Annotated in this window: 60 protein-coding genes and 1 pseudogene (2 of these 61 running past the window's edge); 37 read left to right on the top strand and 24 right to left on the bottom strand. The window is 69.5% G+C overall.

Features of this window, described 5'->3' with window-relative positions:
- From ON33_RS17890 to ON33_RS17865, 6 genes are all read left to right on the top strand, one after another.
- Positions 1–812 carry the 3' portion of an ABC transporter ATP-binding protein gene (locus ON33_RS17890; protein ID WP_040860102.1) on the top strand. The gene continues 22 nt to the left of window position 1, outside the view, so only the last 812 of its 834 coding nucleotides appear in the window; its start codon lies beyond the left edge, outside the window; its stop codon occupies positions 810–812.
- Between the two features lie 127 nt (positions 813–939).
- Entirely contained in the window at positions 940–1,386 is a 447-nt protein-coding gene (locus ON33_RS17885; RefSeq protein WP_040860101.1) for a MoaF-related domain-containing protein, read from the top strand.
- 92 nt (positions 1,387–1,478) lie between these two features.
- A complete protein-coding gene (locus ON33_RS17880; protein ID WP_040860525.1) occupies positions 1,479–2,309 on the top strand; it encodes an NUDIX hydrolase in 831 nt (276 codons plus the stop codon).
- 79 nt (positions 2,310–2,388) lie between these two features.
- Positions 2,389–3,156, top strand: a complete 768-nt coding sequence (locus ON33_RS17875; protein ID WP_040860100.1) for an enoyl-CoA hydratase-related protein — start codon at positions 2,389–2,391, stop codon at positions 3,154–3,156.
- 47 nt (positions 3,157–3,203) lie between these two features.
- Positions 3,204–4,181: a class I SAM-dependent methyltransferase gene (locus ON33_RS17870; protein WP_040860099.1), complete on the top strand. Its 978-nt coding sequence runs from the start codon at positions 3,204–3,206 to the stop codon at positions 4,179–4,181.
- Between the two features lie 18 nt (positions 4,182–4,199).
- Complete coding sequence (locus ON33_RS17865; RefSeq protein ID WP_040860098.1) at positions 4,200–5,486, top strand: class I SAM-dependent methyltransferase; 1,287 nt, start codon at positions 4,200–4,202, stop codon at positions 5,484–5,486.
- Between the two features lie 22 nt (positions 5,487–5,508).
- On the opposite strand, the gene ON33_RS17860 is transcribed toward ON33_RS17865, so the two are convergent.
- Positions 5,509–5,907, bottom strand: a complete 399-nt coding sequence (locus tag ON33_RS17860; RefSeq protein ID WP_040860097.1) for a PPOX class F420-dependent oxidoreductase — start codon at positions 5,905–5,907, stop codon at positions 5,509–5,511.
- 141 nt (positions 5,908–6,048) lie between these two features.
- Here ON33_RS17860 and ON33_RS17855 point away from each other — a divergent pair, with 141 nt between their 5' ends.
- Positions 6,049–6,483, top strand: coding sequence for a MarR family winged helix-turn-helix transcriptional regulator (locus ON33_RS17855; protein ID WP_040860096.1), 435 nt, complete (start codon positions 6,049–6,051; stop codon positions 6,481–6,483).
- A 127-nt stretch (positions 6,484–6,610) separates the two neighbouring features.
- Here ON33_RS17855 and ON33_RS17850 read toward each other — a convergent pair whose 3' ends face one another.
- The 4 genes from ON33_RS17850 to ON33_RS17835 all read right to left on the bottom strand — a co-directional run bounded on the left by ON33_RS17850 (position 6,611) and on the right by ON33_RS17835 (position 10,358).
- Complete coding sequence (locus ON33_RS17850) at positions 6,611–7,387, bottom strand: MerR family transcriptional regulator (RefSeq protein ID WP_040860095.1); 777 nt, start codon at positions 7,385–7,387, stop codon at positions 6,611–6,613.
- 14 nt (positions 7,388–7,401) lie between these two features.
- Positions 7,402–8,163 (bottom strand): ABC transporter permease, encoded by a 762-nt coding sequence (locus ON33_RS17845; protein WP_040860094.1) that lies wholly within the window; start codon positions 8,161–8,163, stop codon positions 7,402–7,404.
- A gap of 8 nt (positions 8,164–8,171) precedes the next feature.
- Entirely contained in the window at positions 8,172–8,984 is an 813-nt protein-coding gene (locus ON33_RS17840) for an ABC transporter ATP-binding protein (protein WP_040860524.1), read from the bottom strand.
- Between the two features lie 102 nt (positions 8,985–9,086).
- Complete coding sequence (locus tag ON33_RS17835; protein ID WP_245550574.1) at positions 9,087–10,358, bottom strand: outer membrane protein assembly factor BamB family protein; 1,272 nt, start codon at positions 10,356–10,358, stop codon at positions 9,087–9,089.
- 214 nt (positions 10,359–10,572) lie between these two features.
- Here ON33_RS17835 and ON33_RS17830 point away from each other — a divergent pair, with 214 nt between their 5' ends.
- From ON33_RS17830 to ON33_RS17820, 3 genes are all read left to right on the top strand, one after another.
- Entirely contained in the window at positions 10,573–11,310 is a 738-nt protein-coding gene (locus ON33_RS17830; protein WP_040860092.1) for an acyltransferase, read from the top strand.
- Positions 11,311–11,380: 70 nt separating this feature from the next.
- Positions 11,381–11,914, top strand: coding sequence for a DUF1697 domain-containing protein (locus ON33_RS17825; RefSeq protein ID WP_040860091.1), 534 nt, complete (start codon positions 11,381–11,383; stop codon positions 11,912–11,914).
- Between the two features lie 125 nt (positions 11,915–12,039).
- Complete coding sequence (locus ON33_RS17820) at positions 12,040–12,426, top strand: cupin domain-containing protein (RefSeq protein ID WP_051152516.1); 387 nt, start codon at positions 12,040–12,042, stop codon at positions 12,424–12,426.
- An 88-nt stretch (positions 12,427–12,514) separates the two neighbouring features.
- Here the strand turns inward: ON33_RS17820 and ON33_RS17815 are convergent, their stop codons facing one another.
- The 3 genes from ON33_RS17815 to ON33_RS17805 all read right to left on the bottom strand — a co-directional run bounded on the left by ON33_RS17815 (position 12,515) and on the right by ON33_RS17805 (position 16,162).
- Positions 12,515–13,777 carry a glycosyltransferase family 4 protein gene (locus ON33_RS17815; protein ID WP_040860089.1) on the bottom strand — a complete coding sequence of 421 codons (1,263 nt, stop codon included), beginning with the start codon at positions 13,775–13,777 and terminating at the stop codon, positions 12,515–12,517.
- A complete protein-coding gene (locus ON33_RS17810; protein ID WP_040860088.1) occupies positions 13,774–15,306 on the bottom strand; it encodes a 1,4-alpha-glucan branching protein domain-containing protein in 1,533 nt (510 codons plus the stop codon). Before ON33_RS17810 ends, ON33_RS17815 begins: the two co-directional genes overlap by 4 nt.
- Before the next feature lie 73 nt (positions 15,307–15,379).
- The gene (locus ON33_RS17805; protein WP_040860087.1) at positions 15,380–16,162 is read right to left on the bottom strand and encodes a class I SAM-dependent methyltransferase; all 783 of its coding nucleotides are present in this window, start codon (positions 16,160–16,162) and stop codon (positions 15,380–15,382) included.
- Positions 16,163–16,353: 191 nt separating this feature from the next.
- On the opposite strand from ON33_RS17805, the gene ON33_RS17800 reads away from it, so the two are divergent.
- From ON33_RS17800 to ON33_RS43405, 4 genes are all read left to right on the top strand, one after another.
- A complete protein-coding gene (locus ON33_RS17800) occupies positions 16,354–17,139 on the top strand; it encodes an electron transfer flavoprotein subunit beta/FixA family protein (RefSeq protein ID WP_040860086.1) in 786 nt (261 codons plus the stop codon).
- Between the two features lie 38 nt (positions 17,140–17,177).
- Positions 17,178–18,137, top strand: a complete 960-nt coding sequence (locus tag ON33_RS17795) for an electron transfer flavoprotein subunit alpha/FixB family protein (RefSeq protein ID WP_040860085.1) — start codon at positions 17,178–17,180, stop codon at positions 18,135–18,137.
- Between the two features lie 111 nt (positions 18,138–18,248).
- Positions 18,249–18,455 (top strand): hypothetical protein, encoded by a 207-nt coding sequence (locus ON33_RS41345; RefSeq protein ID WP_157184590.1) that lies wholly within the window; start codon positions 18,249–18,251, stop codon positions 18,453–18,455.
- Between the two features lie 36 nt (positions 18,456–18,491).
- Positions 18,492–19,349: a hypothetical protein gene (locus ON33_RS43405; protein WP_051152415.1), complete on the top strand. Its 858-nt coding sequence runs from the start codon at positions 18,492–18,494 to the stop codon at positions 19,347–19,349.
- A 35-nt stretch (positions 19,350–19,384) separates the two neighbouring features.
- Here the strand turns inward: ON33_RS43405 and ON33_RS44420 are convergent.
- Positions 19,385–19,438, bottom strand: a pseudogene (locus tag ON33_RS44420) (hypothetical protein); the annotation flags it as partial.
- 3 nt (positions 19,439–19,441) lie between these two features.
- Here ON33_RS44420 and ON33_RS17780 point away from each other — a divergent pair.
- On the top strand, positions 19,442–19,852 hold the full coding sequence (locus ON33_RS17780) for an aminoglycoside phosphotransferase family protein (protein ID WP_051152414.1): 411 nt from the start codon (positions 19,442–19,444) through the stop codon (positions 19,850–19,852).
- Between the two features lie 21 nt (positions 19,853–19,873).
- Here the strand turns inward: ON33_RS17780 and ON33_RS17775 are convergent, their stop codons facing one another.
- Positions 19,874–20,311 (bottom strand): DUF1707 SHOCT-like domain-containing protein, encoded by a 438-nt coding sequence (locus tag ON33_RS17775; RefSeq protein WP_218001457.1) that lies wholly within the window; start codon positions 20,309–20,311, stop codon positions 19,874–19,876.
- A 61-nt stretch (positions 20,312–20,372) separates the two neighbouring features.
- Positions 20,373–20,960: a TetR/AcrR family transcriptional regulator gene (locus ON33_RS38305; protein ID WP_051152413.1), complete on the bottom strand. Its 588-nt coding sequence runs from the start codon at positions 20,958–20,960 to the stop codon at positions 20,373–20,375.
- Between the two features lie 76 nt (positions 20,961–21,036).
- Between ON33_RS38305 and ON33_RS17765 the strand changes: the two genes are divergently transcribed.
- The gene (locus tag ON33_RS17765; protein WP_040860083.1) at positions 21,037–21,822 is read left to right on the top strand and encodes an SDR family NAD(P)-dependent oxidoreductase; all 786 of its coding nucleotides are present in this window, start codon (positions 21,037–21,039) and stop codon (positions 21,820–21,822) included.
- A complete protein-coding gene (locus ON33_RS38300) occupies positions 21,819–22,310 on the top strand; it encodes an SRPBCC family protein (RefSeq protein WP_083869054.1) in 492 nt (163 codons plus the stop codon). Before ON33_RS17765 ends, ON33_RS38300 begins: the two co-directional genes overlap by 4 nt.
- Before the next feature lie 10 nt (positions 22,311–22,320).
- On the opposite strand, the gene ON33_RS17755 is transcribed toward ON33_RS38300, so the two are convergent.
- Positions 22,321–23,181, bottom strand: a complete 861-nt coding sequence (locus ON33_RS17755) for a LysR family transcriptional regulator (RefSeq protein WP_040860082.1) — start codon at positions 23,179–23,181, stop codon at positions 22,321–22,323.
- Positions 23,182–23,293: 112 nt separating this feature from the next.
- Between ON33_RS17755 and ON33_RS17750 the strand changes: the two genes are divergently transcribed.
- The 8 genes from ON33_RS17750 to ON33_RS17715 all read left to right on the top strand — a co-directional run bounded on the left by ON33_RS17750 (position 23,294) and on the right by ON33_RS17715 (position 31,212).
- Positions 23,294–24,589 carry an NAD(P)/FAD-dependent oxidoreductase gene (locus tag ON33_RS17750; RefSeq protein WP_040860081.1) on the top strand — a complete coding sequence of 432 codons (1,296 nt, stop codon included), beginning with the start codon at positions 23,294–23,296 and terminating at the stop codon, positions 24,587–24,589.
- A gap of 120 nt (positions 24,590–24,709) precedes the next feature.
- A complete protein-coding gene (locus ON33_RS17745; RefSeq protein ID WP_040860080.1) occupies positions 24,710–25,399 on the top strand; it encodes an SDR family NAD(P)-dependent oxidoreductase in 690 nt (229 codons plus the stop codon).
- A complete protein-coding gene (locus tag ON33_RS17740; protein WP_245550573.1) occupies positions 25,396–26,472 on the top strand; it encodes an S-adenosylmethionine:tRNA ribosyltransferase-isomerase in 1,077 nt (358 codons plus the stop codon). The genes ON33_RS17745 and ON33_RS17740 overlap by 4 nt, the downstream gene beginning before the upstream one ends.
- 297 nt (positions 26,473–26,769) lie before the next feature.
- Positions 26,770–27,618: a GNAT family N-acetyltransferase gene (locus ON33_RS17735; protein WP_040860079.1), complete on the top strand. Its 849-nt coding sequence runs from the start codon at positions 26,770–26,772 to the stop codon at positions 27,616–27,618.
- A 144-nt stretch (positions 27,619–27,762) separates the two neighbouring features.
- Complete coding sequence (locus ON33_RS17730) at positions 27,763–28,581, top strand: lysophospholipid acyltransferase family protein (protein WP_051152411.1); 819 nt, start codon at positions 27,763–27,765, stop codon at positions 28,579–28,581.
- Positions 28,582–28,656: 75 nt separating this feature from the next.
- Positions 28,657–29,283: a VOC family protein gene (locus ON33_RS17725; protein WP_040860078.1), complete on the top strand. Its 627-nt coding sequence runs from the start codon at positions 28,657–28,659 to the stop codon at positions 29,281–29,283.
- A gap of 247 nt (positions 29,284–29,530) precedes the next feature.
- The gene (locus ON33_RS44030; RefSeq protein WP_157184588.1) at positions 29,531–30,571 is read left to right on the top strand and encodes a hypothetical protein; all 1,041 of its coding nucleotides are present in this window, start codon (positions 29,531–29,533) and stop codon (positions 30,569–30,571) included.
- Between the two features lie 5 nt (positions 30,572–30,576).
- Complete coding sequence (locus tag ON33_RS17715; RefSeq protein ID WP_245550608.1) at positions 30,577–31,212, top strand: class F sortase; 636 nt, start codon at positions 30,577–30,579, stop codon at positions 31,210–31,212.
- Positions 31,213–31,544: 332 nt separating this feature from the next.
- Here ON33_RS17715 and ON33_RS17710 read toward each other — a convergent pair whose 3' ends face one another.
- The 4 genes from ON33_RS17710 to ON33_RS41335 all read right to left on the bottom strand — a co-directional run bounded on the left by ON33_RS17710 (position 31,545) and on the right by ON33_RS41335 (position 33,674).
- Entirely contained in the window at positions 31,545–32,066 is a 522-nt protein-coding gene (locus ON33_RS17710) for a hypothetical protein (protein WP_040860077.1), read from the bottom strand.
- A 25-nt stretch (positions 32,067–32,091) separates the two neighbouring features.
- Entirely contained in the window at positions 32,092–32,553 is a 462-nt protein-coding gene (locus tag ON33_RS17705; protein ID WP_040860514.1) for a DUF8821 family protein, read from the bottom strand.
- A gap of 128 nt (positions 32,554–32,681) precedes the next feature.
- Entirely contained in the window at positions 32,682–32,879 is a 198-nt protein-coding gene (locus tag ON33_RS17700) for a hypothetical protein (RefSeq protein ID WP_157184587.1), read from the bottom strand.
- Positions 32,880–33,209: 330 nt separating this feature from the next.
- Positions 33,210–33,674, bottom strand: coding sequence for a hypothetical protein (locus ON33_RS41335; protein ID WP_169336816.1), 465 nt, complete (start codon positions 33,672–33,674; stop codon positions 33,210–33,212).
- A gap of 125 nt (positions 33,675–33,799) precedes the next feature.
- Here ON33_RS41335 and ON33_RS42780 point away from each other — a divergent pair, with 125 nt between their 5' ends.
- From ON33_RS42780 to ON33_RS17675, 5 genes are all read left to right on the top strand, one after another.
- Positions 33,800–34,207 carry a hypothetical protein gene (locus ON33_RS42780; protein ID WP_218001456.1) on the top strand — a complete coding sequence of 136 codons (408 nt, stop codon included), beginning with the start codon at positions 33,800–33,802 and terminating at the stop codon, positions 34,205–34,207.
- 150 nt (positions 34,208–34,357) lie between these two features.
- Positions 34,358–35,578, top strand: coding sequence for a cysteine desulfurase family protein (locus ON33_RS17690; protein ID WP_040860075.1), 1,221 nt, complete (start codon positions 34,358–34,360; stop codon positions 35,576–35,578).
- The gene (mnmA, locus tag ON33_RS17685) at positions 35,579–36,700 is read left to right on the top strand and encodes a tRNA 2-thiouridine(34) synthase MnmA (RefSeq protein ID WP_051152409.1); all 1,122 of its coding nucleotides are present in this window, start codon (positions 35,579–35,581) and stop codon (positions 36,698–36,700) included. It abuts the gene before it with no gap.
- 65 nt (positions 36,701–36,765) lie between these two features.
- The gene (locus ON33_RS17680) at positions 36,766–37,152 is read left to right on the top strand and encodes a hypothetical protein (RefSeq protein ID WP_040860074.1); all 387 of its coding nucleotides are present in this window, start codon (positions 36,766–36,768) and stop codon (positions 37,150–37,152) included.
- 87 nt (positions 37,153–37,239) lie between these two features.
- Complete coding sequence (locus ON33_RS17675) at positions 37,240–38,283, top strand: methionine synthase (protein ID WP_040860073.1); 1,044 nt, start codon at positions 37,240–37,242, stop codon at positions 38,281–38,283.
- Positions 38,284–38,338: 55 nt separating this feature from the next.
- Here the strand turns inward: ON33_RS17675 and ON33_RS17670 are convergent, their stop codons facing one another.
- Positions 38,339–38,893 carry a TetR/AcrR family transcriptional regulator gene (locus ON33_RS17670; RefSeq protein ID WP_040860512.1) on the bottom strand — a complete coding sequence of 185 codons (555 nt, stop codon included), beginning with the start codon at positions 38,891–38,893 and terminating at the stop codon, positions 38,339–38,341.
- A gap of 162 nt (positions 38,894–39,055) precedes the next feature.
- On the opposite strand from ON33_RS17670, the gene ON33_RS17665 reads away from it, so the two are divergent.
- Positions 39,056–39,904 (top strand): SAM-dependent methyltransferase, encoded by an 849-nt coding sequence (locus tag ON33_RS17665; protein ID WP_040860511.1) that lies wholly within the window; start codon positions 39,056–39,058, stop codon positions 39,902–39,904.
- 220 nt (positions 39,905–40,124) lie between these two features.
- Here the strand turns inward: ON33_RS17665 and ON33_RS17660 are convergent, their stop codons facing one another.
- The 3 genes from ON33_RS17660 to ON33_RS17650 form a co-directional block, all read right to left on the bottom strand.
- A complete protein-coding gene (locus ON33_RS17660) occupies positions 40,125–40,517 on the bottom strand; it encodes a hypothetical protein (RefSeq protein ID WP_040860510.1) in 393 nt (130 codons plus the stop codon).
- Between the two features lie 70 nt (positions 40,518–40,587).
- Positions 40,588–41,829, bottom strand: a complete 1,242-nt coding sequence (locus ON33_RS17655; protein ID WP_040860072.1) for an AAA family ATPase — start codon at positions 41,827–41,829, stop codon at positions 40,588–40,590.
- A 195-nt stretch (positions 41,830–42,024) separates the two neighbouring features.
- The gene (locus ON33_RS17650; RefSeq protein WP_040860071.1) at positions 42,025–42,444 is read right to left on the bottom strand and encodes a PPOX class F420-dependent oxidoreductase; all 420 of its coding nucleotides are present in this window, start codon (positions 42,442–42,444) and stop codon (positions 42,025–42,027) included.
- Positions 42,445–42,569: 125 nt separating this feature from the next.
- Between ON33_RS17650 and ligA the strand changes: the two genes are divergently transcribed.
- Both ligA and ON33_RS17640 read left to right on the top strand, forming a co-directional pair.
- Positions 42,570–44,651 carry an NAD-dependent DNA ligase LigA gene (ligA, locus tag ON33_RS17645; protein ID WP_085996797.1) on the top strand — a complete coding sequence of 694 codons (2,082 nt, stop codon included), beginning with the start codon at positions 42,570–42,572 and terminating at the stop codon, positions 44,649–44,651.
- Positions 44,652–44,746: 95 nt separating this feature from the next.
- Positions 44,747–45,265 (top strand): GNAT family N-acetyltransferase, encoded by a 519-nt coding sequence (locus ON33_RS17640; RefSeq protein ID WP_040860069.1) that lies wholly within the window; start codon positions 44,747–44,749, stop codon positions 45,263–45,265.
- A gap of 227 nt (positions 45,266–45,492) precedes the next feature.
- Here ON33_RS17640 and ON33_RS17635 read toward each other — a convergent pair whose 3' ends face one another.
- Together ON33_RS17635 and ON33_RS17630 are read right to left on the bottom strand one after the other, a co-directional pair.
- Complete coding sequence (locus ON33_RS17635) at positions 45,493–45,876, bottom strand: hypothetical protein (RefSeq protein ID WP_040860068.1); 384 nt, start codon at positions 45,874–45,876, stop codon at positions 45,493–45,495.
- A 299-nt stretch (positions 45,877–46,175) separates the two neighbouring features.
- On the bottom strand, positions 46,176–46,826 hold the full coding sequence (locus tag ON33_RS17630; RefSeq protein ID WP_040860067.1) for an ACT domain-containing protein: 651 nt from the start codon (positions 46,824–46,826) through the stop codon (positions 46,176–46,178).
- A gap of 244 nt (positions 46,827–47,070) precedes the next feature.
- Between ON33_RS17630 and gatC the strand changes: the two genes are divergently transcribed.
- The 3 genes from gatC (at position 47,071) to ON33_RS38290 (ending at position 51,094) form a co-directional block, all read left to right on the top strand.
- Positions 47,071–47,370, top strand: a complete 300-nt coding sequence (gatC, locus tag ON33_RS17625) for an Asp-tRNA(Asn)/Glu-tRNA(Gln) amidotransferase subunit GatC (RefSeq protein ID WP_040860066.1) — start codon at positions 47,071–47,073, stop codon at positions 47,368–47,370.
- Complete coding sequence (gene gatA, locus ON33_RS17620) at positions 47,367–48,836, top strand: Asp-tRNA(Asn)/Glu-tRNA(Gln) amidotransferase subunit GatA (RefSeq protein WP_040860065.1); 1,470 nt, start codon at positions 47,367–47,369, stop codon at positions 48,834–48,836. Before gatC ends, gatA begins: the two co-directional genes overlap by 4 nt.
- A gap of 266 nt (positions 48,837–49,102) precedes the next feature.
- Positions 49,103–51,094 (top strand): ADP-ribosylglycohydrolase family protein, encoded by a 1,992-nt coding sequence (locus ON33_RS38290; RefSeq protein WP_051152407.1) that lies wholly within the window; start codon positions 49,103–49,105, stop codon positions 51,092–51,094.
- Here the strand turns inward: ON33_RS38290 and ON33_RS17605 are convergent.
- Complete coding sequence (locus tag ON33_RS17605) at positions 51,055–52,365, bottom strand: alpha/beta-hydrolase family protein (RefSeq protein ID WP_245550571.1); 1,311 nt, start codon at positions 52,363–52,365, stop codon at positions 51,055–51,057. The two genes, ON33_RS38290 and ON33_RS17605, sit on opposite strands and share 40 nt — an antisense overlap.
- Before the next feature lie 257 nt (positions 52,366–52,622).
- Positions 52,623–53,399, bottom strand: coding sequence for a hypothetical protein (locus tag ON33_RS17600; protein ID WP_040860064.1), 777 nt, complete (start codon positions 53,397–53,399; stop codon positions 52,623–52,625).
- Between the two features lie 167 nt (positions 53,400–53,566).
- On the opposite strand from ON33_RS17600, the gene ON33_RS17595 reads away from it, so the two are divergent.
- Positions 53,567–54,786 carry the 5' portion of a sensor histidine kinase gene (locus tag ON33_RS17595; RefSeq protein WP_040860063.1) on the top strand. 4 nt of this gene lie beyond the right edge of the window, so only the first 1,220 of its 1,224 coding nucleotides appear in the window; the start codon lies at positions 53,567–53,569; the stop codon falls past the right edge of the window.

The raw sequence follows: 54,786 nt of genomic DNA, 5'->3' as shown, positions 1-54,786 counted from the left end.
ATCCCGATCTGCTCATCGATTTCAGCGACGTCACCGTCCGACGTTCCGGACATACCCTGGTCGGTCCGGTCACCTGGCAGGTGGAATTGGACGAACGCTGGGTCGTGCTCGGCCCCAACGGCGCCGGCAAGACCTCGCTGCTGCGCATGGCCGCCGCCGAGATGCACCCCACCTCCGGTGTCGCCAACCTGCTCGGCGAGACCCTGGGCCGGGTCGACATCAACGAACTACGTCCGCGCATCGGCATCTCCTCGGCCGCCATCGCCAGCCGGGTGCCGCTCGACGAGAAGGTCGCCGACCTGGTGGTGTCCGCCGGCTACGCGGTCATGGGCCGCTGGCGCGAGCGCTACGACGACATGGATACCGACCGGGCCGTCGACATCCTGGAAAGCCTGGGCGCCGAACACCTTTCCGACCGCACCTACGGGACGCTGTCGGAGGGCGAGCGCAAGCGTGTGCTCATCGCCCGCGCGCTCATGACCGATCCGGAACTGCTGCTGCTCGACGAACCGGCCGCCGGACTGGACCTGGGCGGACGTGAGGAGCTGGTGGAACGGCTCGGCGATCTGGCCGCCGATCCCGACGCGCCCGCCACCGTGCTGGTCACCCATCACGTCGAGGAGATCCCGCCGGGCTTCACCCACGGCCTGCTGCTCAACGAGGGCAGTGTGGTCGCGCAGGGTCTGCTTCATGATGTGCTGACCTCCGAGAACCTGAGCGACGCGTTCCGGCAGTCGATTCAGCTGGACCGCATCGACGGCCGCTACTTCGCGCGCCGCAGCCAGCGGTTCGGGCGGCATCGCAACCGCTGAGCCGGTCCCGCAATCGCTGAAACGGGCTTCCCGCAACGGGTCTCACGGGCCGCGGTGCGCGGCCGTTGCAACATCAGCCACCTCCGGGCAAACTGTCGGCAAATGTTGCGGACGGAGGGAGTCGGCTGTGGGCCGGAGCATTGGTGCACTGGCGATCCTCGCGCTCGCCCTCGTCGCCGCCGGATGCGTGGCGGACCCACCGGCGGCCCAGCGGGTTTCGAACTCGCACGCCGCGGGGACGCTCGGCAAGGCCGCGGTCCCGTCTGACCTGAACGGCAAGACGGCGCAGCTCAGCTATGACAGCGGCGCGGGCGGCGCCATCGCCTTCGCCTCGGACGGGCGCACGCTGACCTACACCGCCGCCGACACCGGCCACCGCTCCAGCAGCCCGGTCGTGATCCAGCCCCTCGGGGCCGGCATCTTCCTCGTTACCTGGACCGACGATACGGGGGCGGTGATCAGCCAGGTGCAGGACTATCGGACCGGCAGGGTGGAGGGCACCTGGACCCGCCGCGACAGCGCTGGTCGGACCGTGATCGAAACCCGCACCGGATCAGTTCATTTGACCGAGTGATCGGCTGACCCGCGGCGCGTGGTCCGGTTCGCCGGGGCGAGTTGTATCGCTTAGCCGGGGCAACGGTTATGGTGCGAAAGGTGAGCGAAGCAATGGCCCAGCCCGAATCCCAGCCCGCGGCCGCGCCCGTCAAGGACGCCTCCACGGTCATGCTGGTGCGCGACGGCGCGCACGGGCCCGAGGTGTTCCTGCAGCGTCGAGTGGGCGGCATGGCCTTCGCGGCCGGCATGACCGTCTTCCCCGGCGGCGGCGTCGACCCCTCCGACGCGTCCATCGCGCTGGACTGGGCCGGGCCCGAACCCGCCTGGTGGGCCGAGCGATTCGGCATCGACCCCGGCCGCGCCCAGGCGCTGGTCTGCGCGGCCGTGCGCGAGACCTTCGAGGAGTGCGGCGTGCTGCTGGCGGGACCGACCGCCGACAGCGTCGTCACCGACACCGCGGTCTACGCCGAAGCGCGCGGGCAGCTGGAACGCCGCGAACTGTCCTTCGCCGAGTTCCTCACCCGTGAGAACCTGGTGCTGCGCGCCGACCTGCTGCGTCCCTGGGACAACTGGATCACCCCGGTGATCGAGCCGCGCCGCTACGACACCCGCTTCTTCGTCGCCGTGCTGCCGGAGGGCCAGCTCGCCGACGGCGCGACCTCCGAGGCCGACGTGGTCGCCTGGTGCACGCCCACCGAGGCCATCGACCGCTGGCGCGGGGGCCTCGACGTGCTGCTGCCGCCGACCTGGACCCAGCTGGCCGCCTTGAACGAATTCGCCTCCACCGCCGAGATTCTCGCGGCCACCCGCACCATCACCCCGATCATGCCGGTGTACCACCCGTCGGGCGGCGGCCCGGCGCTGGCCTTCCCGCGCGCCGACCGCTACTTCGCCGAACTGCCGGACAGTTCGCGCATCCGCGGGTCACGGCGACCCGAATGATGTGCGCGCGGGCGGCCGGAACCGCGCCCGCACGGGCGGAGCGACCCGGTGTGCGGGGCCCGAAGTAGGGTGATCGGCTGTGGCCGAATTCGTGACCGTGGACCGGAGCGTGGCGGATGGTATCGCCGTGCTCCGCATCGCACGCCCGCCGATGAATCTGATCGATCTCCAGGTGGCGCTGGAGGTGGCGGCCGCCACCGAGGAGGTCGCGGCCGACGCGTCGATCGCGGCCGTGGTGGTCTACGGCGACGAGCGGGTGTTCTCCGCCGGTGACGAGATGGCCGAACTGGCCCGGCTCACCTCCGAGCAGGCGCAGGCCATGGCCGCTGATTTCCAGTCGGCGCTGAGCAGCCTGGCCCGGCTTCCGCAGCCGACCGTGGCCGCCATCAGCGGTTACGCCCTCGGCGCGGGCCTGGAACTGGCCCTGGCCGCGGACCGCCGCGTCATCGGCGACAACGTGAAACTGGGCCTGCCGCAGATCAAGGCCGGGCTCATCCCGTTGGCCGGCATCCGGCGCCTGAGCCTGCTGATCGGCCCGTCGCATGCCAAGGATCTGGTGTACAGCGGCCGGTTCGTGGATCCGAAGGAGGCCGCGTCGCTCGGCCTGGTCGACGAGGTGGTCGCGCCCGACGATGTGTTCGCCGCCGCGCTGCGCTGGGCCAAGCAGTTCGCCGACGGTCCGCGGGCGGCGCTCGCGGCCGCGAAGCGGGTGTTCGAGGCGGGTACGCACGGCCACGATCGCGCGCGCCGGGAGTGGGCCGATCTGTTCGGTACCGAAGATCAGCAGGTTGGAACACGTTCTTATTTGGTCAACGGTCCGGATGCGACCCGGTTCACCGGCCGTTGAGCAGCCCGATAACACCGTTCACCGGGGTATTCATTAGGCTGCCCTGCATGACAGTTGGTCCTGAAGACCCCGCGCCGAACCCGCACGCCACCGAGGCGGAGGTCCAGGCCGCGTATAGCGACAACAAGCTCGCCCAGGTCCTGTATCACGACTGGGAAGCCGAGACCTACGACGACAAGTGGTCCATCTCCTACGACGAACGCTGCATCGAGTACGCCCGGGGCCGCTTCGACGCTGTCGCCTCGAGCGCCGAGCTGCCCTACGACCGGGCCCTCGAACTCGGCTGCGGCACCGGCTTCTTCCTGCTGAACCTCATGCAGGCGGGCGTCGCCAAGCGCGGCTCGGTCACCGACCTGTCTCCGGGCATGGTCAAGGTCGCCACCCGCAACGGCCAGAACCTGGGCCTGGACGTCGACGGCCGGGTCGCCGACGCCGAGACCATCCCCTACGAGGACGACACCTTCGACCTCGTCGTGGGCCACGCCGTACTGCACCACATCCCGGATGTGGAGCTGGCGCTCAAGGAGTGCCTGCGCGTGCTGAAGCCGGGCGGCCGGTTCGTGTTCGCGGGTGAACCGACCACCATCGGCAACCTGTACGCCCGCAAGCTGGGCCAGATCACCTGGAAGATCACCACCGAGATCACCAAGCTGCCGTTCCTCAGCGACTGGCGTCGCCCGCAGGAGGAGCTCGACGAGTCCTCCCGCGCCGCCGCCCTCGAGGCCGTCGTCGACCTGCACACCTTCGACCCGTCCGACCTGGAGCGCATGGCTCGCAGCGCCGGCGCCGTCGACGTGCTGGCCAAGACCGAGGAATTCGCCGCCGCCCTGTGGGGCTGGCCGGTGCGCACCTTCGAGGCCGCCGTCCCCGACGAGAAGCTGACCTGGCGCTACCGCATGGCCCAGTACAAGGCGTGGCTGGCGTTCTCCGCCCTCGACGAGAAGGTGCTGCGCCACGTGGTGCCCCGGCAGTTCTTCTACAACGCCATGATCACCGGCGTGAAGCCCGGCGCCTCCGCCAAGTAGGTCGGTCCACGAATTCCCGTGGGCTACGCCTTCTCTCGCGACGACATCGCCTACCTCGCCAGTCCGGCCGGCGCGGCCGCCCTGGCCGAGGTAGGCGATTTCGCGCTCACTCCCGCCTCGCTCCTCAAAGACCTGGAGCGCATCCGCCGCACGCACGGCGACCACGCCCCGGCCCTCGTCGAAACGGTCCGCCTCCGCCGCCGCGCGACCGCCAAACTCGACCACGCGCAGGACTGGCTCTTCACCGACGACGCCCTCCAGCAGGCGACGCCCTCGGCCGTTGCTCGCCACCGCGCCCAGCGTTTGGCCGGCCGCACGGTCCACGACGTCACCTGCTCCATCGGGGCGGAATTGGCCGCGCTGGCCGAAGTCTGCCCCGCCGTGATCGGCAGCGACCTCGATGACGTACGTCTCGCGATAGCTCGGCACAATCTCGGTGTGCCGCCGGTGAATTCCCGCTCGGATGGCGAAACGATCCACCGCGGGGATGCGGGCGCCGGGCATGGAGGTGGCGTCTCGTCGACGCTCGGCGGGGTGCCCACTGCGGCGCCCGTCAGGGCGGAGGCGCGAAATGTGGTGCTGGTCAAGGCGGATGCGTTGGCACCCTGCAGCAGTGCCGAGGTGGTGATCGCGGATCCGGCGCGGCGGGCGGATGGACGGCGGACGCATGATCCGGCGAAGTTGCAGCCGCCGCTGCCGGATCTGCTGGCGGCGTATGCCGGCCGCGACTTGGCCGTGAAGTGCGCTCCCGGACTGGATTTCGACAAGCTCGCCTGGGCGGGGGAGATCGAAGTCGTCTCTTTGGACGGGGCGGTGCGTGAAGCCTGTTTGTGGTCACCGGGTTTGGCGGAACCGGGTGTGACTCGGCGAGCGACTGTGCTCTCGTCGACTGCGGGGCCGTGGACGCTCACCGACGCCGATCCGGACGACATTCCCCAGCGTGAGCCGGGGGAGTGGATCATCGACCCGGACGGGGCGGTGGTCCGCGCGGGTCTGGTCCGGCATTACGCCGCGAAACACGGGCTGTGGCAATTGGATCCGCGGATCGCCTATCTGACCGGCGCCAAGGTTCCCGAAGGCGTGCGTGGCTTCCGGATCCTCGATCGCATGGAATTCCGTGAGAAGCCGCTGCGTGCCGAACTCCACCGCCGTGATTGCGGGCCCCTGGAGATCCTCACCCGCGGCGTCGATATCGACCCGGACGCCCTTCGCAACCGCATCAAACCCCGTGGCTCCCAGCCCTATACCCTTGTCGTCACCCGAATCGGGCGTACGGCAACCGTTTTCCTCTGCGCTACCCCGTAGGCCGACCAGCGCCCCCCGCGGATCAGCCCTGATATGTGGTGTGGGTCGGCCGCATGACGAGGACGACGCGGTCGGCGTGGTCGCCGACCGGCTTCCGATAGTCGAGGCCGTAGCGCTGGGCGAGGACGTCGAAGAATTCGCCTTCGGGATCGGTGTCGATGCGCTCGATGACGCCGCGCACCTCGAGGTAGCGGTAGGGGGCCTCCGGATCGTTGATGCTGACCGCCACGTGCGGGTCACGAGACGTGTTGCGGTGCTTGGCCCGGGTCGTGGTGGTGGTGAAGCGCAGGAACTCGCCGTCCCAGATCTGCCAGATCGGGGTGACCTGCGGGGTGCCGTCGGGGTTGAGGGTGGCGAGGTGCGCGAACAGCGGGCGGGTGAGCAGGTCGGTGTACTTCTCGGGGATGACGGAGTGAGTCATGGTGTGCTCCTTCGGAGTTGGGAGTTCTCGGCGCTGTGTCGCGGAAGACGACATTGACGTGCGAATGCGAAGATAGATTAGAACTCTAATGATCGTCAAGGTTCGAACAACTGCATGAGCTATCATGCCCGAGTGACGTCGATGCCGGTCGAAGAACGCCTGGGGACCTTCATCAAGCGCGCCGAACAGGCGCTCATGGGCGCGAAGAACGCCGCGCTCAAACCCGCGGGCGTGACGATTCCGCAATACGCGGCCCTCTACGTCCTCAGCGAGAACCCGGGCATCTCGGCGGCCGAACTGGCCCGGCGCTGCGGCGTCACCCCGCCCACCATGAACACCGTCCTCACCAATCTGCGCGAGCGCGGCCTCATCGAGCGCACCCCGCACGCCTGGCACCGCAATGTGCTCGAGACCCGGCTCACGGACGAGGGTCGCGAGGTCATGCATGCCGCCGACAAGCGGGCCGTCCCGGTCGAACGCGCCCTCGAGGCCGAGTTCACCGACGCCGAGCGGGAGGCGCTCATATCCCTGCTCGAGCGCGCCGCGACGCTCCTCGATTCGGTGCGACCGGACTGATCCCCGCCCTTCGCTGACAGCGCCGAAGTCGGCGGACCTCAGCGACGACGACCAGCGCACGCTGCTCGCCCTGCTGCAGCGGTCGCGGCGCAGGTCGAGGTGTTCGCGCTGACCCCGCGGTAGCGCTTCACGACCGAGGCGGCACCCGCTCCACCCGGGTCCAGCCCTTCCAGCCCCGCTCCGCCAGGATCGCCAGGAGTCGCTCGGCGACCGGCGAGGTCTCGAGCATGGTCGTGTCCAGCAGGTCGACGAAGTTGTCGTCCATCAGATCGCTGAATTTGCCATCGCCCCCGCCCGCCGCCGCGGCGTGAATGATCAAGCGCTCCAGAATGTCCGCGACCTCGACGATCCGCGGGTCCTCGACCGTCCAGTCGAGCGCCCCACTGAGCAGGTGGTAGAGCCGCACCATGTCGGGGTTGTTCAGCTCCTCGTGCTTCTTGGCGATCACGGCGTCGATCAGGTCCGGCACCTGAGCGGCGATCATGATCCAGCCATCCCGCTCCAGCTCGATATACCGCTCCTCGACCCCCAGGCCCCGCAGTCGATCGAGGTAGTCCACCACGCTCTGCGGCAATGCCAGCTGCTCCCCGGCGGCCAGCTGGGCCAGCCGCTGCCGGGTCCCCTGCAGCCGCCGGATCTCGGCGCGCAACTCCTTGTCGATCGCCCGGACACCCGCGGCGAACTCCTCGGGTTCGGCGTCGAGCAGTTCCTGCACCCGAGCCAGCGGCACCCCCGCGGCGGCGAGGGTGTGGATGCGGATCAGCCGCACCACCGCCGCCGCGCCATAGGTCCGGTACCCGGAGCGGTCGCGCTCCGGCTCCGCCAGCAGCCCGATCCGGTGGTAGTGGCGGACCGCCCGCACCGTCACCCCCGCGTAGGCCGCCAGCCTGCTGATGGTGAGCATTGCTCCAGCCTGCCTCAGGCGATCTTCCGGCGGTAGGTGACCATCGCGAATCCATAGGCCACGACCAGGATTCCGACGCACCAGGCCAGCGCCGTCCAGGCATCGCCGCCGACCGGCTGCTGGGCGAACAGGGCACGGATCGTATTCACGATCGAGGTCACCGGCTGGTGTTCGGCGAACCAGCGCACCGGCCCGGGCATGCCCGCGGTGGGCACGAACGCCGAGCTCACGAACGGCAGGAAGATGAGCGGGTAGGAGAACGCGCCCGCACCCTCGACCGATCCCGCCGACAGGCCCGGGATCACCGCGAGCCAGGTCAAAGCCAGGGTGAACAGGATCAGGATCCCGGCGACGGCGAGCCACGCCGCGACTCCGGCACCCGAGCGGAAACCCATGAGCAGCGCCACGCCCACCACGATCACCAGCGAGATCAGGTTGGCGATCAGCGACGTCAGCACGTGTGCCCACAACACACCGGACCGGGCGATCGGCATCGACTGGAAGCGTTCGAAGATCCCGCTCTTGATATCGGTGAACAGCCGGAACGCGGTGTAGGAGATACCCGATGCGATCGTGATGAGCAGGATGCCGGGCAGCATGTAGTTCACGTATTTGTCCGAGCCCGTGGCGATCGCGCCGCCGAACACGTAGACGAACAGCAGCATCATGGCGATCGGCACGATCGCGGTGGTGATGATGGTGTCGGGGCTGCGGCTGACGTGCCGCAGGGTCCGGCCGGTGAGTGCGGCGGTGTCGCCGAGGAAGTAGGAGGGCATCGTCTTTCCTAGGAGTTCGTATCGGCGGATTCGGTGCCGGTGGCATCGCCCGCGTGGTCGTCGCCGATGATCGCGAGGAAGATCTGCTCGAGCGTCGGCCGCTTCTCGACGTACTCGACGGTGGCGGGCGGGAGCAGTCGCTCGAGTTCGTCGAGGGTGCCGTTCGCGATGATCCGGCCCCGGTGCAGGATCGCGATCCGATCGGCCAATTGCTCGGCCTCGTCGAGGTATTGGGTGGTGAGCAGGACCGTCGTGCCGCGCCCGGCGAGGTTTTCGACCGTCTGCCACACCTCGAGGCGCGCCTCGGGATCGAGTCCGGTCGTCGGCTCGTCGAGGAAGATCACCGGCGGATTCCCGATCAGGCTCATGGCGATGTCCAGGCGGCGGCGCATCCCACCCGAGTACGTGGACACCCTGCGCGCGCCGGCGTCGGTCAGCGAGAAGCGCTCGAGCAGGTCGTCGGCGATCGAGCCCGGCTGCGCGAGGTGGCGCAGCCGGGCGACGAGCACGAGATTCTCGCGCCCGCTGAGGATCTCGTCGACAGCCGTGAACTGCCCGGTGAGACTGAAGGATTCGCGCACCTCCGCCGGGTGCGTGGCGACATCGAAGCCATTGACATGGACCGTGCCCGCGTCGGCCTTCGACAACGTGGCGAGGATCCGCACGGTCGTGGTCTTGCCCGACCCGTTGGAGCCGAGCAGCGCGAAGATGCTGCCCCGCTCCACCTCGAAGTCCACGCCGCGCAGCACCGCGAGCTGCCCGTACGATTTCTCGAGACCCCGCACCCGGATCGCCGGGGCGAGTGTCGGTTCGGTCGTCATCATCGTTCTTCTCCATCCCGGAGCTGTTCCGGTCGGTCCGGAGAGGCTCCCGGAACCAGGATGGAGGGTTGACCCTGCGTCAGGGTCAAGCCGGCAACGGCACTACTTCTCCGGTTTGAAGACGAACAGCTCGCCGATGCGGGTGGTCACCACGACCTCGCCCTGATCGCCCACCGCGGTGGCCACGGTGGTGCCCTCCGCGCCCGGCAGTTCGTTCGACTGGACGGTGGCGCCCGTCTTCGTGTCGAAGGTGACCAGGGTCAGCTTGTCGCCGATCGGCGCGACCGTGTACCCGGTTCCGCCCGCCGTCTGCACCGGCCGTCCGCGCAGCTCCAGATCCTTGCGCTCCCAGGCGATCTCGGCGCTGTCACCCTTGTCGCGCAGCGCGACCAGGTGCCCCTGGTCGCCGGCGGGCACCAGCAGGCCGTCGGCCACCGAGATGCCGCCGCGTGCCGGGAAGCCAAGATTCTGAACCCATTTGGTGTGCCCGGTGGCCGCGTCCACGGCCATCAGCCGGTTGGTGTTGTCGCCGACGTACACCGTGCCGCCGTCGGCCGACAGGGCCGGACTGGTGGCGCTGCCCTGCTCGAGCATCTTCGCGGTCCAGTCGACGCGAACGTCCTTGCCGCCGTAGGTGAGCGCGATCAGCGCGGCCGTATCGTCGCCGGGCTTCCACACGGTCGCGTAGAAGCGACCCGTCTTCTGGTCCACGGCAGACACATTCGCGACCGGGCACCGCGGCCCGCCGGTCGCGCAGTCCTCCAGGCCCTGCCCGTCCGGCGGGCGGCTCAGCGACGGGTTGGCCATGTAGTCGGGCTCACCCAGCAGCTGGAAGGTGGACGCCCGCCGATCGCCGGTCTGCCGGCTGAGCACGTCCACCTGCCCGGACTGGGTCACCGACAAGACATTTCCGTCACCGGTGAACTGCACCGACACCGGTGTCCCGGCGGCCGGGGTGCGCCAGCGCGGCTGCCCGAGATTGTTGAAGGAGTTCACCGCGCCGTCGTCGCCGACGTACACGTTGCCGTTGCCGTCGACCGCGGAGCCGCCGGCGATGGCGCTGGGGCCCATCGGGTTGCAGAACCGTTTGCGGCCGGTCGGCATCTGGAACGACTGAATATTGCAGCCGGTGGTGCGGGTGGTGACGTACAGCTGGCCGTCGCTGCCGATGGTCACCGGCTGCGCGACCGGACCGCCCACGGGGCGAGACCAATTCAGCGCCAGCTTCCGGGACCCGGTGATCGGGCTCGACCCGCTGTTGTGGGCGTCGCGGAAGGCCAGCGGCCAGCCCTTGCCGGGACCGACGCCGATATCGTCGACCTTGGTGCTGCCGTACGCGCACGCCGTCAGCGCGAACAGCCCGGCGCTTGCCACTGCCAGCACCTTCGCCCCGGTGCGGGTGCCTCGTTCACGTCCGGTCCGCCGCCTGCCGTTTCGCACCTGCTGGTGTCCCTTCTGCCAGTACGGAAGTCTGTAGTTTCTCGCCGGGCCGCTACAGCCGGAGCACAGCCTACTTTCACGCCCTTTCGAGGGGGCGGATACCCTCGTTGAAACGACCGGTGAACACAGGGAGTAGTTCGTGACGAGCATGTGGGGCGCACCGCTGAGCGCGCGTTGGCGGGGTTCGCGCCGCCGGGATCCGGAGCAGGCCCGTTTCCTCACGCCCGCGTCCCTGAAATGGGTGCTCGCGAATCGCGCCTACACGCCCTGGTATCTGGTGCGCTACTACCGGCTGTTCAAGTTCAAGATGGCCAACCCGCACGTGGTGTTGCGCGGCATGGTCTTCCTGGGTCGAAATGTCGAAATCCACGCCACTCCCGAACTGGGTCGGCTGGAGATCGGCCGCTGGGTGCACATCGGCGACGGCAATGCCATTCGCTGCCACGAGGGTTCGCTGCGCATCGGCGACAAGGTGGTCTTCGGCAAGGACAATGTCGTCAACACCTACCTCGACATCGAGATCGGTGAATCCACCCTGGTCGCCGACTGGTGCTACATCTGCGATTTCGACCATGTCACCGACGACATCAACCTGCCCATCAAGGACCAGGGCATCGTGAAGTCGCCGGTGCGCATCGGCCCCGACACCTGGATCGCCGCCAAGGTCACCGTGCTGCGCTCCACCCGCGTCGGCCGCGGCTGCGTGCTCGGCGCCCACGCCGTGGTCAAGGGCGATGTCCCCGACTACTCGATCGCCGTCGGCGCCCCCGCCAAGGTGGTCAAGAACCGGAAGGTCGCCTGGGACTCGGCCGCCGAGAAGCGCGCCGCCCACCTGGCCGCCCTCGCCGACATCGAACGCAAGAAGAGCGGCGCCACCGCCTCCTGACAACACACCTCGCGAAGGCCGGGCCCGGATGCCCGGCCTTTTGTCATGCCCACCCGGTACCTTCAGGCCCATGCACCGCTACGCCGCCTTCCTGCGCGGGATCATGCCCACCAACCCGAATATGCGCAGTGAGAAACTGCGCGGCGTGTTCGAAGGACTCGGCTTCGAAGGGGTCAGCACGCTGCTCACCAGCGGCAACGTCGTCTTCCGGTCCGCCGACACCGATGTCCCCGCCCTGGAAGCCAAGGTCCAGCAGGCGCTGAACGCTGAACTCGGCATACCCGGCGGCACCCTGATCCGCACCCAGGCCCAACTCCAGACCCTGGTCGACTCCGACCCCTTCGCCGGACTGACCCACGGCCGCGAAACCTACCTCACTGTCACTTTCGTCCGAGAAGCCTCGAAATCCATTCCCGACTTCCCCTCGGCCACGGTCCGGATAATCCGCTTCGACAAACCCTGCCGAGCCCTCCTCTCCGTCATCGACAACACCGACCCCAGCACCACCGGCTTCATGTCCGTAGTCGAGAAAGCGTGGGGCAAGGACATCACCACCCGCACCTACCTGACGGTCCAGAAGGCCCTCAAAAAGATGGACGCCTAACTCATTTCGCCGCGGGTGGGGTGCGGAGGGTTGCCGGACACTCTGCGGAACCGCAGGTCGCGCGATACCGTGGGCCGGTGACTCTCGGATTTCGAGCTGTGCTGACCGGGGTGGCGTCCGTCGCGATGGTGGGGTCGTTCGCGGCGACCGCGCACGCGACGCCGTCCAGTGGCATCACCGCGGTGATCCTCTCGCAGACCACCATCGGCGGCATGGACTACATCCTCCGCGAAATCACCATTGCCCCAGGCGGTTCCACGGGGTGGCACTACCACGACGGGAACCTGTACGCGCTGGTGCGGCAGGGGGACCTGAGCCACTACGGGCCGGACTGCGCGGTGGACCAGACCGGCGGGCCGGGCACCACGTTCGTGGAACGGGCCGGGACCGGGAACATCCATCTCGAGCGCAATCTCGGCACCGTGCCGCAGGTCCTCGATGTGCTGTATGTGCTGCCCGCGGGCAGTCCGCTGTCGGAGGACGCGCCGAATCCGGGCTGCCCGTTCGAATGACGGACGCGAACACCCGCGCCCCGAATTAGAACTCGTTCCAATTCGGGGCGCAGGGCTGTCCCCGGGCGAATTCCGAGCCGGGGCGGGCTCAGTACGGCTGGTTCGGATCCCGTTCGGGGAGCGGGCGTTCCGCGATCACGGGACGACCCAGCGGCGTCCGGACCCGGCGCTTGGCGGATTGATAGACGAGGGCGGTCTCGGCCGCCACCACGTCCCAGGCGAAGTCGGCGGTCAGCCGTTCGCGGGCGGACCAGGCGCGATCCTGGGCGGCGGACGGGTCGTCCAGCACCGAGATCACCGCTTCGGCAATACCGTTCACGTCCGCCGGTTCGAAGGAGGCGCCGGTGACGCCGTCGGTGACCAGATCGCCGAGCCCGCCCGCGGTGGAGGTGACCAGCGGGGTGCCCGCGGCCGCCGCCTCCAGCGCCACGATGCCGAACGGCTCGTAACGGCTGGGCAGCACGATGGCGTCGGCGCTGTGCAGCCAGCCGAGCAGATCGGTGTGGTCGAGCTTGCCGATGAAGTTGACCGCGCGCGCCACCCGGTGCGCCCGCGCCCGCTCACGCAGCCAATCGAATTGGGTGCCGATACCGGCCACCGTCAGGGTCGTGCCCGGGTGCGCCTTGCGGATGCGCGGCAGCGCGGCGATGGCGTCCTGGATGCCCTTCTCGTATTCCAGCCGCCCCACGTACAGCAGCCGCGGCGGACCGGAGCGCGGCGCGCGCTCCCGGAAGGTCCACGCGCCCACGTCGATACCGTTGCGGATCACCGTCATCGGCACCCGCTCGGCGCCGTAGAGACGGTGCACCTCGTCCTTCATGGACTCCGAACAGGTGATGAGCGCGTCGGATTCGTGCGCCAGCCACCACTCCACCGAGTGCACCTGGCGGTTCACCCGCCCCGACACCCAGCCGCTGTGGCGGCCCGCCTCGGTGGCGTGAATGGTGGAAACCAGTGGCACGTCGTAGTACTCGGCCAGGGTGATGGCCGGGTGCGCGACCAGCCAGTCGTGGGCGTGCACCACATCGGGGGTCCAGCCCTCGCCGATGCCGGGCTTGTTCAGGGCGATGCCGGCCCGGACCATGGCGTGGCCCATGGCCAGCGTCCACGCCAGCATGTCCTCGCCGAAGTCGAACGCCGGCGGATCCTCGGCGACCGCGACCACCAGGACGCCCTCCTCGATGAAGGAGTGCGTCGGGTGGGTGGTGGCGTCGGTGCCCATCGGCCGGCGCGCCAGCACGACGACTTCGTGCCCGGCGGCGGCCAGTTCGACGGCGAGGTGGTGCACATGGCGGCCCAGCCCACCGACTACGACGGGTGGGTACTCCCACGACACCATCAAGATCTTCATGCGGGTCCTTCTGAAGCGGGGCCGAGCCTGCGCGCATCGAGCGCGGGGAAGAGTCCGTCGGCCGGGTACCATCCTGCCGCCAACTGCCCCGCTTTGGCGAGTTGCCCGGCCGCCACCGCCGCGGCGATCTCGCGTACCGCGTGGGCGTGTTCATGGGCTCGGTCGCGCGCGTATCCGGCCGCGGAATCCTTCGACACCATGAACGCCCAGTCGCTGGAGACGGCCAGGATCGCCTCCCTCAGCAGCTGGTCGGCAACCGGGTCGCGGAGCCCGGTGGCGTCCACCCGCATCTTGTCGAGGGTGTCCAGGGCCAGGCGCACCACCTCGGCATTGAGCTCGACCAGATCGGCGACCTGGTCTCCGGCCCACACCCGCCAGTCCTTGCCCGAACCCCAGGAGGAGTCGGCCAATTCGACGCGTTCGCCCACGTAACCACGGGCCCGCGCGTCGGCGAGCGTGCCGACGGTGACCCCGGCCGCGGGCAGTGCGCGCAGCACCTGTTCGAGCCATTGCGGGCCCTCGTGCCACCAGTGCCCGAACAGTTCGGTGTCGAACGCGGCCACCACGAGCGCGGGGCGACCGATACGTTCCGACTCTGAGATCAGCCGCTCGCGCACGGTCGCCACGAAGTCTGCGACGTCCTTCTCGACGGCCGCGGCCGCGAGTTCGGGGTCGTAAGGAGCCTTGTCGGGGCCCGCGACAGTCTTGCCGGTGACGCGCGCCGGTTTCAGTCCGGTGGCGTGATCATAGTGATGGAAATCACGGTAGTAGGACTGGCCCGGGTACCCGGATTTCGGCGACCACACCCGGTAACTGACCGTCAGGTCGCGGCCGAAGGCCACCACGTCCGAATCCCACACCGGCCGACCGAGCGTGGTGTCACCGCGCAGCGCGGGACCGTCCACCATGAAGTGCGAGATGCCGACCTTGTCGTAGGTCCGCTCCATGCCCGGCGTGAACCCGCATTCGGGGGCCCAGATGCCGGCGGGCGTGTGCCCCCAGCGCGCCCGCGCGTCGGCCAGGCCCTCGGTCAGCTCGTATTCGCGCAGCCGCCAATCCAGCAGCGGCTGGAACGGATGCGACAGCGGGCCGCCCAGCAATTCGATGGCCTCGGCGTCGATGAGCTCCCGCCACACCGGCGAGGCCCCGTGCATCCAGCGGGTCTCGAAATCGTCGAGAGCGGCTGCGGCGAGCCGGTGTTCGTGCCCGCCGAGCGCGGTATTGCCCGACATGGACGCCTCGTCGGCGCGCAGCCGCCAGTTGCCCAGCCAGTGATGCATGCCCTTCAGGCAGTGCGGATCATCCAGCTGCGCCGCCAGCACCGGCGTGATCCCCAGGCTGATCAGGTGCGAACGTCCCTCGGCCGCAAGGGTTCTCAGCACCTTCGCCACGGGCAGGTAGGACGCTGCCCACGACTGGTACAGCCACTCCTCGCCGACCGGCCAGCGCCCGTGATGGGCCAGCCACGGCAGATGGGAATGCAGGACCAGCGTGAACTGGCCCGGAGCCGGGGGGAGCCGGTCGGTCACGCCTCCACCTCGCTGCGCTCGGCTCCGGCGTGCCCGACGCGGGCTGTGTCTTCGGTTCGCTCGCTGCGCTCACTCACGGCTTCACCGCGATGGCCAGCAGATCCAGGCTGGCGTCGATGTCCCGCTCGGAGTCGGCGACCAGCTCGAAATCGTCGATGCGCACGGCGGCCACATCGGCGGCCAGATCGGCCGGCCACGGCTCGCCGGCGAGCGCCCGTTCGATCTGCGCGTCGATGATCGACCCGCCCCACTTCGCGTCCAGCGCAACCAGTTCGGGGCCGTGGAAGATGCCCGCCATCAGTTCCACGGTGAAACCGGCCTCGGCGAGCAGTTCGGTCATTTCCGCGGCATTCAGCTCACGGGTGTGGAAAGGGTTGAGCGGCGTGTCGCGCCCGGGGGAGAAGGTGATCCGGTTGGGCGTGGAGATCAGCAGCTTGCCGCCGGGCCGCAGCACCCGCAGGCATTCGCGCAGGAACTGGGCCTGGTCCCAGAGGTGCTCGATCACTTGGAAGTTCACCACGATGTCGACCGAGGCGTCGTCGAGCGGCAGGTCGGCCAGATTGCCCTGCACCATCTCCACGCGCGGGTACTTGGCGCGCACGTGCGCGACCGCGCTGTCGTCGTAGTCCAGGCCGGTGACCCGCGCGGCGACGCCGGCGATCATATTGGCGCCGTAACCTTCTCCGCTGCCGGCCTCGAGCACGACCTTGCCCGCGCACTGCTCGAGCATGCGCACGTAGGCGATCTCGTGCCGCCGGAACCAGTAGTTCTCCTCGGCGATGCCGGGCACCGTCCGCTCGCCGGTCAAAGGCAAGGGGTCGGTGGGGTTTTCAACAGGACTCACGGCCTCGCTCATTGCTCCGACGTTAGCGGTTGTCCATATCACACCCGCGACCGGATCAGCCGATGCGGAAACTCACACCGTAAGTTACCCACGAGTAACTTAACGTAGGGTAATCTCCCGATCGAGCTACTCGTGGACGTACGTGACGAACTCGTGCGACCGCCACACCCAGTGCCACCAGAACAGGAGGTCGACGAAGACCAATGCCGAACATCGTCGTACTGATCAAGCAGGTTCCCGACACCTGGTCCGAGCGCAAGCTGACCAGCGGTGACTACACCCTCGACCGCGAGGCCGCCGACGCCATCCTCGATGAGATCAACGAGCGCGCCGTCGAGGAGGCGCTGTTGATCAAGGAGGCGCAGGGCGGCGAGGTCACCGTGCTGGCCGCAGGCCCCGATCGGGCCACCGAGGCCATCCGCAAGGCCCTCTCCATGGGCGCGGACAAGGCCATCCACATCAACGACCCGGCCATCCACGGCTCCGACGCCGTGCAGACCGCCTACATCCTGGCGGCCGCGCTGGGTCAGATCGAGGGCATCGAGTTGGTCATCGCGGGCAACGAGGCCACCGACGGTCGCGCCGGTGCGGTGCCGGCCATCATCGCCGAGTACCTGGGTCTGCCGCAGCTGACCCACCTGCGCAAGCTGACCGTCGACGGCGAGCGCATCGCCGGCGAGCGCGAGACCGACGAGGGCGTGTTCAAGCTCGAGGCCACCCTCCCGGCCATCGTCTCGGTCACCGAGAAGATCAACGAGCCGCGGTTCCCGTCTTTCAAGGGCATCATGGCCGCCAAGAAGAAGGAAGTTCAGACCTTCACCCTGGCGGATCTGGGCGTCGACCCGGAGACCGTGGGCGTTGCGAACGCCGGCACCCGGGTGACCGGTGTGACCCCGAAGCCGGCGCGCACGGCGGGCGAGAAGATCGTCGACGAGGGCGAGGGCGGCAACCAGATCGCCACCTACCTGGTCGGTCAGAAGATCATCTAATTGCCCCCGGGCCCAACGACTTTCAGGAGATAGAAAAAATGGCAGAAGTTTTGGTGCTCGTGGAGCACGCTGACGGTGCGCCCAAGAAGGTGACCACCGAACTCCTCACCGCCGCTCGCGCGCTGGGCACCCCGGCCGCCGTCGTGGTCGGCGCTGCCGGCACCGCCGACAAGCTCGGTGACGCGCTGGCCGCCGCCGGCGCCGAGAAGATCTACGTCGCCGAGGGCGACGACGCCGAGGGCTTCCTCGTCACCCCCAAGGTCGACGTGCTCGCCGCCCTGTCCGAGTCCGCCGCCCCGGCCGCGATCCTGGTCGCCGCCACCGCGGACGGCAAGGAGGTGTCGGGTCGCCTGGCCGCCCGCATCGGTTCCGGTCTGCTGATCGACGTCATCTCCGTGAGCGGCGACGGCTCGGCGCAGCACTCCATCTTCGGTGGCGCGTTCACCGTGGACGCCAAGGCCACCGGCGACGTGCCGGTGATCTCGGTGCGCCCGGGTGCCATCGAGGCCGCCCCGCAGGCCGCCGCCGGCGAGAAGGTCGTCGTCGAGCTGCCCGCGCAGGAAGAGGGCGTCACCAAGATCGTCTCGCGTGAGCCGAACGTGGGCGGCGACCGTCCCGAGCTCACCGAGGCCGCGATCGTGGTGTCCGGTGGCCGTGGTGTCGGTTCGGCCGACAACTTCGGCAAGGTCGTCGAGCCGCTGGCCGACGCCCTCGGTGCGGCCGTCGGTGCTTCCCGCGCCGCCGTCGACTCCGGCTACTACCCGGGCCAGTTCCAGGTCGGTCAGACCGGTAAGACGGTCTCCCCGCAGCTGTACATCGCCCTCGGCATCTCCGGCGCCATCCAGCACCGCGCCGGCATGCAGACCTCGAAGACCATCGTGGCCGTCAACAAGGACGAAGAGGCCCCGATCTTCGAGATCTCGGACTACGGCATCGTCGGCGACCTGTTCAACGTCGCCCCGCAGCTGACCGAGGCCGTGAAGGCTCACAAGGGCTGATTTCAGCTCTGCTGCAAGCGGATCGAAGGTCCCCCGGCCGGATTCGGCCGGGGGACATTCGTTTTCGGGCCCAAGGAACTGAGGGCACGGAGGTGCCTCACGCGGATTCTCATGACCGGCGCTGCGGTCGCGGCAATGATGGCGGCCGGGATCGGGTCGGGTACGGCCGCGCCGCTGCCGCTGACCGATCCCACCAAGATCTCGGTGGCGACGGATGCGGTGGCGCCCGGAACCGGGGCGACCACGATCGCGGCATCCAATCCGAGTGGCAGCCGGGGCTGCGGTGTGACGGTGTTCTGCTCGGACCCCGTCGGGTAGCGCGATCGCTGTGCGTCGTGGACGTACAGTGACACCGTGCGTGGGCGATTCGATCCTCGGCGACGGCGGGCCGAGGAGCCGGTCGCCCGTAAGACCAGTAACGCTGCCGGTTCCGGATTCGACGACGTCGAACTCGGCGACGTCGTCGCGGCCCTGCATTTCGATCTCGCCGAATGGCTGGGATCGGACGCGCCCCTGAAGGTCTTCGACCGCATCTCCGGGGCGCTGGACGACCAATTCACCTCGGTCGTGACGACCGGGCAAGCCGTGGACCGCGAGACCTTCCTCGCCGGCATGTGGTCGGCCCGAAACATGCTGGCAGGCGTGGAAATCGAGGTCTCCGAGGTCCAGGAGATCGCCCGCAGCGGCCAGCTGATCGTCGTCCGCTTCGTCGCCGAGAACCGCATCGGCACGGTGAAAACCGGTCGGCGCACAGTGACGGCCGTCCTGGTGACCGACGGCCGAACCTACCTGTGGCGCACCGTGCACGAGACACCGGTACCGGAGCCGGCCGCCGCTACGCCACAACCAGCCACCGAGAGTTCAGCCGTAGACGCGAGCGGCGATGTGGCCGTCGGGCCGGACCAGCAGACCGGTGGTGGGGGAGAGGCCGCAGGCATCGCGGAGGGCCTGGGGGAGTTGGGAACCGGTGAGCAGCACGTGGCCGGGGCCGAGCAGGTCGAGGGTGGAGCGGCAGTCGGGGAGCCAGGCGTGGGGGAGGCGGTCGCCGATCTCAGCGGCAGGAAGGTAGCCGCGATCGGCGAGGGTGCCGGTGTCCCGGCAAGCGGTGCCGAGCAGCAACTCGTCGTCGATCCGGTAGCTCCCGCGCGTACGGGAGTTCTCGGTGGAGATGTCGATGACCTGGCGGGCGAGCTCGCGGCGCTCGGATCGTAAGTGCCGAGCAGGATTTCGGGAGCCGCCCCGGTGATCACGGCGGCCGGCTTCCACGCGAGGTTGTCGGCGTCGCCGATCCCGAGGTTCATGCCGTGGCCAATGTCGCCGAGGTTATTCCGGCGCGGCTCCTGGATCGTGCCGCGGAGCGTCGCGCCGAACTCGCGGTGCCGGACGGCCCGCTGCTCGTGGTCAATCGCGATACGCATCTCGGCAATATCGTTGCGGCGGAACGGGAGCCGTGGCTGCTCATCGACCCGAAGGCATATCTCGGGGAGGCGGCGTTCGATGCCGGGTTCCTGGTGATGATCCAGGTGCAGAGCGACCCGACGGCCGAGCATGCCGGGGCGGTGGTCGAGCGGACCGCCGCGGGATCGGCCGTCCGCGCCGATCGGGCGCGCGCCTGGGCGTTCATGCGATCGATGGAGGAGATCGTGTGGGCCGTCCAGGACGAGGAGCCCGAGGATCTGCGATTGCATCTCGCGGTGGCGGCAGCCCTGGCGTGACCGACGAAAACTGCGGTGGAACTATCGTGGCCGATACCGATCCCGCGCCGCCTGCCGCCGCCGCTGGGCGTCGCGTTGCACGACCATCCCGATGGAGGTGGGGATCATCAGCGCGACTCCCCACGGTGCGGCGACCCAGATCGGCCAGAAGTAACCCAGTCCGGTGGCCACCCAGATCACCACGCACATCAAGGTCACGAAGACCCAGGGCGCCCAGATGATCTTCACCCAGAGTGGCACGCTGCTCACGTCGGCCGGGGTGCTCAGGCTGGAAACCCGTTGGACCGGTAGGTCGGACATGATCGGCGCGAGTTCCCCGTAGGTCCGGGCCGAATACACCTGCTGCAGTCGTTCGTCGAACTCGTGCAGCGTGATGCGCCCCTCGTCCATGGCCACGCGCAGCCGGTCGGCGATGTGTTCGCGGTCCCTGTCGGAGGCCCGCATGTTCTCCTGCCCCACGGTGCCAGCGTAATTCGGTTCCGGCGGACGTGTCGGCCGTATCCGGCCCGGTGCGCCGCGCTCAGGCGGCGGGCAGTCCGGCGATGCTCGCGATCAGCGCGCGGGCGTCCGCCCGCGCGGTGTCGGCCCAGGGCGCGCTCGGTTTGTGGATGCGCAGGGACGCCACCCCGTGCACGGCGCACCAGATGCGCAGGGCGGCGGCGCGCCGGGTCCGCGGGTCGGTCTCGGGCAGCAGCCGGGCGAGGCGGTCGAGCAGGTCGAGGCCGGGTCCCTCGCCTTCGGTGTCGAGCGGATCGGGCCGCTCGAAGAGCAATTGGTATGCGCCCGGGTGGCTTTCGGCCCAGGTCAGGTAGGCGCCGAGCAGGGCGTCCAGTCGCTCGGCGGGTGTCGCGCCGGCCGGGTCGGCGGCGTCGAGGTCGGCACGCAGCCGGCCGAAGAGTGCGGCTATGACGGCGTAGTTCAGCGCGTCCTGGGAAGCGAAGTGCATGTAGACGGCGCTGGGGGCGACGCCGCAGGCGCGGGCGATGGCGCGCAGGGACGGCGCGGGCAGCGGTTGCGGCTCGAGCAGCAGGTCGATGGCGGCGGCGACGAGTTCGGCGCGCAGCCGTTCGCCTTCGCCTCGGGTTCGGCGCTGTCGGGTACCCGGCACGAAGTCCTCCTTGACAGAGATAGCTGAACAGCTGTTAAGTATACATAGCTGAACATATGTTCACCTAGGAGGAGAAATGACCGAGTGGTATCCGGCGACCGCGGTCGTCACCGGCGCGAGCAGCGGCATCGGCGCGGCCTTCGCCACCGCCCTGGCCGCCCGCGGCTGCGATCTGGTCCTGGCGGCCCGGCGCGAGCCGCGGCTGCGGGAACTGGCGAAGGAACTGGAAGCCGCGCATGGGGTTTCGGTGCGCGTGCTCGCCGCCGACCTGTCCGATCCGGCCGGTGTGGCCTCGGTCGCCGAGGTTCTCACCGATCCGGTGCGGCCGGTCGGCATCCTGATCAACAATGCCGGTTTCGCCACCCACGGCGCGCTGGCCGGCCACGAGGCCGGCAAGGTTCGCGAAGAGATCGCGGTGAATGTCGCCGCGCTCGCCGAACTGACCCACGCCGCGCTGCCGTCCATGGTGAGCCGCGATCGCGGGGTGATCGTCAATATCGCCTCGACCGCGGCCTTCCAGCCGATCCCGTTCATGGCCGTCTACGGCGCGACCAAGGCCTTCGTCCTGTCCTTCACCGAGGCCCTGTGGGGTGAACTGGAAGGCTCGGGAGTCACCGCGCTGGCTGTGTGCCCGGGCGCGACCGACACCGAATTCTTCGACGTGGCAGGCGATGCGGCCAGCGTCGGCAACCGGCAGACGCCGCAACAGGTGGTGGCCACCGCCCTGCGCGCCCTGGACCGCCGCAACCCGCCGCCGAGTACCGTGTCCGGCATCGTCAACGCGGTCTCCTCGGGCCTGCCGCGAATCCTGCCCCGCCGCACCACCATTCGCGTGACCAGGCGACTGGTGGCGTCGAAATGATGTTCGCCCTGCGCCCGAGCGAACTCGGCGACATCGATGCCATGCGACTGCATCTGCACAGCGAGCGCACTGTGGCGGCCTCCGCGGCACGCACTTTCGAGATCCTCGCCACCGGCGAGGGACAGCCGGAGTGGGCGAACGGCTACCGTGCCACCACCTGGTATTCGAATGCCCGTGCCGCGGGGGCGATCCGCGATATCCACCTGCGCTGGATCAGCGTGCGGGAACGCTTCCTGGCCTGGGAACCGGCCGCGCGCTTCACCTTCGGCGCGGACGCCATGTCGATTCCCCTGGCCCGCCGCATGATCGAGGACATCGCGTTCACGCCGATCGACGCCGGGCACTGCACCCTGACCTGGCAGGTGCACCTGGATCCGGCGCCGGCGCTCGCGCCGATCGAGGCGCGGTTCGTGCGGTCGATGCTGGCCCCGATGTTCGAGTCCTTCGCGGCCGGGCTCGCCGAGTTCGCCGCCGCGCATCCCGGTTAGCAGTCGCGCGTCAGGCGCAGTGCAGTGCCGCCAGCAGGGTCGTCACGATGGGGGAGGTGCGGCCCTCGCTGCGCGTGACGGCCGAGACCGGGATGCGCAGTGGGTGCCCGGTGAGCCGCAGGGTGGCGATGCCCTCGGTCTGGCTGTCGGCGTAGAGGATGGTCCAGGCGTCGGGCCGGTTGATGAGTTCCATGGTGGCGGTGTGGTCGGGCGGGATGGGCGGGCCGAAGACCGGCCCGGTCGGCAGGTCGGCGAACGCGGCCCGCACCACATTGTGGAGCAGGACCTGTTCCGACTCCGGGGGCAGCAGCAGCGGATAGGTCCCCAGTTCCGCGAGGGTGACATCGCCGCCGCGCGTGACGAGCGGGTGCGCGGTGGAGGTGGCGATGACCGGATCCTCGACCCAGAGCTTCTCGACCGTCAGCCCGGGCTGGTCCACACTGCCCCGGATGAGAGCGAGATCACAGTCGCCGTCGGCCACCGCCTGGATGCGCTGCCGGAACGGCTTGATGACGAATTCGATCTCCGCTCCCGGATGCGCCTCGCGTGCGCCGGCGATCGCGGACAGTGATCTAGTTGCGAAGCTCATATTAGCCGCCAGGCGAATGCGTGGTCCGGAGGCCCGCACAGCTGCGCGAATGGCCGATTCCAGGCTCAGCATTTGTTTCGCAAGGGGAAGTAGCCGGGTGGTCGCGTCGGTGGGAACGACCGAGCGGGTGGACCGTTCGAAGAGGTTCACGCCGAGGTCGCGTTCCAGCCGGGCGATCTGGTGACTGATTGCCGACTGCGAGATGAAGCATCGGCTCGCGGCCCGGCTGAAGCTCAGCTCCTCGCAGACCGCCACGAAGTAGGCCAGCTGGCGCAGCTCCACGGCTTTCTCCAATTCATGATCAATGTAGATAAGAGTCATCTTGATTATGCGCCCAGATCCTTGGAACAACCGCGTTCCGAATCACGGTTAGTCATGACGGAAGGGAGCAGTCATGCAACACGTGGAGGCGGGAATCGAAACCGCTGATGTCGTCATCGTCGGATCGGGATTCGGTGGTCTCGCCGCTGCGAAGCAGTTGAACAAGTCCGGAGTCCGGTACGTCCTCATCTCGGGTACCCCCGAGCACCTCTTCCAGCCCCTCCTCTATCAGGTTGCGACCGGTGTGCTCGCCTCCGACGAGATCGCACCGCCCATGGCCAATATCCTGCGCAGCCACAAGAACGGCGAGGTGCGCCTGGGCAAGGTCACCGCCGTCGACGCCCCCAATGCGATCCTCACCTACGAGACGGCCGAGGGTCCGAAGCGAATCCGCTACGGCAAGCTCATCGCCGCCACCGGCGCCAGCCAGTCCTACTTCGGCCGCGACGACTTCGCGGACAAGACGTTCTCGCTCAAGACCATCGACGACGCCCGCAACCTGCGCGCGCAGATCCAGCGCGTTTTCGAGCAGGCCGAGCACGCCGACCCCGAGACCCGCCGCCGCCTGCTGAGCTTCGTGGTGGTCGGCGCGGGCGCGACCGGCGTCGAGGTCGCCGGTCAGCTGAAGGAACTCGCCAAGCGGTACTACCACCAGGAGGACACCGTCACCCTGGTCGAGGGCGCGGGCGTGGTGCTGCCGCCCTTCGGCGGCGGGCTGTCGGAGTACGCCAAGGAGTCGCTGGAGCGCAGCGGCGTCGAGGTGCTGGTCGACACCTTCGTGACCGATATCGAGGACGGCAAGGTCACCGTCAAGAGCAAGGACGGTGTGGAGCGCCGCATCGCCGCCGAGACCGTGGTGTGGTCGGCGGGCGTGGCCGCCGGCGCCTTCGCCCAGGTGCTGGCCGAGGCCACCGGCTGCGAAACCGACCGTGCCGGAAGGCTTCTCATCAACCCCGACTGCACCGTCGGCGGGCACGCGGACATCTTCGCCATCGGTGACATGACCTTCCTCAACGGCTACCCGGGCCAGTCGCCGGTCGCCATGCAGGAGGGCCGCCACGTGGCTGACATCATCCGTGGCAAGAAGCCCGCGGCCACCCCGTTCAAGTACTGGGACAAGGGGTCGATGGCGGTGATCAGCCGCTTCAGCGCGGTCACCAAGCTGAACGACAAGATCAAGTTCACCGGCCTCATCGCCTGGGTAGCCTGGCTCGCGGTGCACATCTACTACCTGGTCGGCTTCCGCAACCGCTTCGCCGCGGTGCTGTCGTGGCTGGTGGCCTTCATCGGTAGTGGCCGGCCCGGCTTCAACGAGGTCGAAAAGGCCGCGGCCGCAATGACTCCGGAGAAGTCACCGGTAGCGGCCTGACCGCACGAACGAAACGAGCCGTCCGGCGACGCGCCGGGCGGCTCGTCCCGTTCGCGGGGTTCTTCGCTTCCGGTGAAAAATCATTGACCTGAACAGCGCTTCAGGTTTCACGATGGCGTTATGCCTGAGAACACGAAACGCGCCCTGATAACCGGGGCATCGGCGGGCTTCGGTCGAGCGGTCGCGCTCGCGCTCGCCGAACGGGATTGGGAGCTGATCATCGTCGCCCGTGGCGCGGATCGGCTCGAGCAGGTGCGGGCCGCGACCGGCGCGCACGCTATTGCGGGGGATGTGGCCGATCCGGCGGTGCGGGCGCGGATCGCGCAGGCCGTCGGGACGGGACGCCTGGACCTGGTGCTCAACAATGCCAGCGCACTCGGACCCAGCCCCCTGCCCACGCTGGACCGGTATCCGCTCGATGCGCTGACCGTCGTCCTGGACACCAATGTGATTGCGCCCCTGGCGATTCTGCAACTTTCCCTGCCCGCATTGCGGGCGTCGGAAGGGGCGGTGGTGGATATCAGCTCCGACGCGGCGGTCGGCGGCTATGAGGGCTGGGGCGGCTACGGGGCGTCCAAGGCGGCCCTGGACCAGCTCACCAATGTGCTCGCCGCGGAGAATCCGGCACTGCGGATCTACAGCTTCGACCCGGGCGATATGCGGACCGAGATGCATCAGGCCGCCTTCCCGGGTGAGGACATCTCCGATCGGCCCGAGCCGGAAACCGTGGTCCCCGCGCTGCTGCGGCTGCTCGAATCTCGGCCGCCGAGCGGGCGCTACCTCGCCTCGGAGATGCGGGTGGCGTCATGACGCTCGGCATGGACGCGGCGCTCGGCGCGGACCCGATCGACTTCCAGCTCCCCGACGACCTGTCCGCCACCAGCCCGCCGGAGGCGCGCGGGCTGGCACGTGACGGCGTGCGGCTCCTGGTCGCCGATGGCCCCGTGCTGTCCCACGCGCGGTTCCGGGAGCTGCCGTCGTTCCTGCGCCCGGGAGATCTGGTGGTGGTCAACAACTCCGCCATGATCGGTGCGGCGGTGGATGCCGAATACCAGGGCGAACCGGCCGTCCTGCATTTCTCGACCTGGCTGGACGACGGTGGCTGGGTGGCGGAGTTGCGTGACCCGCACGGCGTCCCCTGGTGCGGCAGGGCCGTGGAACCCGGTGCGCGCGTACAGCTTCCGGCCGGGTCTTACGCCACGCTGCGCGGCCGGTGGCTACCCGGCGCGGAACGGCTCTGGGTCGTGGATCTCACCGGCGAAGACCTCGACAGGGCTGACGTGGACGTGCGGGAACTGCTGGCGCGGCACGGACGGCCGATCACCTATGCGTATGTCACCGAACGCTGGTCGGCGTCCTACTACCGGACGGTCTTCGGTCTGATCCCGGGCAGCGCCGAAATGCCCAGTGCGGGAAGACCGTTCACCGATACATTGGTGACCGAGCTGGTCGCGGGCGGGGTGGGGTTCGCGCCGATCACCCTGCACACCGGGGTGTCCTCACCGGAGACCGGCGAACCGCCCAGCCCGGAACGGTTCGCGGTACCGGAGATGACCGCGCGACTGGTCAACGCCACGCATGCCGCGGGCGGCCGGGTGGTGGCGGTGGGGACCACGGTCACCCGTGCTCTCGAAACCGCCACTGCCGCAGACGGTCTGGTGCGCCCGATGGCCGGCTGGACCGAGCTGGTGCTGGACGGTGACCGCCCCGCGCGGGCGGTGGACGGCCTGATCACCGGCTGGCATGCGCCGGGCGCCTCGCACCTGCGCCTGCTGGAATCCGTCGCGGGCGGGGACGTGGTCCGGGAGGCGTACCGGGTGGCGCTCGACTCCGGTTATCTCTGGCACGAATTCGGCGATTCCGCCCTGCTCTTCCGGAACTGATCCGCTCTCGTTCCGGAAGCGGACCCCCGCGGTGCAAGGCTCACCTCCGGTGGCGTAGGCTGGCCTCTTCCGCGTTGCCGACCACCCGCGGAGCCGATTCGAGCCCGCCACAGCGGGTTCGGGGCCCGCGCCAAGGCGCCGGTACCCCGCTGGGATACGAGCGTTTGTCCTGGTAGAGAACGTTCGGAAGCGGTCGGATGAACTCCCGGTGCGGTCTGCGTCGCGTTCACCGGACTGGCATCGAGAGGTAATCCGGCGGTCGCTCCAGCGCAGTCTGGGACTGGCTTGATCAAGCCTATGACCACCAAGGCAGCGTCGAATTCCAGCCTGCTGGCAGCCGCGTCGAAGCCCGCCCCGGAAGCACCCCGCACCACCGGACGGTCCCAGTACTCCCTGGTCGTCTCCTCCGACGCCGAGCACCGCGAAGCCGCACAGCGGCTGCGCTACCAGGTGTTCGCCAATGAGCCGGGATTCACCATCCCGGACAACGGAACCGGCCTCGACGCCGACCGTTTCGACGAGCACTGCGACCACCTGCTGGTGCGCGATGAGCTCACCGAGCAGTTCGTCGGCTGCTACCGCATGCTGCCACCGGACAAGGTGCCCACCGCCGGCGGCTACTATACCGCCACCGAATTCGATTTGGCCGCACTGGATCCCGTCGGTAACCGGATCGTCGAGATGGGCCGCGCCTGTGTGGTGCCCGATCACCGCAACGGCTCGGTGCTGACGCTGATGTGGGCCGGCATCCTGCACTACATCCAGCTCACCGGATACGACTGGGTGATGGGCTGCGTGTCGGTCCCCATGCAGACGACGCCCGAGGACGAGCCCGGCGTCAATGTGCGCGGCGTGCGCGACATGCTGCTGCGCAAGCACGCGCTGGAGACGGAACGCCATGTGCGCCCGTACAACCCGGTCGTGGTGGACGGCCGGACCCTCGACGAGCTGGCCGCCCCGGCCCGACCCAAGCTGCCGCCGCTGCTGAACGGCTACCTGCGCCTGGGCGCGCAGATCTGCGGCGAGCCCGCCCACGATCCGGACTTCGCGGTGGCCGACTTCGTCGCGCTGCTCGGCCTCGAGACCATCAACACCCGCTACCTGGAGCGCCTGCAGGGCGCCGCCAACAGCCTGGATGCCCGGTGATGCCCCATGATGCCCGCACTGCTCTCCCCGGACGCCGGATCGCTCTCGTGCCCGCCGGCCGAGGCCTCCGCCCACTCCTGGATGCCCCACAGTCCCTGCGGCCCTTCGTGTGTCGACTCGCCCGCTGAGGCGAGCACGCTCCGGGTGGCCACCCGGATCGCCGGTATCGCCGGTGTGCTGCTGAGCTTCCCGATCGCGTATTACGCCGCCCCGCGCCGCCGCCGCGCGGGCGTGCAGCGCCGCTATGCGCGAGCCTTGCTGGCCTGCTGTGGAATTCGGGTCCGCATCGTCGACAATCGCGCCCCCGAGGACCGTCGGGAGGGCGGCGTGCTGATCGCGGCCCGCCACATCGGCTGGACCGACATCGTGGCGCTGACCATCGTCGAGCCCATGTCCTTCGTCGCCCGCGCCGATCTGGTCGAGTGGCCGATGCTCGGCGATGTCGCCAAGCGGGTCCGCGTCATCCCCATCGAACGCGAACGACTACGGCAGCTGCCCGCGGTCATCGAGACCATGGCCGACCGGCTGCGCGCCGGCGAGCGCGTCACCTTCTTCCCCGAGGGCACCACCTGGTGCGGCCGCGCCCACGGCCGCCTGCGTCCCGCCCTGTTCCAGGCCGCCATCGACTCGGAGACGCCGGTGCAGCCGATCCGCCTGCGCTACCTGGACCGCGACGGTGAACTGTCCGCCATCCCGGGTTTCGTCGGCATCGATTCGCTGGCCGACTCGTTCCGCCGCGTCCTGCGTTCCAAGGGCGTCGTGGCCGAGATCGCCCTGCAGCCGCAGCTGCATCCAGCCGGCGCGGACCGCCACGAGCTGGCGCGCCGCTGCGAGCGGACCTTGGAGGGCGACACCGTCGCCCGCGCCTTCACCGATGTCATCCACGGCTCCGAGCACCTCGAGGCTGTCGGCACCGGCGCGGTCCGGCGGGCCGAGGCGCCACGGGTGACCGCCGGGCAGTGATCCGGCCCCGCGGGTGCCGGGACTGATCAGGAATCGAGAAGCGCTGGTCAGTGGCGCGACCGTAGCGTTGCCGACATGACTTCCATCGACACCATCACCCTCGATGTCGCGGACACCGACGCCGCGGCCACCTTCTACTCGAACGCGTTCGGGCTGGGCTCGGAGCTGCTGAACTTCCGGACGACTCAGGAGCCCAGCACCGGATTCCGCGGCTACACGCTGTCGCTGACGGTGGCCCAGCCGGCCGACGCCGACGCCTACCTCGACGCGGCGCTGGCGGCGGGCGCGACCTCGCTCAAGCCCGCGGCCAAGTCGATGTGGGGCTACGGCGGCGTGGTCCAGGCCCCCGACGGCGCGATCTGGAAGGTCGCGACCTCCTCGAAGAAGAACAGCGGCCCGGCGTCCAAGCGTTTCGACTCCATGGTGCTGCTGCTGGGTGTGGAGAACATCGGCGCCAGCAAGCGCTTCTACGTCGACCACGGGCTGCCGGTGGCCAAGAGCTTCGGGCCGATGTACGTCGAGTTCGACACCGGCTCCAGCCCCGTCAAATTGGCGCTGTACAAGCGTCGCGCGCTGGCGAAAGATGCGGGGGTCTCCTCCGACGGCAGCGGGTCCCACCGACTCGTCGTGGGCGGCGCCGCGACGTTCACCGATCCGGACGGATTCGCCTGGGAGACCGCGTCCCAGCATGCCGCGCGCTGAGTCGCCGTCCTATCCGTGGGCGCGTGCCCCGACCTGACGGAAGGCTGCTGGCGTAGTCGGTGAAGCCGAGCAAATTAGGGGCTTCGGGTGGGGTAGGTGGCGCATTAGGGGTTTGTACAGGCGTCCAGTTTCGAATGTGCCGGAGTCGGCATAGTTTTCGCGGTCACGGGCGACTTGTCGGTAACACACCGATCCGTCTGTTCGACGGCAAGGCAACCGAACAACATCGTCTGGAAGCGAATTCGAAATGTCGGCAAGGACATTCCCGGTCGTGGTGGTAGCCGCGGCCGCAATTGCACTCAGCGCGCCCCTGGCCGTCGCGGACCCCTCCGCGACGACAAGCCCAGCCCCGGGCGCCGGCCTGGGTGTGGACGTCGGCATCGGGCCCGGAGGGCTGAACGTGGGCGTCGACGTCCAGGGTGGAGGCGGCGCCAATGCCGGTGCGTCCACCCAGCCGAGCGCCGGCGCGAACGCAGGCGGCGGTGTGCAGGCCGGGGGCAACACGGGCGGCGGCGTGCAGGTCGGCGGTGGCGTGCAGACCGGCGGCAATGCCGGTGGGGGCGTGCAGGTCGGTGGCGGAACGCAGGTCGGCGGGGATGCCAATGGCGGTGTGCAGGTCGGCGGTGGCACCCAGACCGGCGGCAATGCCGGTGGCGGTGTCCAGGTCGGCGGCGGTACGCAGACCGGTGGAGATGCCAATGGCGGTGTCCAGATCGGTGGCGGTACGCAGACCGGCGGGGATGCCAATGGTGGCGTGCAGATCGGCGGGGGCAGCCAGGTCGGTGGGGACGCCAATGGCGGTGTGCAGATCGGCGGGGGCGCGCAGACCGGTGGCAACGCCAATGGCGGTGTGCAGATGGGCGGGGGCAGCCAGGTCGGTGGAGATGCCAATGGTGGCGTGCAGATCGGCGGCGGCACCCAGATCGGTGGCACCGCCGGAGGCGGTGTGCAGGCCGGCGGCGGTACACAGATCGGTGGCGCCGCCGGAGGCGGTGTGCAGGCCGGCGGCGGTACACAGATCGGTGGCGCCGCGGGTGGCGGTGTGCAGGCCGGCGGGAACACCGACATCGGCGGGGCGGCGCTGGGCGGCATCGACCTGGTGACGGCCGGAGCCGGTGCGGCTGGTGCGGACACCGTGTACGGCATGGCGATTCCGGTGGGTGCGACCGGCGGCATCCCGGGCGGCACGGCGGTCACCGATCAGGTCCCGGCCGGTGGCTACGTGATTCCCAAGGGCGCGCCCGAGACCGGCGCGGGCGGCATGGCCGCCCAGGTGAGCGCGCAGTGATCACCATGAATGGAAACGCGCTGGGCGCGTTGAGAATCCGCCGACCGCTACGCGGTGCGCTGATCGCCGTGGTGGCGATCATCCTGGCCCTGGTGACCGGATGTTCGTCCTCCGGCGCGACCCATCCGGCCGCGAGCACGACCACGGCGGCCGCGTCCGCCACGGGCGTGAAGACCGCGGCCGCGATCAGCCGGTCCACCCCGGTGTCGTTCGACATCGCCTCGATCAAGGCCTCGGGTTCGCTGATCGCGGTGGGGCTCAATGCCGATGGCTCGGTCCAGGTGCCCGCCGACTACCAGCAGGCAGGCTGGTACCAGCAGGGTCCCGCGCCCGGGGAGCAGGGTTCGGCGGTCATCCTCGGTCACGTCGACTCCTACAAGGGCATGGGCGTCTTCTTCTACCTGAAGAAGACGAAGCCGGGCGACATGATCGACGTGAAGCGCGCGGACGGCAAGACCGCGCACTTCAAGGTCACCGATGTCCGCATGTACCTGAAATCGCAGTTCCCCGACCAGCTCGTCTTCGGTCCTCGCGGTGGCGCGACGCTGCAGGTGGTCACGTGTGGCGGCCAGTTCGATCAGGCGGCGAAGAGCTACGAGTCCAATGTGGTCGTCTTCTCGTCCCTGGATTCGGTGACCTAGCCGGGCTCCGGGCGCACGGCGGTCCTGTGAGTCTGCTGTGGCCCCGATTGTCCGAATGTCGGCGTGTCGCGCTGCCTGGGCTGTACGTCCTCGGCGAACACGTTGGCGCAGAACGGTTTTCGCTTCGCCCGCCACGGCCGGTCACGCCACGCCGGGGTTTGCCGGTGGCGACACGGATTGGTTACGTTCCCGTGCGCACCATCTGGCGCCGGCGGCACCGGCGCTGGACAGTACCCACCGGGCCGAGTGCCCACCCGGCCGCAACGTCCCGCAGATCTTCGTCGGCTGCGGGCCGTTGCGGCCTTCTGCTCGAACGCATCTCGTCCCCGGGTCTACCAGCGCATCATGGGCATCGGGCGGGTCGGATGGTGCACGGCGTAGGAACTGGCCCGGCGAGCCAGAAATCGGTGGAAGCCGAGGTACGGGAGCTGTGCGACAACAGAATCGACGTCCGCCCGGGTCAGCGGCCGATGCCACAGTCCACGAGTGAGGTCGATGCGGTCGGCGAGGCGGAAGGTCTCGGTCACGCGGTCGTCGACGCCCCGGATCCGATGATGGTCGAGCACCATGCGCCGCACCGCCGCGACGTCGGCGATCCCGAACTCGGCGGCGTGCACGTCGGCCAGATCCGCCGACGGCTCCAGGTAGTCCCATGTCCCGGCCGTCCAGATGGCGAGATCGTGTACGGCCCAGGCCAAGGCGGCGGTCCGGGGCACCGGCTCACCCAGCAGTCGCTCCTGATAATTCAGGCAGCGCAACACATGATTGCGGTACACCGGAAAGCTGGCGCCCAGCTCCCCCAGATGCCGATCGAGCACCGTATCCACGATCGGATGCGACGTGTGGACCTTCATACGTGAATTCTGCTGGGGCCGAGCGTCAGTACTCGCCCTTGATGACGAAGTAGGAGCCGCGGATGGTGCCGGCCAGCTTCGACTTCTGCCGGGCGAACTTGAAGGCGGAGAGTTCCTCGGGGACTTCCATGCCGTCAGAGAGCTTGAAACCGACTGCTCGTTTCCCGGCGTTGTCGATGGTGTACATGACGTTGACCGAGAGGCCGCTCTCGTAGAACACATAGGCCATGCGAATGCCGTCGACCTGGAAGGCCGTCGCCTCCAGGGGCGGGGAGGCGATGACGATGGACCGTTCCTTCTCGAGGATGCGGCTCACCCAGTTGACGGTGGGCTGCGCGTCCTTCGCGGGCTCGACCGTGAAGACATGGTCGTACTTGTTCTTGTAGTAGCGGGCCTCGTTCGCCCGCAGTCCGGCCAGTGCTTCCGCGACCGGTGACGATTCCAGCCCGACGGTCGAGACGGCGCCGAAGTCCACAACGTAAGCCATGGTGAATTCCTCCACACGAGTGTCGATCACGTCGGGCAGTGCGCTCCAACAGCCCGCCGCGATCGTAGCCCGCCTGCCCGATCCGCAACCGAAAGGGTTACGGGCGTTTTGCGATCAATGCCCGGCTGTCACCGGGTCTTGGTCGTGGTGCTGGAGGGGGTGGTGGTCGGTACGTCGATCACATCCGGGATCTGGCCGCCGCCGAAGAACGGTACCGAGGTTGCCGGCGCGGGCGGGGACAGTGGTTCGCTGCGGTGGTTGTCACAGCCCGCGAGGACTACCGCCGCCATCGCGATCGTCGCCAGTGTGATCAGGTGCTTGGGCACGTATCGACCTTCCATGTGGAATCGGTCGCGGCCGCGCCCCACAACACCCCATTGCCCATGTCCTGGTGTGTGCGGTCGGCCGCGTGTAATCGGGGCCGGTCCGCGAGACGGCAACGGCAGCGCTGATTCTGGTACATCGCCACCGACGTCGCACCATCCCGGAACAAGATCGGCACGCGTGGTCTGCAAGCTGGCACGCTGCGCCGTTGAAGACGCCAGGAAACCACACATAGAGCGCGAAATACGCAGGGAACACGGACTGTTCGGGTGCCGTCGATTGTCCGAATTCGAGGTGCTCGGGCTCGCTTGCGTGGATAGTTCTCTGCCGGTTCAGGATTCGCGGGCCGGCAGGACATGGGCCAGGAAGATGCGAGCTTCGGGCCGGGTCGATTCGAGGATCGTGAAGTGGGTGGCGGGCGCGTGCAGCACCAGTCGGCTGTCGATGCCGCCGGCTCGGAGTTGTTGTTGCAGAAGCACGGTGGTCGGAGGAGCGGCTGGACCGTGTCGGATCCGTCCTGCAGCAGGAGAACCGGGGTGCGGTAGCCGGTCGTGTGGACCGAGAGGTAGTTCACACAATGCCGCCATCAGCGTCGGGTCGGAGAGCGGCGCGGAGAAGAGCGAACCGACCGACTCACCCGCGACCGCGGCCTGCAGGGAGTCCACGCAGTCGTGCCCGGCCCGGGCGAGGGCGAGCAGATCCCGCCCCCGCGTTGTCAGATGGCCGGGGACGTCGATGTCGGGCCGGGCATGGTCGAGGCCCGCCAGGATCATGACGAGCCGCGCGTGCATGACCATCCGACGGCTCGCCGCCGCGATCGGTATCGGGACGACCACCCTGTACCGCCACGTGCAGGACAAGGGCGACCTGCTGGTGCTGCTCAATCACTACGCCGGCCAGGCCGAACGCCCGGACCTGCCCGATGATCCGCGCGACCGCATCGCGGCGGCCGCCGGCGCCATGCACGACACGCTGGCGGGCCGGCCGTGGGCCGGAGATCCTCACCGTCGACGGGTTCGTCGGCCTGCTCGACGAATCAGCGCTGTGGATGGTCGACGCCATCCTCGCGGGAGCCGAGGATTACGGGTGCACACCGGATCAGGCGGTCCATGTCTTCCGCAGCATCTGGTTCTACATGGTCGGCGAGATCCTCGTCCGCGCCCACTCCGTGCGCGAGGGCGCGCCCGAGGCCGCCGCGGGCCGAGCCTCGTCCAGCGGTCTCGACCCGAGCAGGTGCCGCGCCTGGCCGCGATCGGCGCGCGCTGGCCCGCGCTCGCCGCCCGCGATGCCTACCATCAGGGGCTGTGCGCGTTCATCGATGGTCTGCTGAGCCAAGTCCGACCATGCGAAACGTCACCGGCCGGATGAGGCCGCCCGCGCAGGCGGATCGCGGGCGCGGGCGGCCGGGCTTCGGGTGCGTGACGCGGCCGGGGTATGGCGGGAATATCGTCTCGACGGTGGCCGCTATCCTTTACTGGTCATGAAGTCGGTTTTCCCGGGTCCGGTCGGTGCCCAGACGGTCTACCTCGATCACGCGGCCACGACACCCATGTTCCCGGTCGCTGTCGAGGCGATGTGCGCTGCGCTGGGGATGACGGGCAACGCGTCCTCGCTGCACGGGTCCGGGCGGGCCGCCCGGCGGGTGCTGGAAGAGGCGCGGGAGTCGATCGCGGCGGGGCTGGGGGCACGGCCCTCGGAAGTGATCTTCACCTCGGGCGGCACCGAGAGTGACAATCTCGCCGTCAAGGGCATCTACTGGGCGCGCCGTGACGCCGATCCGCGGCGGAACCGGATCCTGGTGAGCTCGGTCGAGCATCACGCGGTGCTGGACACGGTGGAGTGGCTCGAGCAGCACGAGGGCGCGCGCATCACCTGGCTGGAGTGCGATGCCCAGGGCATCGTCTCGCCGCGCACGCTGCGCGACGCGCTGGCCGAGTACGCCGCCGAGACGGCGCTGGTGAGCGTCATGTGGGCCAACAACGAGGTCGGCACCATCCAGCCGATCCACGAATTGGCCGCGGTGGCACAGGAATTCGATGTACCCATGCACAGCGACGCGGTGCAGGCCGCCGCGCAGCTGCCCATCGACTTCGCCGCCAGCGGATTGGCCGCCGCCAGTTTCGCCGGGCACAAGGTCGGCGGCCCGCACGGCGCGGGCGTGCTGCTGCTGGGCCGGCAGGCGCCCGCGGTGCCGCTGCTGCACGGCGGCGGGCACGAGCGGGATCTGCGCTCGGGCACCTCGGACGTGCCCGCGGCGGCCGGGCTGGCCGCCGCGATCCGCGAGACCGTGGCCGGCATGGCCGTGCGCGCGGTGGAAGTGGAGCTGTTGCGGGACCGGCTCATCGAGGGCGTGCGCGCCGTCGTGCCGGACGCGATCCTCAACGGGGCGACCGGCGCGCACCGCATGCCGGGCAACGCCCACTTCACGTTCCCCGGCTGCGAGGGCGATTCGCTGCTCATGCTGCTGGACGCCGCCGGGATCGAGTGCTCGACCGGATCCGCGTGCAATGCCGGTGTGGCCGGACCCTCCCATGTGCTGCTCGCCATGGGCGTGGAACCGGCGCTGGCGCGCGGTTCTCTGCGATTCTCATTGGGACACAATTCGACCGACGCCGATATCGATGCCCTGCTGGCCGTGCTGCCGCAGGTCGTGGAACGGGCGAAGGCGGCCGGACTGGCCGGAGCGAAGGGAGGCTTCTAGATGCGAGTACTTGCCGCGATGAGTGGTGGCGTGGATTCTGCCGTGGCGGCCGCCCGCGCGGTGGACGCCGGACACGAGGTGGTCGGCGTGCACCTGGCGCTGTCCGCGAGTCCGGGCACACTACGCACCGGGTCGCGCGGCTGCTGTTCGAAGGAGGACGCCGGTGACGCCCGGCGCGCCGCCGACGTGCTCGGAATCCCGTTCTACGTCTGGGATTTCGCCGACCGGTTCAAGGAGGACGTGATCGACGACTTCGTCGCCGCGTACGCCGCCGGTGAGACCCCCAATCCGTGCCTGCGCTGCAACGAGAAGATCAAGTTCTCGGCGCTGGCCGACCGCGCGGTGGCGCTCGGCTTCGACGCCGTGGTCACCGGGCATTACGCGCGACTCGAGGACGGCGTGCTGCGCCGGGCCGTGGACGAGGACAAGGATCAGTCGTACGTGCTGGCCGTCCTGACCGCCGACCAGCTTTCACGCGCCATGTTCCCGGTCGGCGACACCCCGAAGCCGCAGATCCGCGCCGAGGCCGCCGAGCGTGGGCTGGCGGTGGCCGGCAAGCCCGACAGCCACGACATCTGCTTCATCCCGTCCGGCGACACCCAGGCCTTCCTGGGCGCGAAGATCGGCGTCCGCCCCGGCGCGGTGCTCGACGCCGACGGCACCAAGCTCGCCGATCACGAAGGCGTGCACGGCTTCACCATCGGCCAGCGCAAGGGCCTGGGCCTGCCCGGCCCGGCGGCCGACGGCAAGCCGCGCTACGTGACCGGCATCGACCCGGACACCGGCACCGTGCACGTGGGTTCGGCCAAGGACCTCGAGGTGTGGACGGTGCTGGCCGACCGCGCCATCTGGACCTCGGGCGAAAGCCCTTCCGGCCCGGTGGAATGCGTGGCTCAGGTGCGCGCCCACGGCGGCACCGCCCCGGCGGTCGCCGAGGCTGTGGACGGCGGCCTGGTGGTGCACCTGCGCGAACCGCTGACCGGTGTGGCCCGCGGCCAGGCCGTGGTTCTCTACCGCCCCGACGCGGCGGGTGACGAGGTGCTGGGCAGCGGCACCATCTCCGGCACCGAGCGTGAACCTCATTCGTACGCAAGCGAACTGCTCGCGGAAAGTGGCCGGTGAGCGACCGCCACACGCGCGCACGCGCGAAATCATATGTAGCGCCGCAGATTCGATCGACCTCCCGGGTGGTCTGGCGCACCGGAATGCCGCAGCCGCTGCGCCTGCGCCCGCGCCGCGCGCCCGGGCGGGCCAGGCTCGGCCGGAACGGGGCGGGCAGTGCCGTGCTCCCGGAGCAGATCGCCCGCACCGACACCGGCGAATTCCGGCCCGGCGAGCCGCAACCCGGCCCGGACGGGAAAGCGGACGCCGGGAACGGCACCGGCCGCAGCCGGCCGCGGACCGGCGTGGTCGTGCGGGTCACCCCCTACGCCGAGCGCGGCCGCCCCACGACCGGGCCCGCCGACGCGCCCGAGCGGGCGGGCAAGACCTGGGACTGGTTCGTCAACGCGACCTGCTGGGACTGGTACGCCAATTCGACCGGTCGCACCGAACGCGGCGATGCCGGCGAGTGACCCCGCGCGGCTCGGCCCCCAGGTGACGAGTTCGATTGGTGCGTGGGGTTTCGGAATCGGACGGCCGAGTGATACGGGATGGCTGGGATGACTGACGACACGAACACGGCGCAACTTCGCGGCGGCATCGCGACCGGGGTGGGCTCGTGGCCGGGGACCGATCCGCGGGAGGCGGCGGCGACCGTGGTGGGGGAGCTGGGGCAGCTGCCGCACCTGGTCGAACTGCCCGCCCGCGGGGTGGGCGCGGATACGGTCGGTCGGGTATCGGGGCTGCTGGTGGACATGCAGTTCGACACCACCACCCGCGGGTACCGGCTGGCGGCGCGGCCGGGCGCGGTATCGCGGCGGGCACACGATCTGCTGCGCACCGATCTGGACGCGCTCGAAGAGGCCTGGGAGACCGGCGGTTTGGCGGGCTCCGGGCATCCGGTGAAGGTGCAGGTCGCGGGGCCGCTGTCGGTCGCCGCGGAGGTGGAGCTGCCAGGTGGGCATCGCATCCTGACCGATTCCGGTGCGCTGCGCGATCTTTCGGAGTCACTGGCCGAGGGCATCGCGAATCATGTGGCGGAGGTGGGCAAGCGGCTGGGCACGCGGGTCGTGCTCCAGATCGACGAGCCGCACCTGACGTCGGTACTGACGGGCACGCTGAAGGGCGTGAGCGTTCTGAACACCGTGCGCGCCATGCCCGAACCCGAGGCGTTGCACATCCTGGACATCGTGACGGGCGGCCAGTCCGCGCCGGTGCTGGTGCACACCTGCGCCGACAAGCCCGCACTGGGCTTCCTGAGCAAGAGCGGGGCGGCCGGGGTCGGCTTCGACCTGACCGCCATCGGCACCTCCGACCTGGACCGGATCGGCGAATTGCTGGACAGCGGAAAGCGACTGGTGCTCGGTCTGGTGCCCACCACCGCGCCCGCCGCGCCGATCACCTGGCGTGATATCGCGGAACCCGGTGTGCGCCTGATGGATCGGCTCGGGTTCCCGCGCCGGCTGCTGGCCGAGCAGATTCTGGTCGCGCCGGCCTGCGGCCTCGCCGGAGCCCCGCTGTCGTGGGCGCGCCGGGCGCTGAGCCTGGCCGCCGAGACCGCGCGCGCCTATTCCGAGGAGCCGGAGTCGCTCTCCTTCGAGTGAGGTGCGGCGGCGTCCTGTCGCGGAGCGATGCTGTGCCGCACGCTGTTTCGGCGGCTCACATCCGGTTCAGGATATCCAGCGCGATATTCACCGATGCCTGGTTGCTCTCCTCGTCGGAGAGCTCCAGATCGCCCATCATGGACAGGCTCCAGCTGATGGCCAGCAGCGCCTGCCGGGCGTGGAAGGTGGCCAGCGGTTCCTTGCTGGGCGCGGTCATGAGGTCGGCCAGGACCCGGAACTGGTAGCGCAGGCTGGTGCCGAAGCCGAGGTCGCGGAAGGCGGGCTGGTTCTCGTGCCAGAACCGGATCATGTCCTTGCCGAGGCTGTGCAGCAGCGCGCCGTACCGGATCACGATCTCGCGGGCCCGTTCCGGCCCCGGCGGTGTGCCCTCGGCCCACCGCACGATGTCGTCGACGCCGCCGCGCAGATCCTCGGACAGGCTGGCGACGATGTCTTCCTTGGTCCGGAAGTGGTAGTAGAGCGCGGCTTTCGTGACGCCCAGGCGTTCGGCGATCTCGCGCAGCGAGGTCTTCTCGTACCCGCGTTCGGAGAACAGCTCCATGGCGACGGACCGAATCCGCTCCCGCGTATCACTGCGACGCCCGTCCATCGAGTCCTTCCCTGTGCTCCGGTTTCCCGGCTGTGAGAACCGGCCATCCTGCTCGGCGACCGGCCGCTTTTGCTTGACGACCGGCAAGGGAAAGCCTAACGTCTTCGACACCGGCAGATACCTAGCCGGGCGGCAAGTTAATTGTGCGGTGGGGAGCAGAACATGACCGAACCAGCAGCGACAGTGCCCGTGGACGGGGTGGCCGTGACCGCGATCGGGGTCGCCGTCATCCGGGCGCGGGAGTCCGAACGCGACGACCGCCTCTACGACGACCCGCAGGCGAAGGACTTCGTGGCCGCGGCCCGCAGGGGTTTCGACCCCGAACGCTGGGCGCGCATGGAAGCCCTCGCCGACCAGTTCTACGACGGCCGCACCCTCGGCGTGCGCCTGATCGACGACCGATTCCGTGAGGCGATCGCCGCCGGCTGCGGCCAGATCGTCGTGCTGGGCGCGGGCCTGGACACCCGCGCCTACCGCCTGGGTCTCCCGTCCACCCTGCACGTCTACGAAATCGACCTCCCCGAACTTTTCGCCTTCAAGGAACCGGTCCTCGCGGCCCTCGCCGCCACCCCCACCTGCCACCGCCACGTCGTCATCGCCGACCTCCGCGAAAACTGGCGAAAAACCCTCCTGGACACCGGCTTCGACCCCGCCATCCCGACATACTGGGTCGATGAGGGCGCCCTCGGCTACCTCGACCAGGACTGGAACCGCCAGGTAGTCCTCACCCTCACCGAATTATCCGCCCCCGGAAGCCGTTTCGGCGCCGGCCGCATGGTCATAGACCCCGAAGCCCCGCAATACCGAGACCTACGCCGCCTGGTCGCCGGCGACGACACCCCCGCCGCCCCTCCCGCCCCACCCACCCCAGACCCCGACATCGAACACTGGCTCAACACCATCGGCTGGGCCACCGAATTCCGCCCCTGGAACGACATGGTCGCCCACCTGGGCCGCCCCACCACCCTCTCGGACCCCCGAATCGGCAGCATTGCCGCCATCCGCCGCTGACCGACGCCGATCGATCTCGGTTTTCCTTTGTGTCGTATCGGTATGGCCGCCAGGCGCTGGCTGGGCAGGGCCGCGTCGATCGCTACCGCCGGGATTCGGGACAGACCGACAGCCTGGTCTCGCCGGGAACTGGGATCGGCAGTCGCGGACCTGGTCACGAAGCCGGAGTTCCTGCGAGATGTGAGGTAGTCCCGCGTTCCCGGGGCCGTGGCGGGAAACTTCAGTAGCCCTGGTCTTTCGGGCGTTTGGAGCCGAAGTAGGGGCGGACGCCGGGATGGTCGAGTTGCCATCTATCGGGTTTCGTGGCGGGGTAGACGACGGGGATCTGATCGCCGATGGCGGGCCAGTTGCTGGTGTCCCAGGCGAAGCGGCCGTAGACCTCGTGGGCCACCACGGAGGGGCCGGAGATGCTGCCGCTGATGGTGACGTACTGCTCGCCGGGCTCGTCGGGGCGGGGGCTGACGCCGGTGACGTGGAGGGTGCCCGATTCGAAGCCGACGGTGGCGGCATTGCCGGTGGCGGCGAGGGAGCCGCCGCTGCCGCGCCGGTAGTACACCAGTACGGCGGCCAGCGCGCCGCCGATCAGCAGGACGAACATGAGCTGCAGGAGCATGAACTCCATGCTAGGCGGCGTGGCGTTCTTGCCCACCGCGTCCGCGCGACCGGTGCGCGGTGGGCCGGGGCTAGTGCGCGGTCAGTTCGGAGACGCCGTTGTGGCGGCGCAGCTGCCAGACCGTGGTGCGCTTGGACTGGGAGCGGCCGTTGCCGCGGTCGATGAGGGTGCGGTTGGCGGTGGTGAAGACCAGTTGCGCGCCCTGGGTATTGGTTTCGGGGTTCTGGAACAGCTGGATGAGGCTGTCGGCGGTCTCGGGGGTGAGGTCGGCGTCGATGTCGTCGACGGCGAGGACGCCGCCGGTGTCGAGGGCGTCGAGCATGGGCGGCAGCAGGCGCAGCATGGCCAGGGTGGCGCTGGACTCGTCGGTGATGTCGAAGGCGGTCTCGATGCCCTCGTGGGTCAGGCCCAGGCCGACGCCGCGGCGAGCCACCATGCGGGAGTACAGCGCGTCACGGGCGGCGTACAGGTTGGCCAGTTCGCGCTGCAGCAGGGTAACGGTGATGCCGTGCTCCAGGAACATCTCCTCGGCGTAGTTCGCCGAGACGGTGCAGGACTCGATTTCCTTTGTGGTGGAGGCGATATCGGTGTCCAGATCTCGCAGGTAGTCGGCGTACATGGGGTCGTCGGACGGCAGCAGCAGGTCGGTGATCCCGAGGTCGGCGGCGCGCAGCAGGGTCAGCAGCCGCACCGCGTGATCGGTCGAGCGGGAGATGTGCGAACCCACCCGGTGCGCGACCTCCTGCGGATCCGGCTGCCCGCACTGCACTTCCAGCAGTGACTGGAACCAGCGGTAGGCGGGAACCAGCGGCTCGGCGTACAGCTGCCCGGACAGGCTGAGCAGCAAGGCATTCGGGCGTACCAGCGGCACCACCGCACCCAGCCCGTACCGGGCGGCCTCGAACATGGGCCCGATGCGGATGTCGTCGCCGGCGCGCTCGAAAACCACGCGCTTGCGGTTGTGCGGATGCGAGTGCAGCCATTCGGCCGCCACATCGGCATTGTCGAGCCGGAAGCCGTAGGTGTACGGGCAGCCCTCGGCGACGAAGTTCGCCACGAATTCCGAAGGGCGATCGGAGAATCCGAGGTGCGGCGTGCGGACCGGACCGGAATACGGATCCCACCCGGTGACGGAGTTGAGCACAGCGTCGCGCATGCGATCGAGCGCATCGATGAGGCTGGTCTTCCCGGTGGCGGCCGTCCCGTAGACGGCGGTGACCGGTGTGGCGACCGGCCCGCTACCCCGCGTCAGCCGCAGTTCCTGCGGTTCGGCGAGCGACCGATGATTCGACACCTGAAAACTACGCAACACCCTGGACATCCTGCCGGTCGCGGGTCGGAAATGCGACTCACCTTATTCGGGCATTCCGCGCGGGTGGCACCCGGATGGCAACTTTCACGAAATCGGGATGTGGAACACGGGTGACTAGCGCGGAAAACGCCGCGAGTGAAAACCGATCGGCACGAAGCGCGAACGGCGAATCGCGAATGCCGGTGTGCGCGAACCTCAGCGGAGCAGACCGTAGGCCCGGACGGGAGTGACGCGCACGACTGCCCGCCGGTCGGCGACCATGGCGCGCCGGTAGTCGTCCCAGTCGGGATGCTCGCCGCTGAGCGCGCGGTAGTAGGCGACCAGCTCGTCGACGGTGGCATCGTGCGGATCGGCGGCCACGGGGGAGACCTCGGCCTCGCCCTCGAGCACCGCGTAGGACCAGAAGTCGTCACTGCTCATGTGCAGCGCGGCCCACGGCTCCCGGACCAGATTGTGGTACTTGGCCCGGTCGGCGGTGATGGAGATGCGGAGAAGGCCGTCGTCGCCGACCCAGTGCAGCACGTTGGACAGCTGTGGGCGGGTGTCGCGGCGGATTGTGGTGAGCACCGACTTACGGTGGGAGCGCGCGAAATCGACTGCCGTGGCGAGGTCCATACCGAGTGGAACCCGCGCGGTCACGGGCCTGTTCCCGGGGGCGCATAACACGGTGCGACGTGCGGGAATGTTGATCAATCCTGTCGGTGGGGCGGGATAGAGTGCCTGCTGTGAGCGAATCGGGCATGGAGATCACAGCGGCGAGCGGAGACGAGCGCGTCGAGTGGCAGCGGCTGGCGGAAGAGGTTCGCGACCACCAGTTCCGCTACTACGTGCGGGACGCGCCGATCATCTCCGACGGCGAGTTCGACGAGCTGTTCAACCGGCTGGTGGCGCTCGAGGAGGCGCATCCGGATCTGCGCACCCCGGATTCGCCGACCCAGCAGGTCGGGGGTGGCTTCACCACCGAGTTCGCGCCGGTCGACCACCTCGAGCGGATGTACTCGCTGGACAATGTGTTCAGCGAGGACGAGATGCGGCAGTGGATCGCCAAGGTGGAGGCCGACGCCGGCACCGACCTGCACTACGTGTGCGAGGTGAAGATCGACGGCGTCGCCCTGAACCTCGTCTACGAGGATGGCCGGCTGGTGCGCGGCGCCACCCGCGGCGACGGCCGCACCGGTGAGGACGTCACCCTCAATGCCCGCACCATCGAGGACATTCCGAACGAGCTGATCCACAGCGACGAGTTCCCGGTGCCGAAGCTCCTGGAGGTGCGCGGCGAGGCGTTCATGACGCTGGCCGACTTCGAGGCGCTCAATGCCGCCATCGTCGCGGAAGGCAAAGCGCCGTACGCGAATCCACGCAATACCGCGGCCGGTTCGCTGCGGCAGAAGGACCCGGCGGTGACGGCGCGGCGGCGGCTGCGCATGATCTGCCACGGCTTCGGCCGGTTGGAGGGCTTCGCGCCGCAGTCGCAGTTCGAGGCCTACCGCGCCCTGGCCTCGTGGGGTCTGCCGGTGTCGGCGCACACGATCCGGGTGCAGGGCGCGGACGCGGTGGTCGACCGCATCGACTACTGGGGCGAGCACCGCCACGATATCGAGCACGAGATCGACGGCCAGGTCATCAAGGTCGACGAGTTCAGCCTGCAGCGCCGTCTGGGCGCCACCTCGCGCGCGCCGCGCTGGGCCATCGCCTACAAGTACCCGCCGGAGGAGGCCACCACCAAGCTGCTCGACATTCAGGTGAATGTCGGTCGTACGGGCCGGGTTACGCCGTTCGCGGTGATGCGGCCGGTCACGGTGGCGGGCTCCACGGTCGCCATGGCCACCCTGCACAATGCCTCCGAGGTGCAGCGCAAGGGGGTGCTCATCGGCGACACCGTCACCATCCGCAAGGCCGGTGATGTGATTCCCGAGGTGCTGGGCCCGGTTGTGGACGTCCGCGACGGCAGCGAGCGCGCATTCGTCATGCCCACGCACTGCCCGGAGTGCGGCACCGAGCTGGCCCCCGCCAAGGAGGGCGACGCCGATATCCGCTGCCCCAACCAGCAGTACTGCCCGGCGCAGTTGCGGGAGCGGGTATTCCACGTGGCCGGGCGCGGCGCGTTCGATATCGAGGCGCTGGGTTACGAGGCCGCCATCGACCTGCTGAAGTCGGGCGCGATCGCCGATGAGGGCGACCTGTTCGCCCTCGACGAGGAGGCGCTGCTCACCACCACGCTGTTCACCAACAAGAACGGCACCCTGTCGGCCAATGGCAAACGGCTGCTGGAGAATCTGGAGTCCGCCAAGGATCGCCCGCTGTGGCGCGTACTGGTGGCGCTCTCCATCCGTCACACCGGTCCCACCGCGGCCCGGTCCCTGGCCACCGCGTTCGGCAGCATGGACCGCATCCGGGCGGCCTCGGCAGAGGAACTGGCCGCCACCGACGGCGTCGGCCCCACCATCGCGGCCGCGGTCACCGAATGGTTCACCGTGCCTTGGCATCTCGATATCGTCGACAAGTGGAGCGCCGCCGGCGTCCGGATGGCCGACGAGCGCGACGAATCCATCGAGCGCAATCTGGAGGGCCTGTCCATCGTGGTGACCGGCTCGCTGCAGGGCTTCACCCGCGACGGCGCGAAGGAGGCCATTATCGTCCGCGGCGGTAAGGCGGCCGGATCCGTCTCGAAGAAGACCGCTTTCGTGGTCGTCGGCGACGCCCCGGGTTCGAAGGCCGCCAAGGCCGAGGAGCTGGGCGTCCCCATCCTGGATGAGGAAGGCTTCGTGAAACTCCTCGAGGGCGGCCCCGAGGCCGTGTCGCAGGGATCCGCATTGTCGTAGGGATCGGAAGGCAGGGGTACGGGTGCCTGCTCGGTAGGGGCCCCGCTGCGGCACGATCGGTGGGGATGTTCGATGGGCGAGGAGGCGATGCGGTGATGGGTGCGAGCGCGGATGACGCGGTGGAGATTCGGGATGCCGAGGCCGGGGATTTCGCGGCCGTCGCGGAGCTGACCGTCGAGGTCTATGTGGGCGAGGGTCATGTGAACCCCGAGAGCCCGTACGTCGCGGACCTCGCCGATACCGCGACCCGGGCCGAGGCGGCCGAGATTCTCGTCGCCGTCCGCGGCGGCGAACTACTGGGCGCACTGACGATGGCGCGGCCGGGCACCCCGTTCGCGGATATCGCGCGGCCGGGCGAGCTGGAGTTCCGGATGCTCGCGGTGTCCAAGCGGGCGCGCGGGCTGGGTATCGGGACGGCCCTGCTGGATCGGGTGATCGACACCGCCCGCGCCGAAGGGTTCGAGGCGGTGGTGCTCACCACCATGCCGAGCATGCGGGACGCGCGCCGCATGTACGACCGGCTCGGCTTCGAGCATGCGGCGGAACGGGATTGGCGCACCCCGTCGGGTCTACCGCTCACCGTGATGCGGCTGGAGGTCCAGGCAGGGGTGTGACCTCGACTCAGCTGGTCGGGTCCGGCCGGGTGGCCGGCGCCCGAACGCGGCGGACCGGCTCGGCCGATTGGGCCGAGCCGGCCAACCTGGCGGGCCCTCGGGATGTCCCGCGGGCGGGTCTGGGTCAGGACGCCGTCGATACGGAGCGAGGCCGTGCGCCAGGCCGGGGCCGGGCGGGCGCCGTCGAAACTCCATGGGCACGGTGGCTCCCTGGGCTCGGTGCGCGGTCAGCAGAAGCTGGCCAGTGGACGGCAGACCGTGTACCGCGATCCGTCCGAGTTCCAGGACGGCGACCAGGTAGCCGGATTTCCGGCCCGGCCGTCGAGCGGCGGGGCCTGCCGGGGGACGGGGGTGGACTCCCGCGGATGCTGGTTCTGCAGAACTGGATTCATATCGGAGTGGTAGTAGCCGAAGGGATCGCCGGCGTGAATTCCGGTGGAGTCGTTGCCGTGGGTGACGGTGCCGCGCTGGTTCGTGCCGCCGCCGGGGCGGGTCCCGCTGTCGGATCGCGGTCCGGTCGAGTCCGCGCCGCCGGGCGAAATGGTGCCGCGGGATTGGGCTTCGGCGGTGGCGGGCCCGGCGGCGAGCACGGCCGCGGCCAGACCGGCCACGGGGACGAGGATGAGCGTTGTTCGTCGGAGGGCCGGGCGTGATCGATGGGCTTGCGGCATGGCGTCCTGCCTCTCTGCATGGCGTCACTGCTGGTCTGCTTGCCGGTTCTGGTCACGTCGGTGACTTGTCTACTAAGTAAGACCGTAGATGATCTACGTAGTCGAATAGTAGGTAAATCCTGTGAATCTACTGAGTTAGTACGTAGATGCGAGCCGATGAACGCCAGCGGGCAGACGAGAACGCCCCCACCGGATCTCCGGCGGGGGCGTGGAGCGCTGTGCGCGAAAGGTGGTGTGGCTCAGCCGAGCACGCCGGCGACGATCCCGGCCAGATAGCCGAGCCGCGCGACTTCCGACGGCCGGAAATCCGGACCGCCCGGGCGGCCCAGCAGCAGCACCTTGCCGGTATTGCCGAGCGGCGCGGCGGCCAGCTTGGTGTCCATGTCCTTCCACAGCTGCGGCAGCCAGTCGGCCTCGCCGTCGAGGACCGTCGGCTTCTCCAGTGGCATCCACGGCGCCGACGCCGCCTGGGTCGACGGCGCGCTCTGCGAGCCGACCACGCGGTAGGCGCCCTGCGGGCCCATGTCGATCACGGTCGACCAGCCCACCCGCAACACTCGCGGCACGCCGTCGACCAGCACCTGCAATCGATCGTCGCGCGCGTTGGCGACCTGATCGATGAGCTCGAGTTCGCGGTGGGTGTCCAGCATCCCGGAATACGGGCGCAGGGAATCGACCTGCACATCGTGCAGGGATTCGGCCGCGGTGATGAGGGTGTCGGGCAATGCGCCCGAGGGCACCTCGACCACGATGTCGTCGATCGCGAAGCCGTCGCCTCGTTCGACGACATCCAGCGAGAGGATGTCCGCGCCGACGGAACCCAGCGCCAAGGCCAACGATCCGAGACTCCCTGGGCGATCCGGAAGTTGCACGCGAAGCAGATAAGACACGTGCCTTCCTTTCTTTACTGTGCGACCGAAACTTTCGGACGGGTACCCGAGTCCCGCAATACTTACACTCTCGAGAGCTGGTTATCGAATCGAACCATTCCCTGTGACGCGGGCCACCTACCCATCGGTTACACATTGATGGTGCCAGGTCTGGCGCACACCTGCGACCGGTGGCTCGAGGCGACCCACTAGGCTGTCGGATGGCCAATCACCAAGCTCGAACCATGCCGAAAGGGGTCCCGCGGTGCCCGCCATCTCCAGGGACGAGGTCGCTCACCTCGCCCGGCTGTCCCGGCTCGCTTTGACGGACGACGAACTCGATCTGTACGCCGGTCAGCTGGATTCCATCCTGACCCACGTCGCGCAGATCTCCGAGGTCGCCGCCGCGGACGTGCCCGCCACCGCATCCCCGAATCCGGAGACCAACGTGACCCGCCCGGATGCGGAGCAGCCCTGCCTGACTCCGGAGCAGGCCCTCGCCATGGCTCCGGCCGTCGAGGAGCAGCGGTTCATGGTTCCGCAGATTCTGGGAGAGGGCGAATGACCGACCTGACCAAGCTGTCCGCAGCCCAACTCGCGGACAAGATCCACGCGCGCGAGGTGTCCTCGGTCGAGGTCACCGAGGCCCACATCCAGCGCATCGCCGAGGTCGACGGGGAGATCAACGCCTTCCTGCACGTGGCCGGCGAGCAGGCGCTGCTGACCGCCGCCGAGGTGGACCGTCAGGTCGCCGGCGGCAAGGTGGTCTCGGCGCTGGCCGGTGTTCCCTTGGCGCTCAAGGACGTTTTCACCACCACGGACATGCCGACCACCTGCGGGTCGAAGATGCTCGAGGGCTGGGTGTCGCCGTATGACGCGACGCTCACCACCAAGCTGCGCGAGGCGGGCATCCCGATCCTCGGCAAGACGAACATGGACGAGTTCGCCATGGGATCGTCCACCGAGAACTCGGCGTACGGCCCGACCCGCAATCCCTTGGACACCGACCGGATTCCGGGCGGCTCGGGTGGTGGCTCGGCCGCCGCGCTCGCCTCGTACCAGGCTCCGCTGGCCATCGGCACCGACACCGGTGGCTCGATCCGCCAGCCCGCCGCGGTCACCGCGACCGTCGGCACCAAGCCGACCTACGGCACCGTGTCCCGCTTCGGCCTGGTCGCCTGCGCGTCCTCGCTGGATCAGGGTGGCCCGTGCGGTCGCACCGTGCTGGACACCGCGCTGCTGCACGAGGTGATCGCGGGTTACGACCCGAAGGACTCCACCTCCCGCAACGTGCCGGTGCCGCCGGTGGTGGCCGCCGCCCGCGAGGGCGCCGAGGGCGACCTGCGGGGCGTGAAAGTCGGTGTGGTGAAGGAACTTCACTCCGACAGCTACCAGCCGGGCGTCATCGCCTCCTTCGACGCCGCGGTCGCGCAGCTGAAGGAACTGGGCGCCGAGGTGATCGAGGTGTCCTGCCCGCACTTCGAGTACGCGCTGCCCGCCTACTACCTGATCCTGCCGTCGGAGGTGTCGTCGAACCTGGCGCGCTTCGACGCCATGCGGTACGGCCTGCGCGTCGGCGACGACGGCACGCACTCGGCCGAGCAGGTCATGTCCATGACCCGTGAGGCGGGGCTGGGTCCGGAGGTCAAGCGCCGCATCATGATCGGCACCTACGCGCTGTCGGCCGGCTACTACGACGCCTACTACGGTCAGGCCAACAAGGTCCGCAACCTGATCGCGCGGGACTTCGACCAGGCCTACGAGACCGTGGACGTGCTGGTCTCGCCGACCAGTCCGTTCACCCCGTGGAAGCTGGGCGAGAAGGTCAACGACCCGCTGGCCATGTACCTCTCGGACCTGTGCACGCTGCCCACCAACCTGGCCGGGCACTGCGCCATGTCGGTGCCGTCCGGGCTGAGCTCGGACGACGGCATGCCGGTCGGTCTGCAGATCATGGCTCCGGCGCTGGCCGACGACCGGCTCTACCGGGTCGGCGCGGCCTACGAGGCGGCCCGCGGGCCCATCGCCTGATCCGACTCGCGGCCTGATCCGAGGTTTCGCGGCCTGATCGAGATGGCCGGACCGCCTGATCGAGGCGGTCCCGCAAGCGAATTCGGCCCCCGCCGGTATCGTCCGGCGGGGGCCGTGCGCTGTCCGCCCGCCGTGCCCGCTGCCCGCTGCCCAGCTTGTCCGATTCCGCCGGTTTTCGCGTCCGGCCGATCCGGCAATGCCTGCGGCGTGTCGGTCCAGGCCGGTAGGCTGACAGCCGTTCGGCGTGTGTGAAGGGTTTCTTGGGGATGTTGCGACGCGGCGAGGTCTTCGCGGGCTACGTGATCGAGCGCGAAGTGGGCCGTGGCGGAATGGGTTCGGTCTACGCTGCCCGCCACCCTCGGCTTCCGCGGCTCATCGCGCTCAAACTGCTGCACCGGGAGATGTTCGGCGACAACGAGACCCGGACGCGTTTCGAACGCGAGGCCGACGTCATCGCCCAGCTCGACCATCCCAACATCATCACCGTCTACGACCGTGGCGACGAGGACGAGCGGCTGTGGATCGCCATGCAGTACGTGGACGGCGTCGACTGCGCCTCCATCGACCCCTACGACCTCAGCCCCGACCGGGCGGTCGAGATCATCGTGCAGACCGCGGCCGCACTGGATTACGCCCACGGGCGCGGTGTGCTGCACCGGGATGTGAAGCCCGCCAATATCCTGCTGTCCCGCTCCGGCGGCATCGGCACCGGATTCGCGGAGCGGGCCCTGCTCAGTGACTTCGGCATCGCCCGGGTGCTCGACGACACCGCGCACCTGACCCGCACCGGCATGCTCAACGCCACCCTGGCCTACGCCTCTCCGGAACAGCTCACCTCCGCGCCCATGGGGCCGCGCTCGGATCAGTATTCGCTGGCGTGCACGCTGTTCCGGCTGCTCACCGGGCGCGGACCGTTCGACGCGCCGAATATCGCGACGGTCATGCTCGGGCATCTGCAGTCGCCGCCGCCGGACGTGAGCCTGCTGCGGCCTGAACTGCCCGCCGAACTGGACGCGGTGCTGCGAAAGGCGCTGTCCAAGGATCCGCGCGACCGCTACGAGACCTGCTACGAATTCGCGCAGACCGCCTGGGAGACGGTGGCCGAACCGGTGTCGCTGGTACGGCGGCCGCGCGGGCAGGTCGCGGATCGGCTGCCGCGTCCGGACACCGTGCTCGGCTGCCTGTTCGGCGGGGCCGTCGGGGACGCGCTGGGCGCGCCGATCGAGACCATGCTGCTGCCGAACATCCAGCAGCGCTACGGGATTCAGGGCGTCACCGGGGAGGGCAGCGGTTACCGGGGCCGCATCTCCGACGAGACGCAGCTGGCGCTGTTCACCATGGAGGCGCTCATCCGCAGCGCGCGGGTGCGCGATCGCGGGACCGCCGCCGCGGTCGGCATGATCCAGGAGAACCTGCTGGTGTGGCTGCGCGGGCAGGGGCAGGCGGCGGTGCCGGAACAGCCGGTGCCGTTGCAGAGCGGGCTGACCGGCTACCCGGAGCTCATGACCTATCGCGGCCCGACGCAGACGACCATCTCGGCCATGCTGCGGGTGGCCTCGCGGCAGCGGCCCGGGATTCCGCTGGGCACCCGCGATCATCCGATCAACGACTCCAAGGGCTGTGCCGCCACGGTGCGGTCCGCGCCGTGCGGGTTCATGCCCTCGCTGGAGTACGCCTTCGAATTGGCCTGTGACGCGGCGGCACTCACCCACGGGAATCCGAGCGGCTGGCTGCCGGCGGGCACGTTCGCGGCCATCGTGTACGGGCTGGGCCGGGGGCTGGACGTGCGGTCGGCGGTGGAGCGGGCCCGGGCGCATCTGATCCGCAACCGCGATCACGAGGAGACCACCCAGGCGCTGGACGCCGCCGTGCGGCTGGCCGACACCGCGGCCTTCCGGGGACGGCCCATGCCGGCGCCCGGACTGCTGGAACCGCTCGGCACCGGCGTCATCGGGTCCGAGGCGCTGGCGCTGGGGGTGTGCGCGGCGGTGTGCGCCGAGAATGTCGGCGGCACACCGGAACAGATCTTCCGCAACGGCGTGCTGCTGTCGGTCAATCACTCCGGGGACAGCGACTCGACCGGGGCCGTCTGCGGTGCGCTGCTGGGGGCCCGGCTCGGAGTGGACGCCATCCCCGCCCGCTGGCGCTCCGGGCTCGATGCGGCGGCCGCCATCGAACGGCTGGCCGCCGACTTCACCCGCGAATTCCACGGCGCCGCTCAGCAACCCGGCATGACCGTGCCCTGGTCGACGCCGTAGCGGTGACCGTGGCCGGGCGGCGCGTCGAGCGCGCCCAGCAGGTCGGCGGTGGTCTGCAGGAAGCTGATCACCGGAAGCCAGTGCGGGACCGGCGCGTCCGGGCGGGTGCCGGTGAGATCCGGTGCGCGCCACAGCAGGGCCGGTGACCAATGCACCACCGGATCGGAGGCATTGGCCAGCACCGTCGCGCGGCCGCGATGCACCTGCCCGGCGGGCGGGCCCGCCCACAGCGCGCCGCAGGTGCGGCTGTCCTGGTCGGCGGCATCGGCGAAGACGGCGCTGCCGCCCAGCGCGCCCAGACTCTGGCCGTAGATGTAGAGGCGAGGCGGGTCCGGTAGCGCCGAAATCCGTTGCTCCACCGCCCGGAACAGGGCGCGGGCGGACTGCTCGGCGGCGCTGCGGCCGAAGACGAAGGTGACCCAGCTCGGGGCGTCGGAGTACTGCAGACCGACCAGCGCGACGTCGCCGCCGAAGCGGGCATCGAGCCCCTCGGCCGCGTCACTGTCGATCCAGCCCGAACCGGTCGGCACCGTCACCACCAGATTGCGGCGTCGCAATCCGCCGGTGCGCTCCAGCTCCCGGATCGCCAGCGCCACCCGGGAATCCAGATCGGGCGCGGAGTTCAACCCGACATACACCCGCACGGTCCGCGATGGCGTCCCCGCCACGAACCGCCGGCCCTGCGCCCCCAGCGACGGCCAGCTCGCCATCGACATCGGACTGCCCGACCGGGTCGGCGAACCCGGTTGCACCAGCTCCGGATCCACATACGAATTGGCCGCCGCGAACGCCGCCCGCCGCCACTCCACCACCGTCGGCGCGATCACCAGCTGCCCCGCCACCAGCAACGCCACCCCCGCCGCCACAGTGCGCACCCGCCCCAACCGCCGCGCCACCCAGCCGATCCCGCGCGCGAGGGCCACCACCACGACCACCAGCGGAATCGTCCACGCCAGCCACCTCGCCCAATAGCCCGGTCCTATCCCGCCCACCCCCATCGCCGCCCGCAGCCTGTTCTGCCACTGCTCGGCCCCACCCATCGCGACCCCGACCACCACCACCGCGACGATCGACGCCGGCACCCGCCCGCGCGGGAAGTGCGCGACCCCGAACCGCGTCCACCGCAACATCATCCGGATGATCGCCGCCACCCCCAACCCGATCACCACCAGCAGCGCCGTCAGGATCGCCTGCGCCGACGGCGTCCGCGGCAGCAACCCGGGCGCCAGCGAAATCACCGTCCCCCCGGCCACCGCTAGACTCGTCCCCATCCGCGGCGCCCGAAACCCAGCCCGCTCGAACCACATTCGCGGCCGGACCGGGAGGTCGGCCTTTGAGCGCAGGGAACGCGGTGCGCTCGAATCGCAGTCTGCCGTGACTCGGCCGCCGGCCGAACCGCGGTCGGTGGTGGTTCTCGGTTCCGCGCTGTTCCCATCGGAATCGACTGCGGCGGGCGAGATGTCCGGTGAGATCGTGGGGACGTGCTGAATCGCGCGTTCGTCGGGGCTTCGCACCGCATCGTGCCGGATCACCGCGCGACCGCCGCCTCGCCGAAGCCGAAGGCCGGAGCGGTCCGGCGGGTGCGGCGCGCGAGAACGGTTGCCGCACCGGCCAGTCCGGCGGCCAGGCCGAGACCCGCGAGGGTGAGGGTGGCGGGGGAGGGGGCGTCGCCGGAGTGCTCGAAGAACGGCTCGTAGACGGGGTTGCCGTAGTCCTGGCGGATGGAGTTCAGGTCCACGGCGGTGGTGGCGACGGTGGCCATGACCTGGCATTGGGCTCGGGAGACCGGGTTTTCGCGGGTGTCGCAGGCCGCGTGCATGCGGTGCTCCAGTGCGGCGTCCACGGTTTGGCGGGCCCAGGGGCCGAGGGGCCGGCCGTGGGCGGCGGCGTAGCGCAGCAGGTCGTAGCCGAGGTCGTGGGATTTGCAGGCCGACTCGAACTCGGCGGGGAGCGGGACGGGGGAGGAGCAGTCACCGTTCGGGTCGATGAGCATGCCCGCCTCGATGACCGGGCGGTATCCGGCCGCGGTGACGAAGTCGTCCGGGATGAGCGTGGGATCCGGGTGCGCGGAGACCGCTTGCAGGATGCCGGTGTGCGCGGTGTCGCTCTCGGGCACGGCAGGGCTGATCGACGCACCGGCGCCGGGGGCGAAGGCGACGGCGGCCGAGCAGGTGATCGTCGCCGCGGCGGCCAGCACACCGAACCGGCGGAGGGAGCCCAGCGGCGAGCCCGGCTGATCGTCGCGGGTGGTGGCGGGCCGGGTGGAACGGGGCGAAGTCCGGCGGGAATTCGGGAGCGCTCTCATGGGTCTCGACGCTAGGAATCGGGCTCCGACCGGGGCCTCAGCCTGCGGGGCGGTTCCGCGGTGGGCGGGGCGGGGGAGGCGGGCGGGCGTCTCGTACCGGGGTAGGGGGTGGGAGATCACTCAGGGGTATGAGGTGCGGGCGGCGGGGAGTCTCTACCGTCGAGGCCATGGTCGAAAAGGTGTCTGGGCAGGCCCGTCTCGCACGGGCGCGGCAGGTGTTCGACGGATTCACGGTCCTGCTCGCGATCGTCTTCATCGCGGTGGCGTGGCCGACGCTGCATCTGACGCACAAGGTGCCGGCGGCGGCCGCGCCGTTCATCGCGGGCTTCGCCGCGTTCCCGATCCTGCTGGTGCGGGTGAATCCGCCACTGGGATGGGCGGTTTCGGCCGGTTCGGCGCTGATGATCGCGCTCGCGGTGCCGCATCAGCCGGGCAACACGATCCCGTTCCAGGTGGTGCACATCCTGGTGCTGTTCGCCATGGTGTTCGCGGTGGCCGTGCGCGCCCCCATCCGGATCGTGGCGGTGGTGTGGGTGGCCACGTCCCTGCTGTTCGCCACCGCCATGGCCCAGACCGGGGACAGTTTCGCCGAATCCGGGTTCGGCTGGCCGCTGGCCATCACCGGGCTGGTGGTGTTCGGTCTGCTCATCCGGTGGGTGGTGCTGTCGCGGCAGGCGCTGCTCAGATCGGAGGAAGAGACCGAGTTGGAGCGGGCCCGCCGCGCCATCCTCGAGGAGAAGGCGCGTATCGCCCGCGACCTGCACGACGTGGTGGCACACCACATGTCGATGGTGGTGGTGCAGGCGCAGACCGCGCCCTACCGGATCAACGGGCTGTCGGCGGAGGCCCGGGCCGAATTCGAGTCCATCGGCACCGGTGCGCGGGCGGCGCTCAACGAGATTCGCGGCATGCTGGGCGTGCTGCGCAGTGATGGGCAGCTACCCGAGCACGCGCCGCAGCCCGCGGCCGCCGACGTCCCGGGCCTGCTCGAGGGTGCGCAGCGGGCCGGGGTGCCGCTCACCTGGACCGTCGACGGCAGTCTCGACGCCGTGCCCGAGACCACGGGTCTGGCGCTCTACCGGATCGTGCAGGAGTCGCTGGCCAATGCGTCCCGGCACGCACCGGGCGCGGCGGTGCGGGTCCAGCTCGCCTGCGCGGGCGAGCTGACCCTGAACGTCGCGAACGACCGGCCGATCGCGGTGCGCCCGGGCGACCATTCGGGCACGTCCGGCAGCGGTATCGCCGGGATGCAGACCCGTGCGGCCGCGGTTGGTGGCGTGCTCACCGCCGGGCCCCGGCCGGACGGTGGGTTCGAGGTGCAGGCCCGGTTGCCGTTGGCGGCGGCGCTGAGTGTGGTGGGTTCGGCGGGGGCGCTCGGATCCGGCTT

Origin of the sequence: Nocardia niigatensis NBRC 100131, assembly GCF_000308655.1 — a bacterium.
GTDB classification, from domain to species: Bacteria; Actinomycetota; Actinomycetes; order Mycobacteriales; family Mycobacteriaceae; genus Nocardia; species Nocardia niigatensis.
The sequence above is the reverse complement of the archived record's forward strand: the minus strand, read 5'-3'. Positions and strand labels throughout refer to the sequence as shown.

What these genes read in the sequence shown, in the direction of transcription:
- ON33_RS17860 (WP_040860097.1), bottom strand. Translation starts at nt 5,907, where the DNA reads ATGACTCACTCCGTCATCCCCGAGAAGTACACCGACCTGCTCACCCGC.
- ON33_RS17715 (WP_245550608.1), top strand. Translation starts at nt 30,577, where the DNA reads ATGAATGGAAACGCGCTGGGCGCGTTGAGAATCCGCCGACCGCTACGC.
- ON33_RS17705 (WP_040860514.1), bottom strand. Translation starts at nt 32,553, where the DNA reads ATGGCTTACGTTGTGGACTTCGGCGCCGTCTCGACCGTCGGGCTGGAA.
- ON33_RS17815 (WP_040860089.1), bottom strand. Translation starts at nt 13,777, where the DNA reads ATGAAGATCTTGATGGTGTCGTGGGAGTACCCACCCGTCGTAGTCGGT.
- ON33_RS17795 (WP_040860085.1), top strand. Translation starts at nt 17,178, where the DNA reads ATGGCAGAAGTTTTGGTGCTCGTGGAGCACGCTGACGGTGCGCCCAAG.
- ON33_RS17850 (WP_040860095.1), bottom strand. Translation starts at nt 7,387, where the DNA reads ATGCTCACCATCAGCAGGCTGGCGGCCTACGCGGGGGTGACGGTGCGG.
- ON33_RS17825 (WP_040860091.1), top strand. Translation starts at nt 11,381, where the DNA reads ATGCACCGCTACGCCGCCTTCCTGCGCGGGATCATGCCCACCAACCCG.
- ON33_RS17820 (WP_051152516.1), top strand. Translation starts at nt 12,040, where the DNA reads ATGGTGGGGTCGTTCGCGGCGACCGCGCACGCGACGCCGTCCAGTGGC.
- ON33_RS17870 (WP_040860099.1), top strand. Translation starts at nt 3,204, where the DNA reads ATGACAGTTGGTCCTGAAGACCCCGCGCCGAACCCGCACGCCACCGAG.
- ON33_RS17745 (WP_040860080.1), top strand. Translation starts at nt 24,710, where the DNA reads ATGCCTGAGAACACGAAACGCGCCCTGATAACCGGGGCATCGGCGGGC.
- ON33_RS17600 (WP_040860064.1), bottom strand. Translation starts at nt 53,399, where the DNA reads ATGAGAGCGCTCCCGAATTCCCGCCGGACTTCGCCCCGTTCCACCCGG.
- ON33_RS17830 (WP_040860092.1), top strand. Translation starts at nt 10,573, where the DNA reads ATGTGGGGCGCACCGCTGAGCGCGCGTTGGCGGGGTTCGCGCCGCCGG.
- ON33_RS17710 (WP_040860077.1), bottom strand. Translation starts at nt 32,066, where the DNA reads ATGAAGGTCCACACGTCGCATCCGATCGTGGATACGGTGCTCGATCGG.
- ON33_RS17845 (WP_040860094.1), bottom strand. Translation starts at nt 8,163, where the DNA reads ATGCCCTCCTACTTCCTCGGCGACACCGCCGCACTCACCGGCCGGACC.
- ON33_RS17800 (WP_040860086.1), top strand. Translation starts at nt 16,354, where the DNA reads ATGCCGAACATCGTCGTACTGATCAAGCAGGTTCCCGACACCTGGTCC.
- ON33_RS17660 (WP_040860510.1), bottom strand. Translation starts at nt 40,517, where the DNA reads ATGCTCCTGCAGCTCATGTTCGTCCTGCTGATCGGCGGCGCGCTGGCC.
- ON33_RS17855 (WP_040860096.1), top strand. Translation starts at nt 6,049, where the DNA reads ATGCCGGTCGAAGAACGCCTGGGGACCTTCATCAAGCGCGCCGAACAG.
- ON33_RS41345 (WP_157184590.1), top strand. Translation starts at nt 18,249, where the DNA reads ATGACCGGCGCTGCGGTCGCGGCAATGATGGCGGCCGGGATCGGGTCG.
- ON33_RS17725 (WP_040860078.1), top strand. Translation starts at nt 28,657, where the DNA reads ATGACTTCCATCGACACCATCACCCTCGATGTCGCGGACACCGACGCC.
- ON33_RS38290 (WP_051152407.1), top strand. Translation starts at nt 49,103, where the DNA reads ATGTTGCGACGCGGCGAGGTCTTCGCGGGCTACGTGATCGAGCGCGAA.
- ON33_RS38300 (WP_083869054.1), top strand. Translation starts at nt 21,819, where the DNA reads ATGATGTTCGCCCTGCGCCCGAGCGAACTCGGCGACATCGATGCCATG.
- ON33_RS17765 (WP_040860083.1), top strand. Translation starts at nt 21,037, where the DNA reads ATGACCGAGTGGTATCCGGCGACCGCGGTCGTCACCGGCGCGAGCAGC.
- ON33_RS17640 (WP_040860069.1), top strand. Translation starts at nt 44,747, where the DNA reads ATGGGTGCGAGCGCGGATGACGCGGTGGAGATTCGGGATGCCGAGGCC.
- ON33_RS17880 (WP_040860525.1), top strand. Translation starts at nt 1,479, where the DNA reads ATGGCCCAGCCCGAATCCCAGCCCGCGGCCGCGCCCGTCAAGGACGCC.
- ON33_RS17840 (WP_040860524.1), bottom strand. Translation starts at nt 8,984, where the DNA reads ATGACGACCGAACCGACACTCGCCCCGGCGATCCGGGTGCGGGGTCTC.
- ON33_RS44030 (WP_157184588.1), top strand. Translation starts at nt 29,531, where the DNA reads ATGTCGGCAAGGACATTCCCGGTCGTGGTGGTAGCCGCGGCCGCAATT.
- ON33_RS17735 (WP_040860079.1), top strand. Translation starts at nt 26,770, where the DNA reads ATGACCACCAAGGCAGCGTCGAATTCCAGCCTGCTGGCAGCCGCGTCG.
- ON33_RS17670 (WP_040860512.1), bottom strand. Translation starts at nt 38,893, where the DNA reads ATGGACGGGCGTCGCAGTGATACGCGGGAGCGGATTCGGTCCGTCGCC.
- ON33_RS17675 (WP_040860073.1), top strand. Translation starts at nt 37,240, where the DNA reads ATGACTGACGACACGAACACGGCGCAACTTCGCGGCGGCATCGCGACC.
- ON33_RS17750 (WP_040860081.1), top strand. Translation starts at nt 23,294, where the DNA reads ATGCAACACGTGGAGGCGGGAATCGAAACCGCTGATGTCGTCATCGTC.
- ON33_RS17740 (WP_245550573.1), top strand. Translation starts at nt 25,396, where the DNA reads ATGACGCTCGGCATGGACGCGGCGCTCGGCGCGGACCCGATCGACTTC.
- ON33_RS17650 (WP_040860071.1), bottom strand. Translation starts at nt 42,444, where the DNA reads ATGGACCTCGCCACGGCAGTCGATTTCGCGCGCTCCCACCGTAAGTCG.
- ON33_RS17605 (WP_245550571.1), bottom strand. Translation starts at nt 52,365, where the DNA reads ATGGGGACGAGTCTAGCGGTGGCCGGGGGGACGGTGATTTCGCTGGCG.
- mnmA (WP_051152409.1), top strand. Translation starts at nt 35,579, where the DNA reads ATGCGAGTACTTGCCGCGATGAGTGGTGGCGTGGATTCTGCCGTGGCG.
- ON33_RS41335 (WP_169336816.1), bottom strand. Translation starts at nt 33,674, where the DNA reads ATGGTCATGCACGCGCGGCTCGTCATGATCCTGGCGGGCCTCGACCAT.
- ON33_RS17665 (WP_040860511.1), top strand. Translation starts at nt 39,056, where the DNA reads ATGACCGAACCAGCAGCGACAGTGCCCGTGGACGGGGTGGCCGTGACC.
- gatA (WP_040860065.1), top strand. Translation starts at nt 47,367, where the DNA reads ATGACCGACCTGACCAAGCTGTCCGCAGCCCAACTCGCGGACAAGATC.
- ON33_RS17690 (WP_040860075.1), top strand. Translation starts at nt 34,358, where the DNA reads ATGAAGTCGGTTTTCCCGGGTCCGGTCGGTGCCCAGACGGTCTACCTC.
- ligA (WP_085996797.1), top strand. Translation starts at nt 42,570, where the DNA reads ATGGAGATCACAGCGGCGAGCGGAGACGAGCGCGTCGAGTGGCAGCGG.
- ON33_RS17805 (WP_040860087.1), bottom strand. Translation starts at nt 16,162, where the DNA reads ATGAGCGAGGCCGTGAGTCCTGTTGAAAACCCCACCGACCCCTTGCCT.
- ON33_RS42780 (WP_218001456.1), top strand. Translation starts at nt 33,800, where the DNA reads ATGATCCGCGCGACCGCATCGCGGCGGCCGCCGGCGCCATGCACGACA.